We start from the raw sequence: 56188 nt of genomic DNA, 5'->3' as shown, positions 1-56188 counted from the left end.
GTGGGCGCAGCAGACCGGGCTGCCCGGTGTGGTGATCACGACCTCGGGCCCCGGCCTGCAGAACGCGATGAGCGCGATCGGCACCGCGTTCTGCGAGTCGCGACCCCTCATCGTGCTCTCGCCCGGCGTGCCGGTCGGGGCGGAGTTCGCCGACGTCGGCACGCTGCACGAGACCAAGGACGCCACGGCCATGGTCGGCGCGATCGCGGAGTGGTCGCGACGGGTGTCGACCGCGGCGGAGGCGGTGCGGGCCGTGCATGACGCCTTCCACCTCTTCCGCACCGGCCGTCCCCGGCCCGTGCACATCGAGATCCCGCTCGACGTGCTGGAGGCGCCCGCCGCCGTGCCCGCGGAGGACCGGAAGCCGCGTCCGATGCCCGACCGCGTCTCCGGGGATCCGATCGCGCTCGCCGAGGCCGCCCGGCTGCTGTCCGCCGCCCGCCGCCCGGTGATCGTGGCCGGTGGGGGTGCGGTGGACGCCGCGCACCAGATCGCCGCGGTGGCCGAGCGGCTCGGAGCCCCCGTGCTCACGACCCTCAACGGCAAGGCGGTGCTCGACGAACGGCACCCGCTCTCCCTCGGCTCGAACCTGCGCCTCGCCGCCGCACGGGCCGTGGCCGAAGACGCCGACGTGCTGCTCGTGGTCGGCTCGAAGCTGGGTGAGGCGGAGCTCTGGGCTCCGCGGCTCGAGGCACGCGGCGCCGTGATCCGCGTCGACATCTCTCCGGAGCAGCGGGACAAGAACCTCACCGCGACGGTCGCTCTCACCGGAGACGCCGCCGCCGTGACCGACGCCCTCCTGCCCCTGCTGCCGGACCCCGCCCGTCCCGCCCGCGACCTCACGGCCGAGTGGGCCGCGATCGAGGCCGAGTCGCGGGAGACCGCGCCGGACACCGTCGCGCTGGCCGAGATCATCGCCGCCGCCCTCCCTGCCGACGTGATCGTCGCCGGCGACTCCTCCCAGATCGTGTACATGGCGCTCGGCAGCGTGCTGCGGCAGGAGCAGCCGCACTCCCTCCTCTACACGCCGACGTACGCCACGCTCGGCTATGGCCTCCCCGCCGCGATCGGCGCGGCCGTCGCGCAGACCGAACGCCCGGTCGTCACCGTCATCGGCGACGGCGCTCTGATGTTCTGCGTGAACGAGCTCGTCACCGCCGTCGAGCAGCGTCTCGACGTCACCGTGGTGTGCGTCGACAACGGCGGGTACGCGGAGATCCGCCAGAACGAGCTCGACCGGGGCATGACCCCGGTCGGCGTCGACCTCGTGCAGCCGGACTGGGCCGCGCTCGCCATCGCCTTCGGGGCGACCGGGCGACGGGCGGCAACACGCGCCGACATCGCCCCCAGCATTCGCGCGGCCATCGCCGACGGCGGGGTGCAGCTCGTGCACATCCCGCAGCACGCCCTCTGAGACCCACACCTCCCGACGAACAGGAACGAGAAATGACCGACAACATCGGCCCCGTCGACGCCTCCGTGAACCCGCGGTACTCCGGCATCGCCACCTTCGCCCGACTGCCCCGTATCGAGGACGTGCCGCGCGCCGACATCGCGGTGGTCGGCATCCCGTTCGACTCCGGCGTGAGCTACCGCCCCGGCACCCGCTTCGGCCCGTCGCACGTGCGGGAGTCGTCGCGGCTGCTGCGGCCCTACAACCCCGCGCAGGACGTGTCGCCGTTCCAGCTCGCCCAGGTGGTGGATGCGGGGGACATCCCGGTGAACCCGTTCGACCTCACCGAGGCGGTGACCGAGGTCGAGCGCGCAGCCGTGGCCCTCGGTGACCAGGTGCAGCGCCTCGTCACGATCGGCGGCGACCACACCGTGGCCCTTCCGCTCCTGCGGGCGGTGGCCGCGAAGCACGGTCCCGTCGCGGTCCTCCATTTCGACGCGCACCTGGACACGTGGGACACCTACTTCGGGGCCCCCATCACGCACGGCACCCCCTTCCGCCGCGCGAGCGAGGAGGGGCTGATCGACCTCACCGCGAGTTGCCACGTCGGCACCCGCGGACCCCTGTACTCGAAGCAGGACCTCGAGGACGACGAGCGCCTCGGCTTCTCCATCGTCTCCAGCGAGTACATCGAGGAGCACGGGGTGGAGGCCGCGATCGACCGCATCCTCACCCGCATCGGCGACAAGCCGCTGTACGTCTCGATCGACATCGACGTGCTCGACCCCGCGCACGCGCCCGGCACCGGGACCCCCGAGGCGGGAGGGCTGACGAGCCGCGAGCTGCTGCGCATCCTCCGGGCGCTGCGCGACCGCGACATCGTCGGCGCCGACGTCGTGGAGGTGTCGCCCGCGTACGATCACGCCCAGATGACCGGGATCGCCGCGAGCCACGTCGTGTACGAGCTGGTGACCCTTCTCGCCGCCCGACTCGCCTCCTGACACCGGGAGTCAGAACAGCGTCCCGAGGAGGTCCGCGAACAGGGCCTCGGCGTCGCACTCCACCCGTCGCCGTGCGAACCAGTCGCACACGTTGACGCAGTCGCGGTGCAGGAGGTCGAGGCCCTGCGGATTCGCGATCACGTCGACGATCTGCGGCAGGTCGATCACCCGCACCCGCCCCTCGTGCACGAGGAGGTTGTAGGCGGAGAGGTCGCCGTGCGCGAAGCCTGCGGCGGCGAAGACCCGCATGAGCTCGACCACCTGCGTGAAGTACTCCTGCATCTCGGCGTTCGACCCGCGCACCTGGGCGAGCCGGGGTGCCGCGATGCCCCGGTCGTCGCCGAGGAACTCCATGAGCACCTCGGTACCGCTGACCTGCACGGGATAGGGGACCGGGGCGCCGCGCTCCCACATCCGGCACAGGGCCTCGAACTCCGCGAGCGACCACTGGGCTGCGGCGACCTCCCGTCCGTGGGCGGTCTTCTTGGCGAGGGCGCGCGTGTCGCGGGTGTTCCGCGTGCTGCGTCCCTCGGTGTAGACGGCGGAGCGCTGGAAGCTCCGGTTCTCGATGCCGCGGTAGCGCTTGGCGGCGAGGAGGGTGCGCTGCGTCGGGTCGTCGGGCACGGCGCGCTCCAGCAGGAACACGTCGGCCTCCTTGCCGGTCTTCAGGATGCCGAGCTCGGTGTCCAGGGCGCCGGCAGAGGTCACCACCCAGGCGGGGCGGGGGTCCGGTCCCCGCTCGGTGGGGGTGGACGAGGGCCAGGTCGTCCAGCGCTGGTTCGGGCCGGGCTCGACCTCGGCGAAGGAGAGGGCGGTCTCGAGGGAATCGAAGGAGGTGGCGTCGAAGGACGCGGCTTCCGAGGAAGCGGGGGATTCGGTCACGGTGTGGCTCCGGGAAGGGAGGCCACGCGGCGATCAGGAGCGGGTGGCCTCGAAGGGAAGGTGGTCGGCGATAGGCGCGACGACGACAGCGTTCATCTCATCGCCTCCTTCGCTCGGGCTTCCCGGGCGGGTCCCGGTGCGTCGTCGAGCCTAGGGGGTCTCCCGGGGGTTGTCCAGGGCCGGACGATCGGTCGGATGCGGCGGACGACCGGTCGGGCGCGCGCCCGCCCCCGTTGCGAGTCTGGAAGCATGACCACGACCGCCCCCGTCCCGACCCTGCCGACCACCCGCGTCGACCGCATCCGCTACGGCGGACTCATCGCCCTCATGGTGATGGGCTTCCTGCTGGTGACCGCCGAGTTCCTCCCCAACGGAGTGCTCACCGAGATGGCGGACGGCCTCGGGGTGACTCCCGGCCAGGCCGGTCAGACCGTCACCGTCACCGCGCTCGTCGGGCTCTTCGTCGCCCCGACCGTGGGGCTCGTGTTCCCCCGTCTGGACCGTCGGTCGCTGCTGGTGTGGATGGCGCTCGCCGCGGCCGTGTCGAACCTCGTGGTCGCGATCGCTCCGAACCTCGTGGTCGTGCTGCTGGCGCGGTTCCTGCTGGGAGCGGCGATCAGTGCCTACTGGACGATGTCGATCACGGTCGCCGCGCGGCTCGCGGGGCCGGAGCACCTCGGTCGCGGGGTGATGTTCACCTCCGCGGGTGTCTCGCTCGCCACGGTCGCCGGCGTCCCGCTCGGGGTCATGTTGAGCGAGGTCGTCGACTGGCGTGCCGTGTTCGCGATCGCGGGAGTGCTCATGGTGGTGCTGGCCGTGGCCCTGCGATGGGCGCTGCCGACCGTGCCGGCTGAGCGGGCGTCGAGCCTGCGTCTGCTCGTCGACACGGTGCGGCGTCCGGGCATCGGACTCGGGATGGTCGGACACGTGCTCGTCGTGCTCGGCCACTTCCTCGCCTACACCTACGTCCGCCTCGCGCTGGAGCGCATCCCGGACGTGGACGCCTCGACGATCGTCGTGCTGCTGGCGCTGTTCGGTGTCGGAGGCCTTCTCGGCAACCTCTCCATCGGCCTCGTGATCGACCGCTCCTTCGCCTTCTTCGCGGTGTTCGCGCCGCTGGTGATCTCGGCCGCCGTGCTGTCGATGGTGCTCTTCTCCGGATCGATCATCGGCATCGGTGCGGTCGTGCTCCTCTGGGGCTTCTTCTTCTCGTCGTGGCTGATCGTCGTGAACACCTGGGTGGGCCACCGGATGCCGGACCGCCTGGAGGCCGGGGGGAGCCTCGTGGTCGTCGGGTTCCAGGGCGCGATCACTCTCGCGGCGGGCGTGGGCGGACTCCTCGTCGACACCCTGAGCATCGAGCTCGTCTACGCCATCGGTGCGGTCTCGCTCCTCACCGGTGCCGTGCTGTTCGGCCTCTCGAACCGCCGCAGCTCCCGCTCCTGACGCCGTGCCCGCCCGCGCGGGGGAAGAGGTCGTGGGATCAGGCAGGAACCAGGGAGTGCGAGGCGCGCCACGAGGAGGGCGTCATCCCCGTCCGGCGGCGGAAGGCACGACTGAAGCCCTCGTCCGAGGCGTAGCCGAGCTCGCGCGAGACGCTCGAGACCGACTGCCCGGCCTGGAGCATCCGCTTTGCGGCGTCGATCCGCACCTCCGTCACATAGTCGGCGGGGGAGCGGCCCACGGCCAGGCGGAACCGCTCCGCGAAGGCCGAGCGCGACATGGCCCCGACGGCGGCCAGGCGCTCGACGGTCCAGTCCCGTCCCGGCTGCTCATGGATGGCGTCCACCACACGGTCGAGGAAGGGGTCCTTCGACAGTGAGGGCCACCCCGCGGGCGCACAGCCGTTGGCCGCCCAGGCCCGGATGACCGAGAGCAGCACGGTGGTCGCCATCATCCGGCAGATCAGCGGGTCGCCCTGGCGCACCGGGCACGCGGCCGCGTCGACCACGCCCATGTTCTCGGCGAGGGCGGCGGCGGCCGGCTCCAGCGCGTCGAATCCGGTCACCGTGAGGAAGGGCGGCAGGAGCGCGGGGAGGGGAGAGGCGGTGTCCGCGAGCTCGATGTCGACGACGAGGAGCGCGGTGTCGGCGTCGGCCTCCAGCGCGAAGGTATCTCCGCGGAGCAGCAGGAAGGCGTCGCCGGCGACGAGTCGGTCGCGGTGTCCTGGGTCCTCGACCGTGAGCTGCTGCGAGTCACGGTCCACGTCGAGGCGGCAGCCCGTGCCCAGAGGCGGATGCCCGTGCACGGCGCCGTCGGCGAGGTAGACGAGGGTGATGCGTCCGGGCGGCAGCGGCAGGAGTCCTCCGGGGCTCAGCCGCACGCGGCGGGCGATCCCCACCCGCAGATCCACCGTGCCGAGCACAGCGGACAGCGCATCCGCGTCCACCGTCACCATGCCTTCGGCAACGTCGGCTGCCGTCCCCCTATTCCCCTTCGAATCGCTCACCTTGCTCCATTTCGGCGCCGGATGGGGCCAAGTGGGCGATTCGAAGCGGGATACGCTGGAGGGGTACCCCACCCGAGGAGTTCCGTGTTCCGCACCCCTGGCCGCCTGTACCGTGTCCTCGCGATCGCGGAGGCGATCACCTGGACCCTCCTCATCGCCGCGATCATCGCCCGCGCCGTCGGAGCCCCCGGAGTCGTCGTGACGGTCGGCGGCGGCATCCACGGTTTCGTGTTCCTCGCCTACGCCGCGACCGCCGTCCTCGTCGCGCTCAATCAGCGCTGGCACCCCGGCGTCGGCGTGCTCGCCGTCCTCAGCGCGGTCGTGCCGTACGCGACCATCCCGATGGAGATCTGGCTGCACCGCACCGGTCGTCTTCGGGGCGACTGGCGCCTCGACGCCACCGATGACCCGCGTGACCGCCGCTGGTACGACCGCCTGATGCGCTGGTTCCTCCGCCGCCCCTGGGTGCTCGCGGTGCTGCTGGTCGTGGGCATCGTCGCGCTCTACGTGATCCTGCTGCTGGTCGGCCCTCCCGGGGGCAAGTGACCTCGGTCAGGGCGTGACGACGATCGCGTTCGCCTCGTTGACCTCGTCCATGATGGCAGCCGGATCGGCGCCGGTGCAGTCCACGATGACGTAGAGGCCGACCCCGGTCTTCGTGAAGGCGCGTGCCGCCATGATCCAGGAGCGGTCGCCGTCCCCGCCCGCGACCCAGCGGTTCTCGACACCGCCCGTGCCTCCGCTCAGGTAGCTGAACTCGCCGGTCTTCGCGTGCGGGGTGATGTCCGTCGTGGTCGACTGCAGCAGGACGCCGAGGATCGCGTCGGACGAGACGGAGTCGTCGCCGCTCACGGTCGGCACGTCAGCGATGAGACCCTGCCAGAACTGGGCGGTGCAGGTGCCGTCGACCGTGCCGTAGGTCCAGCCTCCGTTGCCGTCATCGGGGGCCACCGTCTTCCACCTGTCATGCGTGAGGAGCCCGTCGCCCCACTCGATGTAGGCGTCGGCGGAGAGCTCGGTGCCCTCCGCGAAGGACAAGGTCGTGCCGCCGGTCGGCTCGTCCGCCGGGGTGTCCGTCTGCGGGCCCGCGGTCGGTGACGGGGCCGTCGGAGCGGACTCCGGGATCTGCGCGTACAGGCACCCGCTCAGCGAGAGCGCTGCAGCGGCGGCGAGGACCGCGGCTGCGAGCCGTCGGACGGGGGTGCGGTTCATGCGGTCAGCCTAGCGGGGCACCATGACGCCGGCCGCTGCCAGAGCGGTGCGGAGGCCGGCGACGCCGGAGAAGTGGTGTGTGTACATGCCGACCTCTCGTGCGCCGCTGAGCTTCCCTTCCGAATCGTCGAGGAAGAAGATCTCCTCTGGCACGAGAACGAGGTCGTCCACCACGTGGCGGAACGCTCGCACGTCGGGCTTGGCGTGCCCGATCTCGGCGGAGTTGAACACCCGATCGAAGTGCGCCCCGATGCCGCTGACCTCGAGCTCGTCGGCGATCGTGTCGGTGCCGTTCGTAAGGATGGCGCAGATGATCCCGTGGGATCGCAGTTCGTCGACGAGCGCGAGCACGTCCGGGTCGGCGGCGAACGGCGTGCGCCCCCACTCCCGTGCGGCGGTGGGGGAGCCGGCAGCCTCACCGACTCGGGTGATCCACTCCTCCCGTGTGAGGGCGCCCGTGGTCACCGCCTCGATCAGCGGCGACGCGAAGGCGATGCGGAGGATCGTGCCGTCCGGGAGGCCGTGCCGCGCTTCCAGGTCGGGGTCGTGATCGAAGTGACGGACGACCCCGTCGAGGTCGAAGAGCACGGCACGGATCATGCCCCCATCCTGCCCGCAGGTCGGGCGCCGCGTCAGCGGCGCGCGACGGGCTGCTGGAGCTCGGTGACCCAGTCCGACTGGTCGTCCCCGAGGGCGCGCACGTACAGTTCCCGGCAGGGCCCGGCGTGCACGAGGCCGCGCGCGACGACCTCGGTGTGGATGGCGTGCCAGCTCTCCGCGATCCGCTCCATCGATCCGAGGTGCACGCCACAGACGGCGTCCTCCTCGGCGGGGAGTTCGATAATCTTGACCCCGTCGGCGGCGGGGCCGGAGTAGGAGTACCCGGCGACGACCTCCATCCCGTCCGGCAGCGTCCGGTACTGGGCGATCGGAGTGGTGAGGGCTCCGCATTCGTCGCCGATGACCTCGGCCACGGCGTCGAAGGAGGGGCCCACGACCTCGGCGACCGCCGGCTGCTCGGCGACGACGGTGCGGATGGCCGCGAGGCGCACGGCGGGGAGGGGCTTCTGGACGATCTCGATCTGCGACATGTGCTTCTCCTCCTCGATGAGGTGGAGGCGCCGTTCCACATCGACGAGTCGCGCGGCGGCGAGCCGGTGCTCCTGCTCCACCTCGGCACGCCGGATGCGCAGGAGTGCCGCGATCCGGTCGGCGTCGACGCCCTGGGCGAGGATCGCCGAGATGTCGTCGAGACCGAAGCCGAGCTGACGCAGGGCGACGATCCGGTGCAGACGCTCGAGCTGCGACGGATCGTACGACCGGTAGCCGGTGAACTCGTCCACGTGGGCGGGGACGAGCAGCCCGGCCGTGTCCCAGTGCCGGAGCATCCGGTGGGTCACCTGGCCGATCTGCGCGAACGCTCCGATGGAGAACATGTCTCTGTTCTCCTGTCTGACACCGTGTGAGAGTCAAGCATGGCGGCTCGCGGTCGTCGAGGCGGAGCGGGCTCGGTGTGGCCTCCTTCGCGCGCAGAGGATTCCGGAATATCGTTTACCGCTTCTGAACTGGGCTTTCAATGTCGGTGGCCCCTGCTTCACTCGGGGTATGGCAGGACTGGCGGACGCGACGATCGAGCAGGTGGAGGCGCTCCGAGCGCTCACGGAGATGCTCGTCGGTGTCGAGCGGACGATCAGTGGTCTGCAGGCTGCGCGGGATGGGATCCTGGCTCTGGGATCGCGCCTCGCCGTCGAGGTCGCGGCGCAGGCCGCGCATCCGGACGGCGCGGATCTGAGCGTGCGCACGGTCGCGGCGGAGTTCGCTGCCGCGCTGCGGACGAGCGACAGGACGGTGCAGCGGCGGATGGCCGATGCGGTCTGGATCGTGGAGCGCTTTCCTCGGCTGTGGGGCGCATGGGGCGCCGGGCGGATCACTGCCGGACACGCCCGCGTCATCGCGGAGGCGGGCGCGCACCTCGAAGACGAGGCGGATCGCGACGCCTTCTCTGCGCGGATGATCGCCTTCGCCGAGAGCGAGGCGCCGAATCGTGTGGCCGGGATGGCGCGCCGAGTCGCGGAGGAGTTCCATGCCCGACCGCTCGGTGAGCGCCATGAGGATGCCCGTGAGCAGCGCCGCGTGTGGGTGCGGGACGCCCCTGACGGGATGGCTGAACTCGGACTCCTGGGGCCGGCAGCGCTGGTGCACGGTGTCTTCGATCGACTGACCACCATGGCCGAAACCGCGCAGGCCGACGACGACCCGACGGACCTGCGAACCGTCGCGCAGTCCAGGGCCGATCTCGCGCTCGACCTCCTCCTCACCGGTGCGCTGGCCGGCCATGACGACTGCGACGGCGCCCTGGCCGCCATCGTGCCCACGGTCGCGGTCACGATCCCCATCATGACCCTCCTCGGTCGGGGCACAGCGCCGGCAGAGCTCGACGGTCGCACCCCTGTCGACCCGGTCACGGCACGGAGGCTGGCAGGCGCGGCTTCCGGATGGGACCGGATCCTCACGCATCCTGTGACAGGCGGGGTCCTGGCCGTGGACAGATATCGACCGAACGCCGAGTTGCGGCGCCATCTGAGAGCGAGGGATCAACGGTGCCGATTCCCCGGATGCGGGTACCCGCCCGCGCAATGCGACATCGATCACCACCGCGACGCTGCGCTCGGCGGGCAGACGACCGCCTCGAATCTCGGTCACCTGTGCCGTCGGCATCACGTCTTGAAACATCAGTCCGCCTGGCATGTCGAGGCGCGTGGCGGCGGGCTCTACGCCTGGACGAGTCCGGCGGGGAGGGTCTACATCGACCGCCCGCCGCCGTCGAACACCGTCACCTTCACCGAGGAAGCGGCGGATGCGCCCTTCTGATACCGGGCGGGCAAAACTTGAGCCTGTTCATATCAAGTTCATTTGACAGCCCTCAGGCCTCGGCGTACACTTGAGTCATCGCGACTCAGGTTTCCCTGATCGCCGCAGGTTTCCAGACCACTACAGACTTCCCAACAAAGGAGAGAACACATGGCACGTGCTGTCGGTATCGACCTCGGAACCACCAACTCCGTCGTCAGCGTCCTCGAGGGTGGCGAGCCCAAGGTCATCGCCAACGCCGAGGGCTTCCGCACGACCCCTTCGGTCGTCGCCTTCACCAAGGACGGGGAGGTGCTCGTCGGCGAGACCGCGAAGCGCCAGGCCGTCACCAACGTCGACCGGACGATCGCCTCGGTCAAGCGCCACATGGGCACCGACTGGAGCTTCGACGTCGACGGCAAGAAGTGGACGCCGCAGGAGATCTCCGCGCGCATCCTCCAGAAGCTCAAGCGCGACGCCGAGTCCTACCTCGGCGACACCGTGACCGACGCCGTCATCACGGTTCCGGCGTACTTCAACGACGCCGAGCGTCAGGCCACCAAGGAGGCCGGTGAGATCGCGGGCCTCAACGTGCTCCGCATCATCAACGAGCCGACCGCGGCCGCCCTGGCCTACGGCCTCGACAAGGGCAAGGAGGACGAGCTCATCCTCGTCTTCGACCTCGGTGGCGGAACGTTCGACGTCTCCCTCCTCGAGGTGGGCAAGGACGACGACTTCTCCACGATCCAGGTGCGCGCCACCGCCGGTGACAACCGTCTCGGTGGAGACGACTGGGACCAGCGTCTCGTCGACTACCTGATCAAGCAGTTCAAGGAGACCACGGGCGTCGACGTCTCGGGTGACAAGATCGCCCTGCAGCGCCTCAAGGAGGCCGCGGAGCAGGCGAAGAAGGAGCTCTCCAGCTCCACGTCCACGAGCATCAACCTCCCGTACCTGTCGCTGACCGACTCGGGCCCCGTCTCGCTCTCCGAGACCGTGACCCGCGCGAAGTTCGAGGACCTCACGAAGGACCTGCTCGACCGCACCAAGAAGCCGTTCGAGGACGTCATCCGCGAGGCCGGCATCAAGGTGTCCGACATCGACCACATCGTCCTCGTGGGTGGTTCCACCCGTATGCCCGCCGTCGCCGAACTCGTCAAGCGCGAGACCGGCAAGGAAGCCAACAAGGGTGTGAACCCGGACGAGGTCGTCGCCGTCGGCGCCGCGTTGCAGGCCGGTGTCCTCAAGGGCGAGCGCAAGGACGTCCTGCTCATCGATGTCACCCCGCTCTCCCTCGGCATCGAGACCAAGGGCGGCATGATGACCAAGCTCATCGAGCGCAACACGGCCATCCCGACCAAGCGGAGCGAGACCTTCACCACGGCCGACGACAACCAGCCGTCCGTCGCGATCCAGGTCTTCCAGGGCGAGCGTGACTTCACGCGCGACAACAAGCCGCTCGGCACCTTCGAGCTCACCGGCATCGCGCCGGCTCCTCGCGGCATCCCGCAGATCGAGGTCACGTTCGACATCGACGCCAACGGCATCGTGCACGTGTCCGCGAAGGACAAGGGCACCGGCACCGAGAAGTCGATCGTCATCTCCGGCGGTTCGTCGCTGTCGAAGGAGGACATCGAGCGCATGGTGCGCGAGGCCGAGGAGCACGCCGCCGAGGACAAGGCGCGTCGTGAGGCTGCGGAGACCCGCAACCAGGCCGAGACCCTCGCCTACTCCATCGAGAAGCTCATCTCGGAGAACGAGGACAAGCTCCCCGAGGACGTGAAGACCGAGGTCAAGGCCGACGTCGACGCACTCAAGACGGCACTGGCCGGCGACGACGACGAGGCCGTGAAGACCGCGTTCGAGAAGCTCAACCAGTCCCAGTCGAAGCTCGGCGAGGCGATCTACGCCTCCTCGCAGGCGGACGCCGCCGGCGCTTCGGCCGAGGGCGAGACCCCGACCGGTGACGCCCCCTCCTCCGACGAGGACGTCATCGACGCCGAGGTCGTCGACGACGAGGACGAGAAGAAGTAATCATGACGGACAAGAACTTCGACGAGAACGAGGTTCCGGAGGGGTCGGATGCTCAGGCATCCGGCCCCGTGCCGCAGAACCAGGACTCCCGCGAGGCGAAGGCCGCCGAGGGCTCCGACGAGACCCCGGTCGACGCCGCTGCCGAGGCCGAGGAAGGGCTGACGGTCGAGGACATCCTCGGTGCCGCGCAGACGGCGGATGCCGCCGCGGGCGACGCCGCGATCGCCGACGCCGAGAACGCCCTGCTGACCGACCTCAAGCGCCTGCAGGCCGAGTACGCGAACTACCGCCGCCGTACGGAGGAGCAGCGCCAGATCGAGATCGAGCGCGCGAAGGGCGAGGCCGCCAAGGGCCTCATCCCCGTGCTCGACGACCTGGCCCGCGCCGAGCAGCACGGCGATCTGGTCGAGGGCAGCCCCTTCGCCGTGATCGCCGAGAAGGTGCGCGCGGTCGTGGAGCGCCTCGGCGTGGTCGCCTACGGCGAGAAGGGCGAGGAGTTCGACCCCCAGCGTCACGAGGCGATCTTCCAGCAGCCGACCCCCGGCACCTCGAAGACCACGGTGCTCGAGGTCGTCGAGGTGGGCTACCGCCTCGGCGAGGTCGAGCTGCGTCCTGCGAAGGTCGTCGTCGCCGTCCCTGCGGAGTAGGTGATCGATGGCCAGCCAGGATTGGTTCGACAAGGACTTCTACAAGACCCTCGGGGTCTCGAAGGACGTCAGCGACGCTGACCTGAAGAAGACGTACCGCAAGCTCGCGCGCAAGTATCACCCCGACTCCAATCAGGGTGATGCGAAGGCCGAGGCCAAGTTCAAGGAGATCAGCGAGGCGTACTCGGTGCTCTCCGACGCCGAGCAGCGCAAGGAGTACGACGAGATCCGCGCCATGGGTTCGGGTGCTCGCTTCACGGCGAGCGGCTCGGGCGCCGGCGGGTTCGAAGACGTCTTCAGCCGGTTCGGACAGCAGGGGCGCGGCCAGACCGCCGACTTCGAGGACATCTTCGCGATGTTCAACCAGGGCCAGGGCAGCTCGTTCGGTGGTGGCCGGTTCGGGCAGCCGAGCGGCGGCTTCCGCGGCTTCGGCGGTCCGCAGCGCGGCGCCGACGTCACGGCCCGCACCACGCTGGACTTCAGCACCGCCGTGCAGGGCGAGACCATCACCCTGCAGGGCGAGGACGGCAAGCCGTTCAAGGTGAAGATCCCCGCGGGCGTCGCCGACGGGCAGAAGATCCGGCTGCGCGGCCGTGGTCGCCCCTCGCCGGACGGTGGGGAGAGCGGAGACATCGTGGTGCAGATCACGGTGCGTCCGCACCCGGTCTTCACGCGGGACGGCCTCAACCTCCGCGTGGTGGTCCCCGTGACCTTCACCGAGGCGACGCTGGGCGCGACCATCGAGGTCCCGACGCTCGGCGGCGACGTGGTGAAGCTGCGTGTGGCCCCCGGAACTCCGTCGGGCCGCGTGCTCCGCGTCAAGGGTCGGGGTGTCGCGACGGCGAAGGGGACCGGTGACCTGCTCGCCGAGCTCCAGGTCGCGGTTCCGACGCACCTCGACGACGCCGCGCGCGAGGCTCTCGAGAGGTTCCAGGAACTGGAGCCCCAGGAGAACCCGCGGGCCGAGCTCATGGCGAAAGCCCGCCGTTGACGAGCACAGGCTTTCGCGTCGGGTCAGGCGCTTCCGGAAGGGAGTTGCCTGACCCGGCGCGGCGGCCTGACGTGAAATCAGGAAGGAAGGCGTGATGGACGCGGACACCCCGGTCTTCGCGATCGCCGCAGCCGCCAAGCTCTCCGGCCTGCACCCCCAGACCCTCCGTCAGTACGACCGGATCGGCCTCGTGGTGCCGGGACGGACGCCCGGCGGCTCCCGTCGTTATTCTCACCGCAACATCGAGCAGCTGCGCGAGGTCGCCCAGCTCTCCTCCGAAGGGGTCAGTCTCCCCGCGATCGCCCGGCTCCTCGACCTGGAGGACGAGAACCGGATGCTGCGCGACCGTGTCGTCGCGCTGGAGAGCGCCCTCCGCGCCGAGCGCGAGAACCGTCCCGGCGTGCGGGTGTTCGCCGCCGGATCCGCGGGGGTCGTGCCCATGCCGACCGGCCGCCGCATCCGCCGCTCGACCGAGCTCGTGCTCTGGAGTCCGCGCTCCGGAGCGTGACCGCGCACCCGGTGTGTATCCTGTCAACTGTTAACAGGAGGTCACCATGACGCAGACCGTCACGCGCGGGGAGTCGCTCGGAGCGCAGGTCGCGCGCGTGCTGCGCCAGCGCATCGTCCGAGGGGAGCTCGCGCCGGGAGCTCGGCTCACCGAAGAGGCCCTCGCCGAGGAGTTCGCCGTCAGCCGCGGTCCCGTGCGCGACGCCCTCACCCAGCTCAGCTTCGAGAAGCTCGTCGAGGTGCAGCGCCCGCGCGGCGTCTACATCGTGGGCCTCACGAGCGACGACGTCGACCAGCTCTACAGCCTCCGGGGCGCATTGGAGCAGCTCGCCCTCTCGCGCGCGATGCGGGTCGACGACGACGACCGATGGCAGCCGATGGCCGAAGCCGTCCAGCGCATGGCCGAGGCCGCGGACGCCGGTGACCATGCCGCCTTCGTCACGGCCGACCTCGACTTCCACTCCCAGATCTACGCCCTCGCCGATCACCCGCGGCTGGAGGGCGCCTGGAACCAGTACCTCCCCACGTTCACGGCGCTGCTCGAGGTCACGATCAACCACGATGAGGACCTCCACGAGTCCGCGGACGACCACGTGACGCTGCTGGATGTCATGCGCACGGGGTCTCCCGACGCGGCCGCCGCCGTCCTCTCGGCGCACCTCGACGGTGCCCGCGAGCGGATGCTCCACGAAGTCGGCTCCCGCTGAGGCACGGGACGCGAAGACGCGGGCACATGTTCCGTGTGCATGCGGACATGGGCCGCGCTCCCCGGCGGGGCGAGCATGGAGCACATGACGGGACTGGACAGGACAGAGAATCCGATCGTCGTCCTCGGTGCCACCGGTACGACCGGTTCGCGCGTGGCGGCACTGCTCGAGGACGCCGGGCGCGCGGTGCGCCGGGCATCGCGCCGCTCGGAATGGCGCTTCGACTGGGGTGACCCCGCAAGCTGGGGGCCGGTCGTCTCCGGCGCGGCGGGCGTGTACGTCGTCCTTCCCGAGGAGCCGATGGACCTCCATCCGTTCATCGAGACTCTCGACCGTGCGGGTGTCTCGCAGGTCGTGGTCCTGACGGCGCGGAACCCCGAGGTGAGCGGGGACGGGATTGCCGCAGGCGCCGAACGGGCCTTCGCCGCGGCGGATGCCGCCTCCACGTTCCTCCGTCCCTCCTGGTTCTCGCAGGGTTTCATCGACGGTCTGTTCGCCGCCCAGCTCGGCGCCACCGGAGAGTTGCGGCTTCCCACAGGCGACGGGGGCGAGCCGTTCATCGACGCGGCCGACATCGCCCGCGTGGCGGCGCGCCTGTTGCTCGACGGCACGGGCCCGACGCACGTCGAGCTCTCCGGCCCCGAGGTGCTCACGTTCGCGGAGGCGGTCGAGATCGTCGCGCGGCGCACCGACCGGACCTTGCGATATGTCCACGTGGAGCCGGCGGAGTGGGCGGCCTCCGTGGCGGACTACCTGCCGCCGCGGATGGTCGGGGCGCTCGGGAACCTGTTCGCGGCCATCCGCGATGGCCGCGACGCCTATCTGTCTCCCGGGGTGTCGGAGGTGCTGGGGGTGCCGCCTCAGTCGCTCGGGGCGGTCGTCGACCGGTCTGCGGAGTTCCGGCGATGACTGTCGCTGAGGTCGGCGGTCCGGTGCCCCGCGGGGTCAGCCGACGGGCGGTGCTCGGTGCCGCGCTCGGTGTCTCCGCTGCCGTCGCCGCTGCAAGCGTCGGACAGGTGCCCACCGCTTCGGCGGCCCGAGCCCGTACCGATCTCGTGTTCATCCACGGTGGGTCCCACGGCGGCTGGGCGTGGCGGCGTGTGGTGGAGCGTCTCGACGTCCGGCGTGGTCGCATCCTCACGCCCACCCTTCCCGGGGTCGGTGATCGCGCGCATCGCCTCGCGCGCGGCATCACGTTCCAGGACGGAGTCGATGACATCGTGGCGAGCATCGAGGCGGAGGAGCTCGAGAACGTCGTCCTCGTCGGCCACAGCATCGGCGGAGCGTATGCCTCGGCGGTCGCAGAGCGGATCGCCCGCCGCCTGCGCGGGGCCGTGTATCTGGACGCCGTCGTCGTCGACCCCGCGGAGCGGGTCCTCGACGTCCTCACCCCGTCGAGTCGCGCCGCGCTGCCGACCGTGGTCGCTCAGGCCGGAGAGGGCTTCTTCGTCCCCAAACCGCGGGATCCCGAGATGTTCGGCGTCTTCCGTGAACCCGACGTCGCGTGGCTGCGGCGTCGCCTCACCGCGCACCCGTGGAGCAGTTGGGCGGACGTGGTGCCGCTCGAGGGCACGGGGCCTTCGGTCCCGCGGCTCTACGTCGATTGCACGGAGCCGTCGTTCGCCGATGTCGCGCCATCGAAGGAGCGCATACGCGCGCGGCCGGGAGAGTGGCAGGTGCAGCGGCTGACCGCGGGACATGACGCGCTCGTCACCGAACCGGCGGCCGTGGCCCGCCTCATCCGCGGTTTCTGCCGTGAGCTGTGATCACCCCGAGCGCGATCCGATCGACGCCGTTTCGTAGTGGCGCGGACTCACACCGAACCGCCGCTTGAACGCGGTGCTGAGGGCGAACTCGTCCGAGTAGCCGAGGCGCTCGGCGATCTCCTTGAGCGGAGTGTCGGGCGCTTCGTCGAGGATCTCCATCGCGTGCGCCATGCGCCAGCGTGCGAGGTGGGCGGAGGGAGTCGTACCGACCACGTCCCGGAAGGTCTTCGCGAAGGCGGATCGCGAGAGGTGAGCCAGGGCCGCCATCTCCGCGACGGTCCAGGACCGCGCCGGATCTCGGTGCAGGGCGGTGAGGACCGCTCCGATGCGTGGATGCGCGATCCCGCCGATCCACCCCGGCGGTGCAGGGGAGGCGGCTATCCACGCGAGGACGGCAGCGGTCGCCGCGACCTCCGTGAGTTTGGGGAAGAGCCCCGCACGGGACCCTTCACTGCCGATCTGTTCCTTCAGGAGCCCGACGACCGTGGACAACACCGGCGTCTCGTCCACGATGATGAGACGCGGCAGCTCGCGTTCGAGGAGTGCATAGACGTGGCCGCGACTCTCGAAGGAGATGATCCCCGCGGCCTCCGCGTCGAGAAACCCGATGCTCTCCTCGGCGGAGAGACAGACGACAGCGACCTGACGGGGCCTCACCGCGATCGCGCGACCGTCCCGGAGCAGGTGCAGCCCGGCGGCGCCGGCCATGACGAGCAGCTGCCGTCCAGCGGCGCCGGGGCCGCCGTCGCCCGTCAGAGTGGCTCCGATGCCGGGGAGCGTGAGGGGCTCTGCCGACACCACCCTCATGCTGGTGAGTGCCCGGTTCACCGAATCCAGCCCCATTCCTCCATTGTTCCGCGTCGCGCGGGGCGGGGATCCGCGAAGCCGAGGCGTTCAGCGGACGGAAAAGAACGGTTCCTACCGTGGGGGCCAGGGCAAGAGCCCTGGTCCGCGCCCGCGCGGGTGTCCTGCCACGAAGGAAGAACCTCCTCATGACGAACACCACAGCCTCCGCCTCCTCCGCCTCGTCGCTCGGACTCCTCGTCCTGCGCATCGTCGTCGGCGCGATCTTCGCCGCCCACGGCGCCCAGAAGATCTTCGAGTTCACGATCCCCGGGACCATCGGCAGCTTCGCCGGCATGGGGGTCCCGCTCGCCGAGATCGCCGCGCCCGTCGTCGCCTTCCTCGAGCTCATCGGCGGGATCCTGCTGATCCTCGGACTGCTGACGCGTCCGGTCGGCATCCTCCTCGCCGTCGACATGCTGGTGGCCCTCGTGCTCGTGCACCTGCCCGCGGGCCTGTGGGTGACGGCCGGCGGCTACGAGTTCGTCGCCGTGCTCGGTGCGGCGGCTCTGGCGCTCGCGCTCACGGGGGCGGGGCGCTACTCCATCGACGCCGCGGCACTCCGCGGACGCGCGCCGGCCTGGCTCGCCTGACGGGTCAGCCGCCCGCCTCGCGCGCCGGATCCACGCGGCGGACGAGGACCCAGGTGTTGCCGAGATCGGTGACCGTGTGGGTGAACTCGTCGAGCGCCGCCTGCGACAGCGCGAGTCCGCGTCCGCTCTCCGCCTCCTCGCCCGGCATCGTCACCGCGTCCCAGTCGATCGGTGCCGGCGGGGCGGTGTCGCGGATGTAGGCGCGCAGCTCCTCCGCCGTCACGCGGACGTCGATGCTCAGGACGACGTCCGCGTGCTCGTTGTGCTGCGCGATGTTGGTCGTGACCTCGCTGAGCGCGAGGGTGAACAGCACCTGGTCCTGAGCCGGAACCTCCGGAGCGTGAGTCCAGAGCCGGTCGAGCTCATCGAGGGCGCGGTCGACGAGGGCGAGCCCGGCGGGCCCGTCGATGTGGAAGGAGCGGGTGTCAGCGTCCATCGAACGCCGATTCCGGCGTCGGGTAGTCGCGGAGCACGCGATCCAGGTTGGTGAGGTGGAGGACGGTGCGCACGGCCTCGGGGACGGCGGCGATGCGCAGATCGCCTCCGGCCACCCGGGCGCTCTTGAGGCCGCCCACCAGGGCGCCGAGGCCCGAGGAGTCGACGAACTCGGTGCCGCTGAGGTCGATCGCGATGCGCGGCTGCCCGGCGGCGACGAGGTCGCTCACCGCGTTGCGCAGCAACGGCGCGCCCGAGGCGGTCAGGCGCCCCGTGATCGCGACGACGGCGTAGCCGTCCCTGGTGTCAGTGCTGACGTTCATTCGACTCCTTCTCGAGGACCTGCGCGGCGGGGCCGCGATAGCGTGCCGCCTGGATGATGACGCTGAGGACGACCAGGTCGTACAGGACCCAGGCGGTGTTCACGAGGGTGCCGGTGCCGTCGCCGGTGCCGACGATGACCCGGGCGACCCCGATGACGAGGGCGATCACGAGCACGACCATGGCGGTCAGCTGCGGCCAGATCTCGCGCCAGGGGACGCCGCGTGGGTCTCGGCCGTCCTTCCGCGTCACGGCGAAGGACAGCGGCCGGCCGAGCACGACGTTGGCGAAGGCCGTCCAACACGCGCGGATCCACACGGGGAACAGCGCAAGCGAGTACTGCTGACCTCGCCAGGTCTTCACCCCCTTCGCGACCACGAGGAACAGCGCCTGGTTGACGAGGAAGTACGGCAGGAACCGTGCGAAGAAGTCGACCGACCAGGCGGTGACGGGGAGCACCCCGAACACGAGGTAGATCACCGGGGCGGCGAGGTAGACGATGGCCGCGAAGCCGGACAGGTAGCTCCACATCGTCGCGAAGTACATGAGGCGCTGCCCCACCGAGAGTCCGCGCTTGGCCAGGGGGTTGTCGCGCAGCATCACCTGCAGCGTCCCCTGGGCCCACCGCAGCCGCTGCGTGAGCATCGTCCGGAGGTCTTCCGGGGCGAGGCCGTGCGCCAGGATCTCGTGGTGGTAGACGCTCTTCCAGCCGAGGGCGTGCAGCTGCATCGCCGTCGCCATGTCCTCCGTCACCGAGATCGTGGCGAGGGGGAGGATCGGCTGCGCCTCATCGGCCCGGTCGAGGCGGAGCGCGTCGAGCAGTCCGCGGACGGCCTCCACGGCGGTGAGCGGGGAGAGTTCCGAGGCGGCCAGCGCGTCGAGCCCCGCCTCGTCCACCACGACCTGTCCGAGTTCCGCGTCGTGCTGCACCGGCAGGGACTCGATCACCGCGAGATCGGCGCGGATGCCCTCCAGGTCGTGCGCCACGAGGATCCGGGAGGCGTTGTCGACAGCTTCCCCCACGCGTGCGGCGACCTCGGCGACCGACGTACCCGCGGCGAGCTCCTTGCGTCCGCGCGCGATCGCGATGCGCAGCGCGCCGAGCTCGGTGGCGAGCGCCGGGTCGGTCGCGGCCTCGGCCTCACGGGCGATCAGCGCCTCGGAGGTCTTGAGCGCCCGCGCGGCGGAGTCGGTGACGTTCTGCACGTAGCCCACGATGCCGAGCTGCATGAGCGCCTCGCGGCGGAGCACGGCGTTCGACCCGCAGAAGAAGGCCGCGTTCCAGCCGTCCTTCCCCTGCTGGATCGGTCCGTAGAACAGCGGCGCCTGGCTGCCGAGCGGGTCGGCCTCGTCGACGTTCACGAACCACTGCGGGGTCTGCACGAGGGCGACTTCGGGATCATCGGCGAAGTAGCCGAGTGTGCGGTGCAGGATCAGCGGGTCGGGCACCTGGTCGGCGTCGAGGATGAGGAGGAACTCGCCGTCGGTCTGGAAGAGCGCGCTGTTGAGATTGCCGGCCTTGGCGTGCCGGGGCTTGCCCGTCCAGTCCTCGGAGCGGGTGAGATAGCCGACGCCCGCGGCCCTGGCCTCGGCCTCGAGTTCGGGGCGGGAGCCGTCGTCGAGGATCCAGGTGGAGTGCGGATAGGCGATCCGCTTCGCCGCCCTGGCCGTCGTCATGACGAGCTCGATCGGCTCGTCGTAGGTCGTGATGAACACGTCGACGGTGCCTTGCGGCGGCGATACCGGTGCCGGACGCTCCTTCGCGCGCCACATCGTGAGGCAGAAGAGGAACGTGTCGATGAGGCTGTAGGTCTCGGCGATCACGAGCGGCACCGCGATCCACCAGGCCGACCAGTTCACCGACTCCAGCCACCGCCACGCGACGTAGTTCACGCCGAGCAGGACCGAGAGGAGTGCGAGGACGCGGATCGTCGCGAACCGCGCGGTCATGTGTCCCTCCGCACGACCACGACGGTGATGTCGTCGGTCGCGCGCTCGTCGTTCGCGAGCCGCAGAGCCTCGCCGACAGCGCCGCCGGGGCCCATCTCTGCGAGGACGCGCTCGACGTGGCCGAACGGGTCGTCCGGGTCGAGTACGTCGAGGAGTCCATCGCTGCAGCAGATGAAGGCATCGCCCGGTTCCAGGCGGGTGGTCACCGGGACGCGGGGGTCGGCAAGGCCCATCCCCATGCCGAGAGGCAGGTTCGTGGAGCGCAGCGGCGTCCACGACCCGTCCGCCCGGACGACGAAAGCGAGGCTGTGGCCGGCGTCGATGACCTCGAGGTCTCCCGTCTCCGGCTGCAGCTCGGCGACGACGGCCGTGACGAACATCGACGTGTCCGCGAGATCGTCCTCGAGCAGGCGGTCCACCTCGATCACGGCGTCGGACAGCGAGCGCTCCGGCGCCGTCCGCAGGGAGGCGCGCACCGTGGCCGCGACCAGCGCCGGTCCCGTGCCCTTGCCCATCGCGTCGGCCAGGGTCACGCGCAGGGCTTCCCCGTGGCGTGAGAAGTCGTAGTAGTCCCCGGCGAGCGTTCCCCGTGGGGCGGCGCCGGCGGCGATCGTGTACCCGTCGATCTCCGGATGCACCCGCGGGCGCAGGGCCCGCTGCACCACGGCGGCGTGGTCGACGTCAGCGTCCTGTGCCAGCTCCGTCTGCACCCAGAAAGCGAGGTCGCGCAGAAGGTCCTGCTGGGCGTCCGTGAACGTATGCGGCTCGGTGTCGAGCACACACAGCGTCCCGACCGGCTCGCCGCCCGGCGCGTGCAGCGGATGGGCCGCGTAGAACCGCAGGTGCGGGTCGCCGGTCACGAACGGGTTCTCGGCGAAGAGGTCGGTCGTGCTCGCGTCCTCCACCACCACCGTCCGGTCCTGCGACACGGTGTAGTCGCAGAACGAATCCTGTCGCGGTGCCTCGTTCCCCCCGAGGCCGATCTGCGATTTGCGCCACTGTCGGTCGCGGTCGATCAGCGAGACGCTGACCATCGGCACGCCGAACATCTCCTTCGCCAGTCGTGCCACTCGATCCACCCGCTCATCGGGTGGCGTGTCAAGGATCCCCAGTTCCTCGAGCGCTGCCTGTCGCCGTCGCTCGTCGAACATTCCCCCGGCCCTCCTCCGTGTTTATTCCCCTCATCCTAGGGAGGAACCGCAGCCGGAGCACCAGGGCGTCCACGCGGCATTCAGGCGAACCACAGGAAACGGTTCTGCGCAAGCCCCGCGGAGAACCGCTTCTCCGGATCTAGCATCGCGCCAGGACGGGAGCGCCGTGTCTGCACGTCCTCGGAAAGGAGGCAGGTGGATGCCGCTCAAGACCCGCCAGCGGGACCGGTACAACCGCCGGGAGGCCCTCGCCGGCTATCTCTTCATCTCGCCCTGGCTCATCGGATTCCTCATCTTCACGGCCGGCGCGATGGTCTACAGCCTGTACATCTCGTTCAGCAGCTACAACCTCGCCACGAACAGCGCCCGCCCGGTCGGCATCGACAACTACGCCAACCTCTTCGAGGACCCGCGGGTGGGCGTCTCGCTCGCGAACACGCTGTTCTACGTGGTGATGGCGGTGCCGCTGGAGATCGTGTTCGCGCTGATCCTCGCCCTGCTGCTCAACCGCGTCGGGCGCGGTGCGGGTGCCTTCCGCGTGCTCTACTACCTGCCGAAGATGACGCCGGCCGTCGCGACCGCGGCGGTGTTCTTCCTCCTCCTGAACGGCAACTCCGGAGCGATCAACCAGTTCCTCCGGCTGTTCGGCATCCAGGGGCCGCAGTGGCTCGTCGACCCCGCGTGGGTCAAGCCGAGCATCGTGATCATGACGCTGTGGACCGTCGCGGGGACCATGGTGATCTTCCTCGCAGCGCTGAAGAACGTGCCCGTCGAGCTGTACGAGGTGGCCTCGCTCGACGGGGCGGGACCGATCAGGAAGTTCTTCTCGATCACCCTCCCGATGATCTCGGGGGCCATGTTCTTCAACGTCATCGTGCTCTCGATCGCCGCGTTCCAGATCTTCGACCAGGCGTACCTGCTGTTCTGGCGGGATCAGAGCAATTCGTCACCGGAGGCATCCCTCTTCTACGCAATCTATCTGTTCCAGCAGGCGTTCCGGCAGTTCAACTTCGGCTTCGCGGCGGCGATGGCGTGGCTGCTCTTCGTCATCATCATGATCATCACGCTCATCCAGGTGAAGGTCGGCAACCGCTTCGTCTACTACGAGGGAGACCGCTGATGTCCCAGACCCTGCGCCAGGTCCCCGTCGAGACGAACGGGGACGACCTCCCCGAGACGGTTGCGGCCACGTCCCCGGCCCGGCCGCGGCGACGCCGGAGGCTGCAGCAGCCGAAGAGTCTCATCGCCCGCATCGTGCTGAACATCATCCTCGTGCTGTTCGCGTTGCTGTTCCTGTATCCCTTCGCCTGGCTCCTCGCGGCGAGCTTCAAGCCGCGAGGGGAGGTGTTCGACAACGCCCTCATCCCGAAGACCTTCGTGCCGGAGAACTACGTGGAGGTGTGGAATCAGCTCCCGCTGCTGAACTGGATGGGCAACAGCATCGCCATCGCGCTGCTCGCCGCCGGTGCCGTCGCGATCTCCAGCTCGATCGTGGCGTTCGGGTTCGCCTACTTCCGCTTCCCGGGGCGCGGCCTGCTGTTCGGCCTCGTGCTCGCGACGATGATGCTTCCCGGCGCGGTGACGATGATCCCGATCTACCTCATCTGGAAGGAGACCGGACTCCTCGGCACATGGGTGCCGCTGTGGGGCATGAACCTCTTCGGCTCGGCCTTCTACATCTTCCTGCAGCGTCAGTTCTTCCTCGGCCTGCCGCGGGAGCTGTTCGAGGCGGCGCGGCTCGACGGGGCCAGCGCCTGGGGACTGTTCTGGCGGATCGCGATGCCGCTGTCGATCCCGTCGTTCGTCATCGTGTTCCTGTTCGAGTTCCAGGCCAGCTGGAACAACCTGCAGGCCGCCCTCATCTACCTCAACGCCGGATCGGTGGACGAGTTCACCGCGCCGCTCGGCATCGCGTACGCCATGACCAAGTACAGCCCCACGGCGGGCGGTCACGGCGACTACCAGTACGTCATGGTCGCCTCCCTCCTGGTGACCCTCCCGATGCTCATCCTCTTCGCCTTCGGGCAGCGCGCCTTCATCGAGGGCGTCGCGACCCAGGGGCGCAAGGGATGACGAACCACAGATCGAAAGGAGCAGTCATGCGCACACGCATGCTGGGAATCACCGCGGTCGCCGCGGCATCCGTCCTCGTCCTCGCCGGGTGCGGCGGGGGAGGGGGAGACGACCAAGCGGCCGACGCCGACTTCGGGGCGGAGCCGAGCGGCACGCTAAAGGCGTGGGGATTCGAGAACGCCGACGACGTCGGCACCTCGCGCATGGACTACGCCGCCGAGCAGCTGAAGGACGTCGAGGTCGACCTCGACGCGACGGCCTTCGACGCGCAGAAGTTCACCACCCGCATCGCGAGCGGCGACGTGCCCGACGTGGTGCAGATGGATCGCCGGTACGTGACCACGTATGCCGCGCAGGACCTCATCATGCCGCTCGACGAGTGCTTCGCGGCCCAGGACGTCTCGCCGCGCGACCACTGGTACCCCTTCGTCGTCGACGACGTCACCTACGACGACGCGGTGTGGGCGGTGCCGCAGTTCTACCAGCCGCCGGCGATCCTGCTGAACAAGGCCGTGCTCGACGAGGCGGGGGTGACGGCGGAGGAGATCGACACCTCGAAGCCCGACGTGCTGCTCGGCGCGATCGAGAAGATGTACCAGGAGTCCGGCGGTGTGCCCACGCGGCTCGGTTTCGACCCGGTCGCGACCGGTCAGGCCGGGCTATGGATCCTCGGCATGGGTGGCCAGCTCAACGATGAGAAGGGGGCGCCCACCCTGGACGACCCCAGCAACGTGGCCGGCATCGAGGTGCTCAAGCAGATCACCGACGCGCAGGGAGGCTTCGCGGCCGTCAAGAGCTTCAGCGACTCGTTCGACGCCTTCGGCGACCAGAACCAGTTCGTCGCCCAGCAGGTCGGGGCGCAGGTGAACGCGCAGTGGTACCCGAACGTGCTGAGCCCGTACGCCGACCAGATCGACCTCGAGGCGGTGCCGTTCCGGAACGCCGACGGGGAGCCGTTCTCGGTCGCCTCGGGCACCGCGTTCGTGATCCCGGCCGGCGCGGAGAACCCCGCGGCGGCGTGCGCGTGGATGGTCAACCTCACCTCCGACGACGCGTGGAACGCGGCGGGTGAGGCGCGTGCCGAGACCCTGAAGACCGACGGCGGGATCAACACCGGGCTGTTCACCGGGTCGCCGTCCGCCGACCAGTCCATCCGCGAGACCTTCGTCACCGACAGCGGCAACGCCGGCTTCGACCAGGTCATCTCCACCTACTACGACGTGGTGGACTACGGGCAGTCGTTCGGCTCCTCCCCGGCGGGCCAGGAGATTCAGAACGAGCTCAACAACGCCATCACGGCGGCGCTGCTCGGGGACAAGTCGCCCGAGGACGCGTTGAAGGAAGCGCAGGAGGCCGCGATGCGCGCGTACGAGAACGCCACGGCCGGCTAGCCCGGCCAGACGCGGAGGGACGGCGCCAGGCGGGCATCCCCGCCTGGCGCCGTGCGTCGCGCAGGCGGGCGTGGATGATGGTGGCATGGGAATCGACCGCTCCACCATCCGTGTCAAAGCCATGCTGGTCGCTCCGAGCGCGGACGGGATGTCTCACCTCGTCAGTGTCAACGCACCGACCACGGAGAATCCTCGGGGATACCATCGGCTGATCGGGGGGAGTGTCGAACTCGGCGAGTCTTTCCGGGACGCGATAGTCCGAGAGGTGGATGAAGAGCTCGGAGCACGCATCGACGGCCTCGAACACGTCGGGATCGTCGAGAACATCTTCCGCTTCAACGGTGAGATCGGCCATGAGATCGTCGCTCTGTACTCCGGCTCACTCGATCCGGCACCGGGCGTCGAAGGTGGGACCCTCACCGAGTCGGACGGCTCGGCCGTCCCTGTCGTGTGGCGCTCGTTCGACGACGCCGGCCACGAGGTTCCCCTGTACCCGACCGGAGCGGCTGACTTGATCCGAACGTCGCGCGAGGGGAGAGAGGCCGACCATGGACCAGCGTGAGCTCGACGAGCGGATCCGCGACTACTACGAGGAGCAGTTCGACGAATCCGTGCGGTTGACGACGCGGTCGGCGCAGGGGCCGCTGGAGCACCAGCGCATCCAGGAACTGATCGCGGAGCACCTCGCCGAGGGTCGCGTGATCGATGTCGGAGGCGGGGCGGGCGTCCGTGCGCGCTCGCTCCTCGACCGCGGACATCGGGTCACCCTCGTCGACCCGGTGCGGGGTCATGTCCGGAGTGCGGCGGAGCGAGGTGTGGACGCCCGCGTGGGCGACGCGCGCTCGCTGCCGTTCGCCGCGGACAGCTTCGATGCCGCCCTTCTCCTCGGCCCGCTGTACCACCTGGCCGATCGCGCGGACCGTCTCCAGGCGCTCGGCGAGGCCGCACGGGTGGTGCGATCCGGCGGCTGGGTGTTCGCGGCAGGCCTCTCGCGGTTCGTCGGATTTGGTCAGCTCGCGCTCGGTGTGACCGACCTCCACCTCGACGACGAACACGGCGCCCTGCTGGAACGCGGGACTCCCTCCTCGCGGGGTCGCTTCCCGGCGGGGCACTTCCATACGGCGGAGTCGCTCGCCGCGGAGGCCGTCTCCGCCGGACTCGACGTTCTGGAGGTCCATGGCGTCGAAGGGCCCGGCGGGCTGTTGCTGGAGGGGATGCCCGTGGAGGAGACGGCGCTCACGCAGGCGGCCCTCCAGCTGGCGCGAGCCGGGAGCACCGTTCCCGGAATCCGGGAGCTGAGCCCGCACCTCCTGGCCGTGTGTCGCGTGCGGTGACTCGGCCACAGTGTTGACTGTTAACAGTCAACACTGATAGCCTCGCGGTGTCGACAACACGGTCGACCCACGTAGAGGAGCAAAGATGCCCCGCATGCGCATCACTCGGGCGGCCGCTGCCTTCGCCGCCCTCGCCGCCACCGCTCTGGTGCTGTCGGCCTGCACGAAGGTCGACGAGAGCGAGGGGGCCGCCTCGACCTATCCCGAGGACGACATCCGGTTGATCATCCAGGCCAACCCCGGTGGCGGCTCCGACCTGTCGTCCCGCGCGCTCGCGACCGAGCTCGAGAAGATCCTCGGCGTCAGCGTGATCCCGGAGAACATGCCCGGAGCCGCGGGAGCGCTCGCGATGGAGTACGTCGGCTCGCAGGATCCGGACGGCTACGTCATCGGGTTCGCCCCGGTCGAGATCGCGATGCTCAACACGACCCAGAGCGCCGACGTGCTGCCCGACGACTTCGACCTGCTCGGACAGATCATGCTCGCCCCCGGCGTCATCACGGTGGGTGCGAACAGCGGCATCGAGACCCTCGACGACCTCGTGACCCAGGCGAAGTCCGGCGCGGTCACGGTCGCGAACTCCGGCGCCGGCTCGATCTGGGAGGCCGCCACCCTCGGCCTCGGCAAGGCCACGGACGCCGACTTCACCCCCGTCCCCTACGACGGTGGCGCCACGGCGGTCGCGGCGGCCGCATCCGGTGAGACCGTCGCCGCCGTCTCCGGACTCGGCGAGGCCCTCGCGCAGGGCGAGGCCGTCCGCATCCTCGCGGTCATGAACGACGAGCGTCACCCGGACGCGGAGGACGTCGAGACGGTCGAGGAGGCCATCGGCGAAGAAGTCGTCTTCGGCGGCTGGGGCGGCATCTATGCTCCGGCCGGCCTGCCCGACGACGTGCACGACGCCCTCGAGGCCGCCGTCAAGGAGGCCGTGGAGTCCGAGAGCTACCAGAAGTTCCAGGCGGACGCCGGCAACCTCGTGGTCTACCGCGACTCCGCGGAGTGGACCGGGTTCGTCGACGACCAGTTCGCCCTGTTCCAGGATCTCCTGGGCTGAACACCTCCGGTGGGGTCGGCACGCGCCGGCCCCGCCGCGTCCTCCGACGAAGGAGCACCATGACCAGCCCCGACACCGCGGCCGAGTCGGCCGCGCCGGGCGGCTACGAGGGGGCGACCGCCTCGCGACCCCTCGAGATCGCGTTCGCCGCCGTCGCCCTCGCGATCACCGCCGGCTATCTCTTCCTCGCCACGCAGATCCCGCTGCGCCGCGAGGCCGCCCCCGGACAGATCGACGCCCGCTTCTGGCCGCTCGTCATCGGCGTGACCGGCGTCGTGATCGCGATCGCGCTGCTCGCCGTGGCGATCACGCGACCGGCACCCACGCGGGAGGATCTCGAGCGCATCCAGCCGGGCGGCGTCCTCCGGGTGATCGCGACGATCGCGATCGCCGGTGCCTTCATCGCGCTCTGGTCCCTCGGCTCGGTCATCCTCTTCGGCTACCGGATCGAGGTCTTCCCGATCGCCTGCGCCCTGCTCATGGCCGCACTGATGCTCCTCTACGGCCACCGCCGCTGGCTGAGCCTCGTCATCTACTCCGCCGCCGTCACGGCGTTCGTCTACGTCGTCTTCGGCATGCTCCTGAGGATCCCCCTGTGAACGCGCTCCTGGAGGGGCTGAACTCGCTCCTCGACATCTCGATCCTGCTGTACATGGCGGTCGGCCTCGTCCTCGGCTTCATGGTCGGCGCCTTCCCCGGTATCACCGCGACCATGGCCGTCGCGCTCGCGGCCGGCTTCACCATGACCCTCGAACCCGTGCAGGGCCTCGCGGTGCTGCTGACGATCTACGTCGCGGCGAACTTCGGCGACCGGGTGCCGTCCATCCTCATCAACACCCCGGGGACTCCCGCCTCCATCGCCACCACCCTCGACGGCTATCCGATGGCGAAACAGGGCAGGGCCGGTCTCGCGCTGACGATCTCCGCGATCGTGTCGGCCGTCGGCATCCTCGCCTCGCTCGTGCTCTTCTCGGTCGCCGCCGTGCCGATCGCCAGCTTCGCCCGGGACTACTTCAAGTCGCCCGAACTGTTCGCGCTCGTCGTCTTCGGCATCGCGATCATGATCGGCATCTCGTCCAAGTCGATGCTCAAGGGCATCCTCGCGGGCCTCTTCGGACTCATGCTCGGCAGCGTCGGAACGTACGCCGCCACAGCCGACCAGCGCTTCACGTTCGGTGTGCTGGAACTCGTCGAGGGCGTGAACTTCATCGCCGTCATCATCGGCCTCTTCGGCATCGCCGAGCTGTTCGATCAGCTCCTCACGCACCGGAAGTCGCACGTCCGACCGATCTCGAGCCTCGGCCGGTGGTGGCCGAACCGCGCCGAGCTGAAGCAGAGCGGACGGGCCACCGCGGTCGGCGGGGCAGTGGGCCTCGGCGTCGGCCTCATCCCGGCGGCCGGCGGCGACATCGCCGGGCTCATCGGCTGGGAGCGGGCGCGCAAGGCGTCGAAGCACCCGGAGATGTTCGGCAAGGGATCGATCGAGGGCGTCGCCGCGTCCGACACCGCCTCCAGCGCGACGCTCGGCGGCTCGTTGACCACGACGATGGCACTCGGCATCCCCGGGGACTCCGTCATGGCGGTGATGATCGGCTCGATGATCATCTGGGGCATCACCCCCGGGCCCACGCTGTTCACCAACCGCCCCGACCTCGTCGTCTCGATCGTCGGGATCATGCTCGTCGCGACCCTCCTGTCGCTCGCGCTGAGCCTCGTGCGGATGAAGGGCATGGTCAAGCTGCTCGACGTACCGCAGCCGTATCTGTGGAGCGGCATCCTCATCTTCTGCATCATCGGCACGTACGCCACCTCGAACAGCCTGTCGACGGTCGTCACGATGCTCGTCTTCGGCGTGGTCGGCGTGCTGCTCAAGCGCATGCAGGTCCCGGCAGGACCCGTGGTGCTCGGTCTCCTGCTCGGTCCGCTCGCCGAGGAGAACCTCGCCCGCACGCTGGCGATCCTGCCGACGCGGCCGTTCTTCGAGGTCGTCAGCCCGATCGCCCTCGTCCTGCTCGCGCTCGCGGTGCTGTCGATCGTGATGCCCGCGATCCGCGCCGCCCGCACGCCCCGGGCAGAGCGGGCCTCGTTGGAGGACTCGATCCTCCACACCGACAGCATCGTGCAGATCGAGAAGGCGCACGACGAGCTCGCGGCGCAGCCCGACCTGCTCACCTCCACCGTCCGCAACGTCGACGCCGGTGCGCGCCGGGGACGCGCCGGCCGCAAGAACCGCAAGAGCACGACCCCCGAGGAGACCGAGAAGTGACCCGCTACGACATCCTGACCGCCGTCCCGACCGCGTTCCACCGCGACGGGACCCTCGACCTCGACGGGTCGCGTGCGATCTTCCGGTTCGTGGCCGATTCGGGGAACGAGGGCGCCTTCGTCCTCGGCACCACGGGCGAGTTCCCCGCCGTGGACGCGGGCGAGTTCCGGGCGCTCGTGGGTGCCGCGCTGGAGGAGCTGGCGGACCGGATGCGCGTCATCGTGCACGTCGGACAGCCGAGCACCTTCGAGGCCGTGCGCCTGGTCGGCATCGCGAAGGAGCTGGGGGCCACGGAGTTCGCGGCCCTCACCCCCTACTACCTGCGTGCCACGGACGACGCGATCCTCGACTACTACCGCGCCGTCTCGGCCGCCGTGGGGGAGGGGCGCCTCTACGTCTACATCTATCCCGCGCGCAGCGGGAACCCCGTCTCGCCGGAGCTGCTCGTGCGCATCGCCGCCCTGCCGAACGTGGTCGGGGCCAAGGTGAGCGAGCTCTCGCTCGGCGACATCGCGGCGTACCGCGCGGTGGTGCCGGCCGACTTCGAGTTGTACACCGGCGCCGACCGTGACCTCATCGCAGCCGTCGAAGCGGGCGCGCAGGGCGTCGTCTCTGGTGTCTCCTCCGTGACGCCGAAGCCGTTCCGCGCCCTCGCCGACGCCGGACGCTCCGGCGATGCGGACGCCATCGCCGCGGCACAGGCCGCCGTGGACGACGTCGTCGCGCTCATCGGCGGCGACATGGCGCGCATGAAGGAGGCGTACCGCGTGCTCGACGTCGTGGACACGCACTGCCGTATGGCCATCGCCGAGCCCTCCGCCGACCAGCGGGCAGCCGTCGCACAGGTGGTGGCCGCGCACCGCTGACGCGGATCCTCGCGGAGGGCTGAGGCTGAAACCGGTTACAGTGGGTGCCCATGGCCACGATCTACGACGTCGCGCGGCGGGCCGGCGTCTCCCCGGCCACGGTCTCGCGCGTCTTCAACGGCACGAGCGTGTCGGAGGAGAAGGCGGCGGCGGTGCGGGCGGCGGCCGAGGAACTGCGCTTCACCCCGAACCGGACGGCGCGTACGCTGCGGACCCAGACCTCCGAAGTCATCGCCCTGGTGATCCCGGACATCGAGAACCCGTACTTCACCGAGATGGCGCGCGGCGTGGAGGATGCGGCGTCCGAAGCGGGGTATTCCGTCGTGCTGTGCAACTCCGACGCCCAGGCTGAGAAGGAGGCGACGTACCTCCGGATCGCGATCGCCGAGAACATGTCGGGCGTCATCATCGCGACGGCGGACGAGCACTCGGATCTGGGGCCGGTGCGGGCGACGGGACGGCCGGTCGTCGCGGTGGACCGTCGCACGGCCGCCGACATCGACGGTGTGGTCATGGCCAACCGGGAGGCGGGCGCCGCGGCGACGCAGAGCCTGCTCGACGCCGGGTATCGGCGCATCGCGTACATCGGTGGCCCCGCGCACATCGACACTGCGGCGGAGCGTGCGGAAGGCTGGCGGGAAGCGCTCTCGGTGATGGATTCCGATCATGACCTCTCCTCGCTCCAGCGCTTCGCCACGTTCCGCGTCGACGGCGGGCGCGCGGCCATGGAGGAGCTCCTCGCGCTGCCGGAGCCGCCGGACGCGGTGGTCGCCGGGAACAACCTCATCGGCGTCGGCGCGATCCAGGTCCTCACCGAGCGCGGACTCACCCCGCCGCAGCTCGGCGTCGCGGTGATCGGGTCGCTGCCCTTCACGACGCTGTCGCCGTCCGCCGTCACCGTGGTGAGGCTCCCCGCGCGCCTCATGGGTGTGACGGCGGCGCGGATGCTGCTGGATCGGATCAAGGGCGACGAGCAACCGGCCCGGACGATCGTCCTCTCCGGCGAGGTGCAGCGCGCGGCCGCGCGCGCCTGAACGGGGCGTCGCTACTGCGAGCGCCAGAATCGCGCCGCGAGGTTCGTCATCTCCTTGTCCAGATCGTCGACCTTCACCTCCAATCGATCGAGGCGGTGATCGAGGCCGTCGAGCCGCGCGGTCATCTCGCCACGGAGGCCGATCATCTCGCCACGCAATCCGATCATCGCTCCGTGCAGCGCACCCATCGCCGCGCGCAGCCCTCCGACCTCGCGCATCATCACTGCGTGCAGCGCCGCCAACGCCCCGTGGAGTCCGCTGACCTCGTTCGTCATATCGGTGCGGAGGCCCGCGGTCTCGGTGGTCATCTCGGTGCGGAGTCCGGAGATCTCGGTGGTCATCTCGGTGCGGAGGGCGCCGATCTCGGTGGTCATGTCGGTGCGGAGTCCGGAGATCTCGGTGGTCATGTCGGTGCGGAGGGTGCCGATCTCGGTGGTCATGTCGGTGCGGAGGGTGCCGATCTCGGTGGTCATCTCGGTGCGGAGGGTGCCGATCTCGGTGGTCATCTCGGTGCGGAGGGTGCCGATCTCGCCGGTCATCTCCCCACGCAGCCCGCCGATCTCCGCACGGAGCACGCGGCCGAACTGCGTCGTCATGAGGGTCATGCCGCCGAGCATCGTCGTGACGAAGATGCCGATCAGCGTCCATACCTGCGGGTCGTTCAAGGGCATGCCTCCAGTCTCGATCGGAGGGGTCAGGATGTCACGGTATTCCGGTGCTGAACCGGCGTTTTTCCGGCCGGAGGTGAAGATTGTGGAGACTCTCGATATGGGTCCTCGTGGTGCAGGAGCAGTCAGCTCCTTGCGTCTTGAAATCGATTTCGCGTAGCCTGGGTCCAGGCCTGCACGGCCCGTCGGGATCGAAGGAGAGACCATGCGCTGCACCCTCGGGGTGGACATCGGCACATCCAGCAGCAAGGGCGTCCTCGTGGACTCCGCCGGCACGATCCTCGCGACGGCGACCCGCGCGCACGACGTCTCCCGTCCGCAGTCCGGATGGGTCGAGATGGACGGCCGGATCTGGTGGGACGAGTTCGTCGAGCTGGCCACCGACCTTCTCGCCGCGGTCCCCGACGCAGAGGTCGTGGGCGTCGGCGTGAGCGGCATGGGCCCGTGCGTCCTGCTCGCCGACGAGGACGACGAGCCCGTGCGCCCCGCGATCCTCTACGGTGTGGACACCCGTTCCACCGCACAGATCGAGCGCATGACGGCGGAGCTGGGCGTCGCGGAGATCACCCGCGTGGGCGGCTCGACTCTCACCTCGCAGGCCGGTGGGCCCAAGATCGCGTGGGTCGCCGAGGAAGAGCCGGAGTCCTGGCAGCGCGCGCGGCGGCTCTACATGCCGGCCTCCTGGCTGGCCCGCAAGCTCACCGGCGCCTACGTCCTCGACCACCAGTCGGCCAGCCAGGTCTCGCCGCTGTACGACATCGAGGGCGAGCAGTGGCACCACCCCTGGTGGCAGCGGTTCGCCGGGACGATCGAACAGCCCCCGCTGCGCTGGGCCGGGGAGATCGCGGGCACCGTGACCGCCGCTGCGGCGGACCTGACCGGCCTGCCCGAGGGGACCCCGGTCATCACCGGCACGATCGACGCCTGGACCGAGGCGGTGAGCGTCGGCGCCCACGAGGTCGGCGACCTCATGCTGATGTACGGCACGACGATGTTCCTCGTCGCGACCGGGGAGCAGACCCTCCGCACGCCCTCGATGTGGACGACGGCCGGCGCCTTCGCGGGCACGCGCAACCTCGCCGGCGGGCTGTCCACATCCGGAGCGCTCACCGCGTGGCTGAAGGACCTCTCCGGCGCCGACTACCCGGCGCTGCTCGCCGAGGCGGAGGAGTCGGGTCCCGGCGCGAACGGCCTGCTGATGCTGCCGTACTTCGCCGGTGAGCGCACCCCGATCCAGGATCCCGATGCCCGCGGGGTCATCGCCGGGCTCACTCTCCGGCACACCCGAGGAGACCTCTATCGCGCGGCCCTCGAGGCCACCGCGCTGGGCGTGCGCCACAACGTCGAGACCATGCGAGCCGCCGGCGCCGACATCCGCCGCATCGTGGCGGTCGGCGGCGGCACGCAGGGACGGCTGTGGCTGCAGATCGTCTCGGACATCACCGGGCTCGTGCAGGAGGTGCCGCAGACGACGATCGGCGCGAGCTACGGCGCCGCCTTCCTCGCGGCGACCGCCACGGCCGCCGACGGTGCCGCGCCCGCGATCACCGACTGGAACCCCATCGCCGACACCGTCCGCCCGGACGAGGCGCTGCGTCCCTTCGCCGACGCCCTCTTCGATCGCTACGTGCGCCTGTACGACGGCTCGAAGGACGTCGTCCATGAACTCGCCGCCGCCCAGCGCGACGGATCCCCCGCCCCCTCGACCCCGGAGAACTCATGACCGCCTACACCCTGCCCACCCCGGCATCCCGTCCCACCGCTGCGCCGAAGACCGCGTACCTGATCGCCTCCGGTGACCTGCGCGAGTCGGCCAACACGGCCGGCTGGCCCACCCAGCTCGAGCTCGAGGCCGGGGTCACCGGCGTGCTGAACGACCTCGGCTGGACGGTCGTCCGCGCCAATGGGGTCGACCCGGAGACCGGTCACGGCTTCATCTCCAGCCAGCGCATGGGTCTCGAGGTGTTCAAGAACATTCCCGTCGACGCGCCGCTCATCGTCGCCGAGGCCGTCTGGCAGTACTCGCACCACGTGCTCGCGGGCCTCCGCACGCACGAGGGCCCGATCCTCACGGTGGCGAACTTCGCGGGCGACTGGCCCGGCCTCGTCGGCCTCCTCGGCCTCAACGCGGGCCTGACGAAGATGGACAAGCCATACGCGACGATCTGGTCGGTCGACTTCACCGACGACTGGTTCCGCGACGGCATCCGGGAGTGGACGGAGACCGGCGCCATCACGCACGATGCCTCCCACGTGCGTCCGCTCCCCGCACTGCCGGACAGCCCGGAGAAGCAGCTCGGCGAGGCGCTCGCCGCGGAGCTGCGCGCCGAGAAGGCCATCATCGGCGTCTTCGACGAGGGCTGCATGGGCATGTACAACGCCATCTTCGACGACGAGCTCCTCAACCAGACCGGCATCTACAAGGAGCGCCTGTCGCAGTCGGCTCTCTACGCGGAGATGCTGAACGTCACCGAGGAGGAGGCCGACGCCGCCTACGACTGGCTGATCGAGCGCGGCATGACCTTCCGCTACGGCGAGGACGCCGCGACCGAGCTCACCCGCGAGCAGGTGCAGTGGCAGCTGAAGATGTACATCGCCGCCCTCCGCATCGCCGACGACTTCGGCCTCGACGCCGTCGGCATCCAGTACCAGCAGGGCTTGAAGGATCTCGTTCCGGCGTCGGACCTGGCGGAGGGCATCCTGAACTCCACCGAGCGCCCGCCGGTGACCTCGCGCGACGGCTCCCGCGTGCTGCACGAGGGTCGCGCGTTCCCGCACTTCAACGAGGCCGACGAGGGCGTCGCCGTCGATGCGCTCGTGACCGACCGCGTCTGGCGGGCGATGGGGCTCGTCCCCGACAACACTCTCCACGACGTCCGTTGGGGCGAGGACTACGAGGGGCAGTTCGTGTGGGTGTACGAGATCTCCGGCTCGGTGCCGGCCTCCCACCTCGGCGGCTGGCAGAACGCGGAGGGGTGGCGCCAGGGTCACGTGTTCTTCCCCGCCGGCGGTGCCACGATCAACGGCGTCTCGAAGCCCGGCGAGGTCGTGCTCTCCCGGGTGTTCATCGCCGAGGGCGTCCTGCAGGCGGACATCTTCCGGGCGTCGGTCGTCGAGCTGCCGGCGGAGGAGACGCAGCGCCGGAAGGACGCCACGAACCCGGAGTGGCCGATCGCCCATGTGGTGCTGCACGGCATCTCGCGCGACCAGTTCATGGCGCGACACAAGGCGAACCACGCGCAGCTCGTCTACGCGCCCGACGCCGAGACCGCGGACAAGGCGCTGATCGCGAAGGCCGCGATGTTCGACGGCATGGGCATCAAGGTCAACCTCGTCGGCGACGTCTCGATCTGAGGCCGCGGCTCGTCACTGCGAGCGCCAGAATCGCGTCGCGAGGTTCGTGAGCTCCCTGTCAAGATCGTCGACCTTCGTCTCGATGCGTCCGAGCCGGGCGTCGAGGCCGTCGATCCGTGCGGAGAGGGTGCCGTCGATGCGGTCGATCCGTGCGGAGAGGGTTCCGTCGATGCGGTCCGCCTCCGCACGGATCACGCGGCTGAGCTGCGACGTCATGAGCGTCATGCCGCCGAGCATCACGGCGGCGAAGACGCCGATCAGAGTCCATACCTGCGGGTCGTCCACGGTCATGCCTCCAGTCTGAGTCCGGGGTCTCAGGCTGTCACGGTATTCCGCAGCGGCAGGACCGCGAACACGGCACCTGTGGGCGGGAGAAGCGGAACCGCGTGCGGTGCAGGAACACCGTTCACGCGGAGGGGCGGAGGTCGCTCGGCGGGGCGCTCAGCGCGCGCAGGGCGTAGAGGATCGTCGCGAGGTCGACGAGCTCCTGCACCAGCGCGCCGACGACCGCGGGGATGACGCCGGTCATCGCGACGACCATCAGCCCCACGCTCAGCCCGATCCCGATCCAGATCGCGGTGAGGGCGACGCGGAGGGTGTGCCGTCCGATCGCGACGGCGTCGACGACCTTGGCGAGCGAATCCACGAGGATGACGACGTCGGCGGCGTCCCCGGCGGCCGTCGCTCCCTTCGCGCCCATCGCGATGCCGATGTCGGCCGCTGCCAGCACCGGGGCGTCGTTCACGCCGTCGCCGACCATCAGCACGGGCCGTGGTTGCATCTCGGCGGCCAGACGCACCTTCTCGGGCGGCAGGAGTTCGGCGTGGATATCGTCGATCCCGACCTGCCGTCCGATCGACGCCGCGGTGGTCTCCACATCCCCGGTCAGCATCGCGAGCCGGTCGACCTCGTGCGTCCGCAGCCACGAGATCACGGCCGGCGCCTCCGGGCGGGCGGCATCGGCGAGGACCAGGACCCCCGCGAACCGTCCGTCCACGGCGACATAGGCGGCGGCCTGTCCCGGCGCGAGCTCCGCCCGTACGGTGTCCGGGGCGAGGGACGCCACATACGCCGGCTTGCCGACGACAACCGCGCGGCCGCCGATCGTCGCGGACACCCCGTTCGTCGCGGTCTCGCTCGCCTCCGTCGCCCCGTGCAGCGCCAGGCCTCGGGCGGCGGCGGCGCGGCGGATGCCGTCGGCGAGCACGTGCGAGGAGTACTGCTCGGCCGAGGCGGCGAGTCGCAGGATCTCATCCGCATCGAAGCCCTGTGCCGGACGCACGTCGACGAGCTCCGGCCTCCCCTGGGTGAGCGTCCCGGTCTTGTCGAACGCCGCGGAGCGCACGCGCGCGATCTGCTCGATCACCGCACCGCTCTTCATGATGACGCCCGACTTCGCCGCCCGGGAGAGTCCGCCGAGGAAGGCGACGGGGGCGGCGATCAGCAGGGGACAGGGCGTCGCCAGCACGAGCACTTCGGCGAACCGCGTGGCGTCGCCGGAGAGCGCCCAGGCCGTCCCCGCGAGCACGAGCGCGACGGCGGTGAACGGGATCGCGAACCGGTCGGCGAGGCGCACGATGGGCGCGTGGGAGGACTCGGCCTGGGCGACCAGGGCGACGATCTGCTGGTACTGGCTGTCGGCGCCGGTGCGGAGGGCGCGGAGGCGGATGGCCCGGCTGCCGTTGATCGCGCCAGACAGCACCTCGTCGCCCGCGCCGCGCGTCACGGGCAGGCTCTCGCCCGTGAGCGAGGATTCGTCGAACGACGCGCTGTCCGTGAGCAGTTCACCGTCCACGGGGATGATCTCCGCCGGGCGGACGAGAAGCACGTCGCCCACGGCCACGTCGTCGACCGGCGCCTCCCTCGCCGCGTCCGAGTCCGCGTCCTCGGGGTGTGTCAGCACATGGGCGCTGCGCGGCGAGCGATCCAGCAGGGCGGAGAGGTCGCGCTTGGCCCGGCGGCCCGCGAAGTCCTCCAGCGCCTCGCCCCCGGAGAGCATGAGGACGATGATGAGCGCTGCGATGTACTCGCCCACCGCGAGTGTCGCCACCATGGCGACGACGGCGAGGATGTCGAGTCCGACGTGGCCGCGGAGCACGTCGCGGACCATGCCGATGAGCGTCCACACGACCACCGCAGCCACGAAGATCGTCGCGACCCATCGGCCGATGGCCTCTTCGCCTGCGGCGTGGAGCGCCCCGACCACGGCGAAGACCAGGACCGTGAGCGTGATGACCGGATACCGCCAGAGGAGTCGGAGGGCGCGCATGCGTCCAGCATCGTCGGAATCGGTGCGCACCGCCAGCATGCCCTTCCGACACCTGTACTTAAGCGATATAGTCGGCCGCGAGTCGCGACGTCGCGACCCGATCTCGACAACGACGCCGAAGGAGAAGATCCCGTCATGAGTTCCTCACCCGCACGATCGTCCCGCCTGAGAAGAGGTATCGCGGCAGCAGCGGCGTTCGCCGCCGCCGGAGCCGCCGCCCTCGCCGCCTCGACCGCGGCGGTCGCCGATGCCGCCGCTGCCGACCCGAAGCTCGCCGTCTACGTCGAGGTGAACTCGAACGATTTAGCGAACGTCGCGGACTACACGCTCGCCGAGTCGGGCCGTCCCGCGGTCGATCTGGCCATGATCTTCGCCGCGAACATCAACTACGACGGGGAGCAGGCGGTCCTCCACCTCAACGACCGGGTCACCGAGACGCTGCAGGATGCGCAGAACCAGATCCGCCCGCTGCAGGCCCAGGGCACCAAGGTGCTGCTGTCGGTGCTCGGCAACCACCAGGGGGCCGGCTTCGCGAACTTCACGTCGTACGCGGATGCGGACGCCTTCGCCGCGCAGCTCGCCGACACCGTGACCGCCTACGGCCTCGACGGCATCGACTTCGACGACGAGTGGAGCAACTACGGGGCGAACGGCACCCCGCAGCCGAACCCGCAGTCCTTCGGCTGGCTGGCCTCCGCGTTGCGCGACCGGCTCGGGCCGGACAAGTTCATCACGCTGTATGCGATCGGCCCGTCCTACACGACCACGGACTTCGGCCTCTTCGACGCCGGCAGCGTGCTCGATCACGCCTGGAACCCGTACTACCCGACCTACGACGCTCCCACCGTGCCGGGCCTGGACGACCGGGGCCGGCTCGGCGCCGCGGCCATCGACCTCGCGAACACGAGTGCCTCGACGGCCGCCGACTTCGCTCGGCGCACGGTGGCTGACGGGTACGGCGTCTATGTCGCGTACAACCTCACCGCGACGAACCAGTCGGCCTACCTCTCCGGCATCACCGAGGCGCTGAAGGGCGAGGCGACCGTCTACCGCGCAGCGGCGCGGTGATTCAGTCCAGATCGAAGAGCTCGATCTGACGGAGCGTGACCTCGGCCTCCGCGCGGATGCGGACGGCCGAGGTCATGACCCGCGTCTCCACAGCGAACGGCGTCGTGCGATCGGGCGCCAGGTCTTCGAGGTGCGTCGTGGTGAGCGGGTGCCAGCGACCGTCGGCCCCCTCCACCTCCCCGCGCAGCACACCGGCCGCGACGGGCTCGCGGCTCGTGAGGGTGATGTCGGTGAGGCCGCGGGGTGAGGGGAATCGCCAGCCCACCCACGAGCCTTCCGGCAGCCGGACGCCCTCGTCACCCCGCGGGTCGCCGTCGTCGAACAGGCGCCGCGCCTCGCGGACATCCGCGGAGGCGACGGCCTCTCCCTCTCCGCCCGTGAGGTCGCGGTGCCACGGCTCCGCGTCGAGCGCGTCCTCCCCGCTCTCCAGCGCGCGCGCCGGGTCCGTGCCGAACACGAGCTCGAGCACCGCATCTCCCTGGAGTGCGTCGATCGGGAGGTCGGCGGTGGGCAGCGGGCGTCCGTCCAGGCGTGCCTCCTCCACCACGTGGGCTTCGGGGGAGCTCCGTCGCGAGCGGATGCGCAGCGACGAGCCGTCTCCGCGCGCGACCCGGATGTCGTCCGAGAGGGGCGATCCGATGCGCAGAGACCCCGCCGCGAGCTCCAGGGGATACAGGCCGAGCGCGGCCCAGAGCCACCAGGCGCTCATCTCTCCGTTGTCCTCGTCACCAGGGAATCCCTGGCCGATGTGCGCACCGGCGAAGAGACGGCGCGCGAGGCCGTGCACGAGGCGCGCGCTGTGCCACGGCCGGTCGCTGAAGGCGTACATGAAGGGGATGTGGTGGGCCGGCTGATTCGACAGGGCGCACATGCCCGACCGCTGAGCGCGGGCTTCGCGCTGCTCGTGGATGACCGTGCCGTACGCGCCGCCGAAGCGCTCGTCGGCGGTCTCCGGCTCCGCGAAGAGGGCGTCGAGGTGCCGGCCGAGTCCGGTCCGCCCGCCGTGCAGCGCCGCGAGTCCCGGCCCGTCGTGCACCGTGCCGACCGACGTGCCCCAGGCGTTGGTCTCGACGTTGTCGCCACCCCAGACCCGGGGATCGAAGTCCGGAGCGAACGAGCCGTCCGCCGCGCGACCGCGGAAGAATCCGGACGCCGGGTCGAAGAGCACGCGCGCCGCGCGGGAGCGATTCGCGAAGTACCGCGCGAAGGCCCGATAGCGCGCGGCCTGGTCCGCCGCCGTCGCCGATGCCGCGAGTCGGGCGGCGAACCGGCCGAGGGCGGCGTCGCTCACGGCGTTCTCGATGCTCCAGCTCATCCCCTCCGGCACGTCGGACGGGATGAAGCCGAGGAAGCGCCCGCGGCGGATGCCCTTGCGACCCCGTCGCGGATCGGGTCCCGGCTCGCACGCGTGGCGCCACCCGCTCGCGAACGCCGTCTCCCGGTCGAAGGGCACGTCCCAACGCGCGGCGTCGGCGTAGATCTGGTCGCTGGAGGTGCCGACCATGCTGTCGACGTACCCGGGGGCGCTCCAGCGGGCCATCCAGCCGCCGCGGCGATACTGGGCGAGCTGCCCGTCCAGCAGGCGTCCGGCCAGCGCGGGGTCGAGGAGCGCGAGCGCGGGCCACTCGGTGCGGTACGTGTCCCAGTAGCCGTTGTTGACGACGAGCTCGCCCTCCGCGACCGGCGCTCCCGTGGCGGTCTCTCCGAAGACGGTCCGGGGCGCGAACACGTCGGCGAACCGCCATTCCGGCGCGTCCGCGGTGCCTGCGTTCTCCGCCGCCGTGTTCGGATACAGGTGCATCCGGTGGAGTGCGGCGGCGATCCGGGCGCGCTGCTCCTCGTCGGCCAGGCCGCGGAACGGACGCTCGGCATCGAGGAGCGGGGGGATCGTCACGCGCCCGAGCAGGCGGTTCCACGCATCGGCGGCACGAGCGCGGAGCTCGTCGAAGGGGACGGCGGGAGGGGCCTCGAGGGTCAGGCTGTGCCGAGCCTGCGCGACGGAGAGGAACGAGACCCCGACCCGCACCTCGACAGCGCCCCCGGCGCGGACGAAGCCCGCGACCCTGGCACGCCCGTCGTCGTCCAGGGCGCCGCAAGCGACGTCCGAGGCGCTGGGCACGGTGCCGGCGAAGTAGCAGCGCGGCGCGTTCCCCCAGTCCTCGGACCCCTCGGGGATCCAGCCCTCGAAGCCGGCGTCGGTGAAGGTGAGTCGGCCGTCGTCCGTGAGCTGGTCGATCACGAACCCCACGGCGGCGTGCGGGTCGTCGCACCGCACGCGGAACGCGGCGGCATGCGAGGTCGCGGTCATCTCGACCTGCAGCCCGTCGCCGAGGTTCGCGGCGTACTCGTGCGGGCGGGCCCGCTCGCTCTCGGGGACGATCCAGCGACGCCGGGCCGCCCTGTCCGACGTCGGCGTCCCCCGGAACGGCATGAGCTGGAGCACCGAGCGATCGCCGATCCACGGGCTGGGCTGGTGCGAGAACTGCAGGGCTTCGAGACGCCGCCCCGGGGGATCGTCATGCACGAACGGGCGATAGGGCCAGCGCGGATCCGTCGCGTCGGTCGCGGGCGTGACGAAGGTGAAGCCGTGCGGCACGGCGACCGCCGGGATCGTGTTCCCGCGGGAGAAGCGGGGGCCGGAGTGGGAGCCGCGCCGGGTGTCGACCCGCTCGACGGGCGGGAGATCGCCGGGGCCAGGGCGCTCCTCGACGCGGACCTGGACGAAGCCGCTGACCTCGGTGGACCCATCCGGCGCGGTCGCGAGATCGGCGGTACCGAAGACGAGCTCGACCGTGCCCGTGCCGGTGCCCCCCGCGACGGCGAGGGGCGCGAGGGCGACGCTGTCGGCGTTCCACTGCTCGGGCATGCTCCACCGGGCGGCGAACTGCCCCTCGGCCGTGAGCGGGAAGTCGTAGCGGTCGCGGACGGCGGCGATGTCGCTCAGCCGGCTGCCGTCGGGGGTCCGGACGTCGACGGCGACCGCGAGCGCGGCCCAGGGGGCGAGGGTCGCGGCGGGGCCGTCGGCGTAGAACGCCCAGTGCAGCACGGTGTCCGGGGTGAGGGCGATGCCGTCGAGGCCGGGGACATCGATCCGCTGCGCGCCGTGGGAGGGGTCGAACGTGTACGCGAAGACGACTCCGGGGAGCACTCCGGCGTGCGGGCGCGACGACGGAGGATCCGCGGGACCGGAGGCCGGGCGGAGCAGCGGCGCGTTCACCCCTTCAGCGCACCCTCCTGCACGCCCTTGAAGAAGAAGCGCTGCGTGAACGAGAACATGATGACGATGGGCACGAGCGCGATCATGGTGCCGGCGGCGATGAGTCGGGGGTCGACCGAGAAGCTGCTGTTGAGGTAGGCCATGCCGACGGTCAGGGTGTATTTCGCCGGGTCGGAGAGCACGATGAGCGGCCAGAGGTAGTCGTCCCACGCGCCGATGAACGCGAAGATCGCCACCACCGAGACCATGCCGCGGATGTTTGGCCACACGATGTGGCGGATGCGCTGCCACGTGGTCGCACCGTCGACGGTGGCCGCGTCCAGCACGTCCTTCGGGATCATCCGGCACGCGGTGGCGACGAGCAGCACGTTCATGGCGCTGATCGCTCCGGGGAGGAAGACGCCCCACAGGGTGTCGGCGAGACCGAGCGCGCGGATGGTGAGGAAGTTGCTGGTGACCGTGACCTCGCCGGGGAACAGCAGTGTGGACAGCAGGATGCCCATGACGATCCACTTCCCGCGGAAGCGCATGCAGCCCAGGGCGTAGCCGGCGAACGTGGCCAGGATCACGTTGCTGAGCACGGTGCCGAGCGAGACGAGCAGCGAGTGCCAGGCGTAGAGGTAGACGGGGACGATGTCGGCGACCCTCGTGTAGTTCTGCAGCGTCGGATCGCGGGGGATGAGCTCGGGCGGGAAGGAGTAGATGTTCTCCTGCGGTCCCTTGAACGAGGTGGAGAGCTGCCAGACGAAGGGGCCGATGACGAGGAACAGGACGAACAGCAGCAGCGCGTACCGGCCGATGAGTCCGCCGAGCGTGGGCTTGCTGAAGTCGCCGGAGCCGCGGCGGCGGAAGATGCGCTCGCGGCCGGGCCGCGGTGCCTCCTCCGCGGGCGGAGTGCTCTCCACCGGGGGTGTCGTCAGAGTCGTCATGCGGAGACCTTCGCCTTCTTCTCGCGGTTCATGAACGCGATCGCCGCGAGCGGCACGAGCGTGAGGAGGAACAGCGCCACGCTGATCGCGGACGCGTAGCCGATGTTGCCGTTCAGGCCCGAGCCCACCTGGCGGATGAGCATCACGAGCGACATGTCGTAGCCGCCGGGGCCGCCCGTGCTCTTGGAGAGCACGTCGAGCTCGGCGAACACGCGCATGGCGGACACCGCGATCAGCACCGCGATGAGGAGCATCGCCCCGCGCACGGACGGGATCGTGACGGAGAGGAAGCGGCGGAAGGAGCTCGCACCGTCGAGCATGGCGGCCTCGTGCAGCTCCTTGCCCACGTTCCCCAGGGCGGCGAGGTACACCACCATGTAGTACCCGAGTCCCTTCCACACCGTGAGCAGGATCGCGCAGCCGAGCAGTAACCAACGGTCGACGAGGAAGGCCATCGGCTGATCGATGAGGCCGAGGAACTCCAGGGTCTGGTTGATGATGCCCCGGCTGTCGAACAGCCAGGTCCAGATGAGGGCGACCACGACGACCGAGGCGATGACGGGGAAGTAGAACGTGGTGCGGAAGAACGAGATGCCGGGGAGCTTCTTCTGCACGAGGAGAGCGAGGAGCAGCGGGAGGATCGTGAGCAGCGGCACGCACACGACCACGTAGATGAGGCAGGTGGTCAGCGCGTTCCAGAACATCTCGTCGCCGAACATGCGCTCGTAGTTCGCGCCGCCGACGAACTCCGGGGTCCGCAGGGGCCGCGCGTCCGTGAAGCTGAGGACGACGGTGTTCAGGAACGGCCAGAGCGCGAACACCAGCACCCAGATCACGGCGGGGGCGAGGAGCAGCCACGGGGTGAACCACTTGTGGGATCTCATCGTCGACCTCCGCTGCCGGGTGCCGGTGTCCGCGCGCACGCTCACTGGTCCACGCGGTTCGCGTTGGCGTACTCGACGATCTTGTCGAGCTGCGTCTTGGCGTCGGCCTCGCCGTTCACGGCCAGGGCGATCTGCTGGGTCATGTAGGTGGCCATGTCCGAGGTCCACTGGAACGGCAGCGCCTTGGCGTCCTTCATCGCGCCGAACACGGTGTCGATCGCGGCGAGCTGCTTCTCGTCCGTGACGGAGGAGGCGATGTTCTCGACCACCTGGTCGCCGCCGTCGGCCGTGCCCGGGGCGGTGCCGACCGCGAGGGAGGAGAACGCGACCTGGTTCTCCTCGTTCGTCGCGAACTCGGCGAACGCGAGTGCGGCTTCCTTGTTGTCGGAGTCGGCGGAGACGTTGAGGCCCTGCACGTAGAGCGGGGCGACACCGAGGCGCGGGGTGGCGACGGTGTTCTCCAGCAGTGCCGGGGCGTCCTTCTGCAGATCGGTTGTGAAGCCGGTGCCGCCGGTCGTGAAGGCGACCTTCTCCTGGATGTACGCCTCCGCGTTCCCGCCGTAGTCGCCGGTCAGTGCCTCGGCGGGCATCGCTCCCGCCGCGTAGGCGTCGGCGTACTGCTCGATGATCGCGGCGGCCTCGTCGGTGTTGAAGTCGAACTCGCCCTCGTCGTTGATGACCTCCATGCCGGCGGCGGTGAAGGTGTCGAGCGCCGGGATCGAGGAGAGGAGCTGGACCTTGCCGCCGGACTCCGTGGCGACGTCCTTCGCGAGCGTGAGCAGCTCGTCGACCGTCGTCGGGAGGTTCTCCTCGGTGACGCCGTACGGGGCGAGCTGGGCGAGGTTCCACCAGGACGCGTCGCTGGAGAGGTACCACGGCAGACCGTAGGTGCCCTCGACGCCGGGGTACTGGCTGTACGCGTCCCAGGCGCCGGCGTTGTACGCCGCCTTCAGGTCCGGATCCGCGGTGTCCAGGTCGACGAGCTTCCCCGCCGCGACGAGGGGGTAGGCGATGTCCGGCGGCAGGTTGAGCACGTCGGGCAGCGTGTCGGCGTTCGCCTGGCTCAGGATCTTCTCCTGGTAGCCGTCGCCGGGCTGGTCGAGCCACTCGACGGTCACGTCCGGGTGCTCTTCCTCGAAGGCGGCGATGAGGTCTTCGAAGTACGGGGTGAACTTCTCGTTCTTCAGCGACCAGGTCTGGAACTGGATGGTTCCGCTGAGCTCACCGGAGGTGTCGATGGGGCCGGCGCCGTCCGAGGCGGCGCCGCCTCCGGTGCAGCTCACGAGCGCCAGGGCGCCGATCGTGAAGGTTGCCAGAGCGACAATGCGTGCGGGAACTTTCATCGTGCTTCTTCCTCGAGGCGGGCGAATCGGCGCGGTCCGACGGAGGGACTACAGCGCTTTAGCAGATGAAACCATCGGATCCGGTCGGTGTCAAGACATCCCTATCGAGGCTGATGCTCAAGCGTTATAGTGGTGCGACATGTCCTCGCGGGAGGGCACGGTCCGAAAGGTGCACACATGACGCAGCGCGGCGCTCTCGACGCCCCACTTCGCTTCGGGGCGAACTACACGCCGTCGACGGACTGGATGCACTCCTGGCTCGACTTCACCCCGGACGACGTGCGCCGCGACTTCGCGGCCCTCGCCGCGCTCGGCCTCGACCACGTGCGCGTGTTCCCGCTCTGGACCGTCCTGCAGCCGAACCGCACCCTGATCCGGGCGAAGGCGATCGACGACGTGCGCGCCATGGTGGACATCGCCGCCGAGTTCGGGCTGGACACGAGCGTCGATGTCATCCAGGGGCATCTGTCGAGCTTCGACTTCGTCCCGTCCTGGCTGTACACCTGGCACGACCGGAACATGTTCACCGATCCGAGCGCCCTGGACGGCCAGGCGCAGCTCGTGGAGCGGCTGGCCGGCGCGCTGCGGGACGCCCCGAACTTCCTCGGGCTCACGCTCGGCAACGAGACGAACCAGTTCTCCGCGCACACCCATCCCTCGCCGTGGCCGGTCACGACGGATGAGGCCGGCGGGTGGATCGAGGCCCTGCTCGCCGCAGCGGACCGGGGTGCTCCCGGGCTGCCGCACGTGCACAGCGAGTACGACGCGGTCTGGTACATGGACGATCACGGGTTCACGCCGGCGCATGCCTCCCGGCTCGGCGCGATGACGACCATCCACTCCTGGATCTTCAACGGCACCGCCCAGCGCTATGGCGGGCGCTCCGTCGCGGCGGACCGTCATGCCGAGTACCTCATCGAGCTCTCCCGCGCCTTCGCGACGGATCCCGCCCGGCCCATCTGGCTGCAGGAGGTGGGTGCCCCCTCGAACTGTCTCGACGAGAGCGAGATGCCCGGGTTCCTCGAGGCCACCGTGCGCTCGGCTCTCCGCACCGAGAACCTCTGGGGTGTGACCTGGTGGTGCTCGCACGACGTGAGCCGGGAGCTCGCCGACTTCCCGGAGCTGGAGTACTCCCTCGGGCTGATCGACCAGGAGGGTGCGGCGAAGCCCCTCGGCCGCCGGTTCGCGGAGCTCATCCCCGAGCTGCGCACCCGCGCCGCGGCTCCGGCTCGTCCGACGGCGATCGTCGTGGACGTCGATGAGCAGGAGGTGCCGGTGAGCCGAGCGGCGCTGAGCCCCGGCGGCGCGGTCTTCCAGGCCTGGGTCGACGCGTGCGCCGCCGGCGACGACCCCGCGCTGGTGACCTCCCGCACCGCACAGGACCCCGCGGCGTTGGAGGCACGCGGCATCCACCGTCTCATCCACCCCGCCCCGTCCGCCTCCGACGTGACGCGCTACGCCTCCGTCAACACCGTCGTCTGAGTCTCTCCCCCGTCTGAGTCGCCGAGACCCCGGGTTGTCGTCGAGACCCCGGGGTGCGTGCATCGTAAGCCCGGGGTGTCGGCGGGGAGGCGGGGTCTCAGCGGGGCGGAGGCGCGGTGCTCTCGCGAGCGGTGAGCACCGGGGTCGGCCCCTGGACGCTCGGCAGCGTGGTGCCGGCCTCGATCTGCTGCAGCAGGAGCGTGGCCGCCTGCTCGCCGAGCTCGAACGTGTCGCGGGTCATCGCGGTGATCGACGGATTGATGAGACCCGCGATGACGGAGTCGTCGAACGACGCGAGGGAGACGTCGCGGGGAACGGCTCTGCCCATCTCCTGCGCCACGCGGAGGCCGGCGACGGCCATCACGTCGTTGTCGTAGACGATCGCGGTCGGGCGCTGCCGGCCGGAGAGCAGCGCGCGCGTGACGGCGGAGGCGCGGGCGGGGGAGAAGTCCGTCGTGATGACCTCGCCGGCGATGCCGTCCGCCGCCATCCGCTCCAGCACCTCGGCGCGCAGGCGGGTGTGCTCCAGTTCGGCCGGACCGGCGACGTAGGCGATGCGCGTGTGACCGAGGGCGGCGAGGTAGGAGAACAGGGTCTCCGCGACGGTGTCGTCGCCGATCCACACGCTGGGCACCGCGCCGTCCGGGGAGGGCTTCGAGCCGATCATGACGGCGCGCGCGTCCAGGGCCGTGATGCGCGCGCCGCGCGGGTCGTCGTCGCGCGGGTCGATGAGGATGATGCCGTCGACCTGATTCGACGACCGCCACTGCCGATGCACCTCCATCTCCTCGTCGATGTCGGCGACGAGGCGGAGCTGCAGACCGACCTTGCTCTCGGAGAGCCGGGACTCGATGCCGGCGATGAGGTCGGTGAAGAAGGCCTCGGAGCCGAGGGAGCGCGCCGGGCGGGCGAGGGCGAATCCGACCGCGTTGGCCCGGGCGCCGACGAGGGCGCGCGCGGCGGAGCTCGGCTGCCAGTGATGCTCCTCGATGATCGAGAGGATGCGCTGCCGCGTCTCCTCGCTCACACCGGGACGACCATTGAGGGCGAACGAGACGGCGCCGGGGGAGACGCCGGCCATGCGCGCGATATCCGCGATGGTCACGCGTTTCCCCGGGGTCATAGGCATCACCCTACTTGATCGGTTTAGCCTCTCGAAAGCAGGTGAGAACGTGCCGTAGACTCCCGTGCTAGATCGTTTTAGTAACACGCGCATCGAACCCCATCCCTCACCGTCGAGCCCGGAGAACCCCACCATGCATGACGACACCTCGCTCACCGTCGGCCGCGTCAAGCGGGTCCTCGACGAGCGCATCCGCCCCGCGATCCACTCGGCCGCGGTTCCCCTCACGGTCGAGGCGCACCAGCTCCCCGGAGAGCCCATCGCCCCGGCGGAGGGCCTGGCGCTCTCGTTCGCCCCGGCCGCGGTCGGCGAGCTGTGGGGCCCGGCCTGGGGGACGACGTGGTTCAAGCTCGCCGGTCGGGTGCCCGCGGAATGGGCGGGCCGCCGGGTCGAGGCGCTCATCGACCTGGGCTTCGACGTGAACATGACGGGGTTCCAGTGCGAGGCCCTCGCGTACCGCCCCGACGGCACGCCGATCAAGAGCATCAACCCGCGCAACCAGTGGGTCCCGATCGCCGAGAGCGCCGCGGGTGACGAGGCCGTCGAGCTCTACCTGGAGGGCGCGTCCAACCCTGTCCTCCTCGACTACCACCCCTTCCTGCCGACCCAGGAGGGCGACATCCTCACCTCCTCGAAGGAGCCGTTGTATCGGCTGCGGCGCCTCGACCTCGCGGTGTTCGAGCCCGAGGTGTTCGATCTGTCCCTCGACCTCGAGGTGCTGTTCGAGCTGCAGGCGGAGCTGCCTGCCACGTCACCGCGCCGCATGCGCATCCTGCAGGCCCTGGACGACGCGCTCGACGTGCTCGACCTGCAGCACATCGTGGAGACCGCCGCCGACGCGCGAGCCAGGCTCGCGGACGTGCTCGCGGCTCCGGCCGAGGCGAGTGCGCACCGGATCTCGGCCGTCGGCCACGCGCACATCGACTCGGCCTGGCTGTGGCCGGTGCGCGAGACGATCCGCAAGGTCGCGCGCACCACCTCGTCCATGACCGCGCTCATCGAGGAGCAGCCCGACTTCCAGTACGGCATGTCGAGCGCGCAGCAGTACGCCTGGATCAAGGAGCACCGCCCCGAGGTGTGGGAGCGGGTCAAGGCCGCCGTCGCCGCGGGGCGCTTCCTGCCGCTGGGCGGCATGTGGGTGGAGTCCGACACCGTGATGCCGACGGGTGAGTCGCTCGTGCGGCAGTTCTCGCACGGCCAGCGGTTCTTCGAGCGGGAGTTCGGCATCCGGTCGAAGGGCGTGTGGCTGCCGGACAGCTTCGGCTACTCGCCGGCCCTGCCGCAGCTGATGCGCCGTGCCGGGTTCGAGTGGTTCTTCACGCAGAAGATCTCCTGGAACCAGCAGAACGTGTTCCCGCACCACTCCTTCCTCTGGGAGGGCATCGACGGCTCGCAGGTGTTCACGCACTTCCCGTCGATGGACACCTACAACTCGCAGCTCAGTGGGATGGAGGTCGCGAAGGCCTCGCGGCAGTTCAAGGAGAACCGTCTCAGCTCGCGGTCGATCGCCCCGGTCGGCTGGGGTGACGGCGGCGGCGGCACGACGCGCGAGATGACCGGCAAGGCCGAGCGGCTGCGCGACCTCGAGGGCAGTGCGCAGGTGGTGTGGGAGCACCCGGACGTGTTCTTCGACGCCGCCAAGGCCGAGCTGCCGAACCCCGCCGTGTGGGTCGGCGAGCTCTACCTCGAGCTGCACCGCGGCACGCTCACCAGCCAGCACGCCACGAAGGCTCTGCACCGCTGGGCCGAGCACGCGCTCGTGGAGGCCGAGCTGTGGGCGGCGACCGACGCCGTGCGCACCGGCGCCGCGTATCCGCAGGCCGAGCTCGACCGACTCTGGCAGGCCGTGCTGCTGCACGAGTTCCACGACATCCTGCCCGGCACCTCGATCGCGTGGGTGCACCGCGAGGCGGTCGCCGTGCTGTCCGACGTGCTGTCGGATGCGCGCGACATCGCCGACGCTGCACGTCGGTCGCTCGCCGGCGAGGGCGACCGCGAGCTGCGGTTCGAGCCGACCTCGGTGGGTCGGGGGCGCGCACTGGGCGCCTCGTGGGTCCCTGAACCCGTCGAAGGGCCGGTCTCACTCGTCGAGGACGCTTCGGCAGGCTCAGCGACCCACCCGGGGTGGCGCCTGGAGAATGAACTCGTGTCCGTGCTCGTCTCGGGCGAGGGCCTGATTGTCTCCGCCGTCGACAAGGCCACGGGACGGGAGACGGTCGCGCCCGGCAGGGCCGCGAACCTGTTCCAGCTGCACCAGGACTTCCCGAACATGTGGGACGCCTGGGACATCGACCGGTACTACCGCAACAGCGTCGACGACCTCACGGCGGTCTCCTCCATCGAGGCATCCCTCGTGGACGGTGTCGCGCAGATCGTCGTCGTGCGTGCGTTCTCGGAGTCGACGATCACGCAGACCATCCTCCTCGCGCCCGACTCGCGCACGGTGCTGCTGCGCAACGAGGTCGACTGGCACGAGACCGAGAAGCTGCTCAAGCTCGCGTTCCCGCTCGACATCCAGGCGTCGCACACCGAAGCCGAGACGCAGTTCGGCTACCAGGCACGCGTCACCCACACGAACACCAGCTGGGAGGCGGCGAAGTTCGAGACCTCGATGCACCGCTTCGTGCTGGTGCGGGAGCAGGACTTCGGCGCCGCCCTCGTGAACGACTCGATCTACGGGTACGACACGACGCGCGAGGTCGGCGAGGACGGGGTCACCACGACCGTGCGGCTCTCCCTGCTGCGGGCGCCGCGCTTCCCCGACCCGGACACCGACCACGGGCTCCATGAGATCGAGGTCGGCTTCGTGATCGGTGCCGACGCCGCGATCGCGACGGCCGCGGGCATCCGCCTCAACAGCCTGCCCACGGTGATCCGCGGGACGCGCGAGGTCGAGCCGCTGGTGGAGGTGTCGGGCGAAGGGATCGTCGTCTCGGCCGTGAAGCTCGCCGACGACGGCTCCGGCGATGTCATCGTGCGTGTGTACGAGGCGCTCGGGCGCCGGGCGGTCGGCGAGCTCTCCGTCGGCTTCGAGCACCGCGAGGTGCGCGAGGTGAGCCTGATCGAGGACGAGATCGAGGCGCCCCGTCTCGGCGGCGCCCTCCACCTCCGCCCCTTCGAGGTGCGCACGCTCCGCATCGCACGCTGAGCCCCCGGCCTCCTCGCGCCGGGTTCTCTGTGCCGGATCAGAAACGCGCCTCCCCGCCTTTCGGGAGGCGCGTTTCTCATCCCGCCGGGCGGGATCGGTGTCAGGCGGGCGGGAGGCGGAGGACGTCGGGCGACTCGCCGCCGGTGAGGTCGTCGGCGACGCGGAGGCTGCGGGCCAGTTCGTCGAGCGCGCCGATGAGCGTGCCGAAGCGTTCGCGGTCGCTGCAGACGGCGGTCAGGGTCACCAGGTGCGTACCGGTGTCCCAGGTGTAGGTCGCGAAAGGCGGCGCCGAAGGTGAGGGCGGGGTCGGGACCACGAGCTTCTCGCCGACGCCGAGCCGGGTCGGGAAGGAGGTCGTGTCGTCGTACTCCATCGGCATCGACGCGCGGGCGATCCGGATGTCGGGGGTCAGCGCCTGCACGGTCGCCATCGCCACGACGAGGTCGGGCTCCGCCTTCCACGTCCACGCGAGGACCCGGCCGTCGGCCTTCTTCATGAGCATCGGCGCGGCCTGGCTCATCGCCCAGGCTCCGAACCGCGAGCCGGGGCGTTCCGTCGCGCCGACCGCGGCGTTCACCTGGCCGAGCAGCATCCGGATCGCGGCCTTGCGATGCCGGCGTCCCCTCCACCCGAGCGAGTCCGTCACGGGGATCCACAGCTGGGGGTCGGCGTCGGCGTGCAGTCGCATGGCTTCACGGTATCGGCCGAGGCTGAAGGATGGCGGTATGGCTCGGCGTCGGGGACAGGGCCCTCGGGTAGAGTTGCCACCGCCCGACCAGGGCTTCTCCTTGGCCGCCACCCCGTTAGGCATCTCTGTGACCTCCTCCGACGATCCGATCGATGCGTCGCGCGACGCCACCGCCGTGCAGCCCCGTCCGTTGAAGATCCTCCTCGGGTGCGACACGTTCGCCCCCGACATCAACGGCGCCGCCCGGTTCGCCGAGCGTCTCGCCGCCGGACTCGTGCAGCGCGGCCACGAGGTGCATGTCGTGGCCCCCAACCAGGCCTACCGTCGCACCGCACCCCGCACCGAGGTCATCGAGGGGGAGCCGATGACGCTCCACCGCCTGCCCTCCGTGCGGTGGGCCCCGCATGACTGGCTGCGCTTCGTGTGGCCGTGGCGCTCCAAGCACTACGCCCGGAAGGTGCTCGACGCCGTGCAGCCCGACGTCGTGCACATCCAGTCCCACATCGTGATCGGGCGTGGACTCGCCCGCATCGCGAAGCAGCGCGGCATCCCGGTCATCGCGACGAACCACGTCATGGCCGAGAACATCCTCGACCACACGACCATGCCGAAGTTCGTCGACGACCTGGTGCTCAAGTTCGCCTGGGCCGACGCGAAGCGCACCTTCGACCTGACCCGGGCGATCACCACGCCCACGCGTCGGGCCGCCGACTTCCTGGAGAAGACGGTCGAGGTGCACGGCGTCATCCCGGTGAGCTGCGGCATCGACCGCTCCCAGTACACCCCGGTCATCGCCCCGCGCGAGGAGAACCGGCTCGTGTTCGTGGGCCGGCTGACGGCGGAGAAGCAGGTCGAGGTCATCCTCAAGGCCATGACCAAGCTCGACCCGGCACTGAACACGACGTTCGACATCGTCGGCGGCGGAGACCAGCGCAAGCAGCTCGAGCACCTGACGGCGCAGCTCGGCCTGTCCGATCGCGTGACCTTCCACGGGCGGACCACCGACGAGGAGCTGCGGGCGCTGCTGTCCCGTGCGAGCCTCTTCGTCATCGCGTCGATCGCCGAGCTGCAGTCCATCGCGACGATGGAGGCCATGGCATCGGCACTGCCGATCGTCGCCGCAGACGCCGTCGCCCTTCCGCATCTCGTGCACGACGGTGAGAACGGGCACCTCTTCACGCCGGGAGACGTCGACGACCTCGCCGCGAAGCTCACCGCCGTGCTGACCGCCTCCCCCGGCGAGTACGAGCGGATGCAGAAGGCGTCCCTCGACGGCGTGGCCATCCACGACATCAACCGCACGCTCGACACCTTCGAGGCGCTGTACCGCGACGAGCCGCTGCCCGAGTGACGCGGATGCACGTCGTCTTCTTCGCCGATCAGCACCTCGACTCCCTCGGCGGGGCGCAGGTGTCGATGCGGCTGCAGCGGACGTTCCTGGAGCGTGCCGGGCACACCGTGACGGTCGTCGCGCCCCGTATGCACGCACAGCGTGACGACGCTGCACTGTCGGAGGGGAACGTCGACCTCCCGTCGCTGCCGATCACGCTCGACCGGGAGTACGCGATGACCTGGCCGGGGCGGGCGACCGACCGCGTCCTCGACCGGGCGATGGCGCACCGTCCGCCCGTCGATCTCGTCCACGTGCAGGCCGACTTCTGGGGCGCCTTCATCGGGCACCGCTTCGCCGCCCGCCACGGGATCCCGGTCGTGCACACGATGCACAACCGCGTCGATGTCGGGCTCGCCGCGGTCACCCCGCTGCACCGGCCCGTGCTCGCCGTGCTCAACCTGTGGCGCCGCGCCGCCCTCCGCGGCATCGGTGTGCCGGTCGGTGGCAGCGACGGGTGGTCGTACCTCCGGGGTCTCGCGGCGGGCGCCGCCGCCGTCACGGCCCCGTCCGGGCACTTCGCGCGACGCCTGGAGCAGAACGGCGTCGCCCGCGTCGTCGACGTCGTGTGGAACGGCATCGACGATGACGTCCGTGCGCAGACCCTCGCAGCGGCACCCGCGGAACGGACGCCGGGGCGCCCGCGCTTCGTCTGGCTCGGGCGGATGAGTCCGGAGAAGCGCCTGCTCCCGTTCCTCCAGGCCTGGGTTGACGCGGGCATCGACGCCGAGCTCGAGGTGATCGGCGGCGGCGGACAGCGCGCCGCGGCCGAACGCATCGTCGCGGGGCGTGCGGACGTGCGGTTCGCCGGTCGCCTCTCCTATGTGCAGACCCTGGAGCGGATCGCCGCCGCCGATGCGCTCGTGCAGACGTCCATCGGGTTCGAGACCCAGGGCATGACGCCGTTCGAGGCGGCCACCCTCGGCACGCCCTCCGTCGTGTGCGACCCCGACATCGCCGCGGAACTCCAGGGCGGGCTCTGGGCGGTGCCGACGACGGACCAGACCGCCCGCGGGCGAACCGTCGAGGCGCGACGGATCGACGCGCTCGCCGCGACGCTGCGGCAGGCGGCCGCGGACATCGCGGACGGGACCGCGCCGCAGCCGGTGCCCGCCGTGGCGGACGCCTTCCGGCAGTCGTCGCGGACGGCCGCCATGATCGAGGTCTACGAGCGGGTGCTCCCGCGATCCTGAGCGGTCAGAGGAACCCGTAGAAGTTCGACGAGAGCCAGCTCAACACGATCGTCAGCAGGCCGGCGCCGGAGATGCCGACGGCGATTCCGGCGAGCAGCCGCGGCCCCGGTCGACGTGCCGCGATGAGGCCGAGCACGAGCGCCGCCCCGTAGCCGAGGAAGGTGAGGATGCCCGATGCCCCCTCGATCAGGCCGATCATGCTGTAGGTCCGGTTCGGCATGTAGACGAAGGGCCGCGCCAGGATCAGGAATAGATCGATCGCCAGCGTCACGAGCGCGACGGTGAACGCGGCGCGGCTGAGGCCGTCGCCGGGTGCGCGCGGGGTCGGGGTGCCGTAGGGCGGGATGCCGGTGGATCCGGGGGCGAAACCGGGTGCGGTCGGTGACGGCTGCGGGCTCGCCGTGGGGAAGGCCTGCGGGGGCGCGGTCGGGAACACGTGGCCGCCGCCGGGAGCGGGTGCGTACGGTGCCCCCGGGGCGGGGGCCTGGGCGCCGGGGTACTGCGGCTCCGCCGGGAGCGACGGAGGGGGCGGGGCGGCCGGGTCGCCGGCGCCGTCGCGCGAGGGGTGTCCGGGCTGCTGCGGGTCGCTCATGCCCCCGAGCGTAGCCCTCCTCGCGGACGGTCGGGAGGTCAGCGATAGACGTGTCCGGGGTCGGCCTGCGACAGGGCGTCCAGTCCGGCGACGCGGCTCCAGTCGGTGGGAGTGCGACGGTAGCCGTCCCGACGCAGTTCGACGAACGTGGCGACGAGCGCCCAGATGGCGAGGGCGAGGAGGAGGATGAGGAGTAGCATGGCAGAAAAGCTACGCTCGGTGTGATGCTGCCACGAGTGGCGGATCGGGCACTGTGCGGAGGAAAACTGCCATTCCGGGAGATGTGATGAAGACCGTCGCGTGTGTGGTGCAGGACGGCTTCGCGCCGTTCGAGTTCGGGGTCGCCTGCGAGGCGTTCGGCCTCGACCGGTCGGCCGACGGGGTGCCGAACTTCGATTTCCGCATCGTCGCCCCGCGGCCCGGGGTCGTGCGCTCCAAGATCGGCTTCTCCATCAACGTGGAGCACGATCTGTCCTTCGCCGCGGAGGCCGACCTCGTCGTGTTCTGCCCGGTGCCGCGCGAGGTCTGGGGTGACATCGACCCGCTCCTCGTCGACCTGGCCCGCGAGGCCGTGGCGCGCGGAGCGTGGGTCATGAGCGTCTGCAGCGGCTCGTTCATCCTCGCCGCGGCCGGGGTCCTGGACGGACGGCGGGCCACGACGCACTGGATGTACGCCCATACGATGGCCGACATGTACCCCGCCGTCGACATCGATCCGGACGTGCTCTTCGTCCAGGACGGCCGCATCATCACGAGTGCGGGCACCGCTGCCGGCATCGACGCCTGCCTGCACCTGCTGCGACAGGAGCTCGGGGCGGAGATCACCAACCGGATCGCGCGTCGGATGGTGGTGCCGCCGCAACGGGACGGTGGTCAGGCGCAGTTCATCGATCGCCCCATCCCGGTCGCGCCCACGGATTCGCTCGCCGTGGTGGCCGACTGGGCGATGGAGAACCTCCGCGAAGACCTGACGGTGGACCAGCTCGCGGCCCGGGCGCTGATGTCGCCGCGGACCTTCGCGCGCCGCTTCAAGGCCGAGTACGGGGCGACCCCTGCCGCGTGGCTCGGCCGGCAGCGGATCATCCAGGCC

52 protein-coding genes (1 of these 52 running past the window's edge) are annotated in these 56188 nt (G+C 70.4%); 31 read left to right on the top strand and 21 right to left on the bottom strand.

Annotated features, from left to right (window positions below):
* A protein-coding gene (locus tag CJ226_RS13640) for a thiamine pyrophosphate-binding protein (protein ID WP_102209501.1) crosses the window boundary here: on the top strand, positions 1-1414 show its 3' portion. Its footprint begins 203 nt before the window's first position; the window shows 1414 of its 1617 coding nt (coding positions 204-1617); the start codon falls outside the window, past its left edge; it ends in the stop codon at positions 1412-1414.
* A 32-nt stretch (positions 1415-1446) separates the two neighbouring features.
* Complete coding sequence (speB, locus tag CJ226_RS13635) at positions 1447-2394, top strand: agmatinase (protein WP_062637285.1); 948 nt, start codon at positions 1447-1449, stop codon at positions 2392-2394.
* Positions 2395-2403: 9 nt separating this feature from the next.
* On the opposite strand, the gene CJ226_RS13630 is transcribed toward speB, so the two are convergent.
* Complete coding sequence (locus tag CJ226_RS13630; RefSeq protein ID WP_102209500.1) at positions 2404-3276, bottom strand: serine protein kinase RIO; 873 nt, start codon at positions 3274-3276, stop codon at positions 2404-2406.
* Between the two features lie 249 nt (positions 3277-3525).
* On the opposite strand from CJ226_RS13630, the gene CJ226_RS13625 reads away from it, so the two are divergent.
* Positions 3526-4722: an MFS transporter gene (locus CJ226_RS13625; protein ID WP_102209499.1), complete on the top strand. Its 1197-nt coding sequence runs from the start codon at positions 3526-3528 to the stop codon at positions 4720-4722.
* 37 nt (positions 4723-4759) lie between these two features.
* Here the strand turns inward: CJ226_RS13625 and CJ226_RS13620 are convergent, their stop codons facing one another.
* Positions 4760-5725: a helix-turn-helix domain-containing protein gene (locus tag CJ226_RS13620; RefSeq protein ID WP_257996663.1), complete on the bottom strand. Its 966-nt coding sequence runs from the start codon at positions 5723-5725 to the stop codon at positions 4760-4762.
* Positions 5726-5809: 84 nt separating this feature from the next.
* Here CJ226_RS13620 and CJ226_RS13615 point away from each other — a divergent pair, with 84 nt between their 5' ends.
* Positions 5810-6271 (top strand): DUF3817 domain-containing protein, encoded by a 462-nt coding sequence (locus tag CJ226_RS13615; protein WP_085605135.1) that lies wholly within the window; start codon positions 5810-5812, stop codon positions 6269-6271.
* Positions 6272-6277: 6 nt separating this feature from the next.
* Here the strand turns inward: CJ226_RS13615 and CJ226_RS13610 are convergent, their stop codons facing one another.
* Genes CJ226_RS13610 through CJ226_RS13600 form a run of 3 tightly spaced genes read right to left on the bottom strand, consistent with a single transcriptional unit; the run spans position 6278 to position 8373 of the window.
* Complete coding sequence (locus CJ226_RS13610) at positions 6278-6937, bottom strand: hypothetical protein (protein WP_102209498.1); 660 nt, start codon at positions 6935-6937, stop codon at positions 6278-6280.
* A 9-nt stretch (positions 6938-6946) separates the two neighbouring features.
* Entirely contained in the window at positions 6947-7537 is a 591-nt protein-coding gene (locus CJ226_RS13605; RefSeq protein WP_102209497.1) for an HAD family phosphatase, read from the bottom strand.
* Positions 7538-7569: 32 nt separating this feature from the next.
* On the bottom strand, positions 7570-8373 hold the full coding sequence (locus CJ226_RS13600; RefSeq protein ID WP_102209496.1) for a MerR family transcriptional regulator: 804 nt from the start codon (positions 8371-8373) through the stop codon (positions 7570-7572).
* Positions 8374-8542: 169 nt separating this feature from the next.
* Between CJ226_RS13600 and CJ226_RS13595 the strand changes: the two genes are divergently transcribed.
* The 8 genes from CJ226_RS13595 (at position 8543) to CJ226_RS13560 (ending at position 16439) form a co-directional block, all read left to right on the top strand.
* Entirely contained in the window at positions 8543-9808 is a 1266-nt protein-coding gene (locus CJ226_RS13595) for an HNH endonuclease signature motif containing protein (protein ID WP_102209495.1), read from the top strand.
* Positions 9809-9958: 150 nt separating this feature from the next.
* Positions 9959-11821 carry a molecular chaperone DnaK gene (dnaK, locus tag CJ226_RS13590; protein WP_025102671.1) on the top strand — a complete coding sequence of 621 codons (1863 nt, stop codon included), beginning with the start codon at positions 9959-9961 and terminating at the stop codon, positions 11819-11821.
* 2 nt (positions 11822-11823) lie between these two features.
* Complete coding sequence (gene grpE / locus CJ226_RS13585; RefSeq protein ID WP_060921591.1) at positions 11824-12468, top strand: nucleotide exchange factor GrpE; 645 nt, start codon at positions 11824-11826, stop codon at positions 12466-12468.
* Positions 12469-12475: 7 nt separating this feature from the next.
* Positions 12476-13459 carry a DnaJ C-terminal domain-containing protein gene (locus CJ226_RS13580; RefSeq protein ID WP_025102669.1) on the top strand — a complete coding sequence of 328 codons (984 nt, stop codon included), beginning with the start codon at positions 12476-12478 and terminating at the stop codon, positions 13457-13459.
* A 94-nt stretch (positions 13460-13553) separates the two neighbouring features.
* Positions 13554-13967 (top strand): heat shock protein transcriptional repressor HspR, encoded by a 414-nt coding sequence (locus CJ226_RS13575; RefSeq protein WP_062637270.1) that lies wholly within the window; start codon positions 13554-13556, stop codon positions 13965-13967.
* A gap of 46 nt (positions 13968-14013) precedes the next feature.
* Positions 14014-14673: a GntR family transcriptional regulator gene (locus CJ226_RS13570; protein ID WP_102209494.1), complete on the top strand. Its 660-nt coding sequence runs from the start codon at positions 14014-14016 to the stop codon at positions 14671-14673.
* Positions 14674-14757: 84 nt separating this feature from the next.
* A complete protein-coding gene (locus CJ226_RS13565; RefSeq protein WP_219719929.1) occupies positions 14758-15582 on the top strand; it encodes an SDR family NAD(P)-dependent oxidoreductase in 825 nt (274 codons plus the stop codon).
* The gene (locus CJ226_RS13560) at positions 15579-16439 is read left to right on the top strand and encodes an alpha/beta fold hydrolase (protein ID WP_102209493.1); all 861 of its coding nucleotides are present in this window, start codon (positions 15579-15581) and stop codon (positions 16437-16439) included. The genes CJ226_RS13565 and CJ226_RS13560 overlap by 4 nt, the downstream gene beginning before the upstream one ends.
* Here CJ226_RS13560 and CJ226_RS13555 read toward each other — a convergent pair whose 3' ends face one another.
* Positions 16440-17282, bottom strand: a complete 843-nt coding sequence (locus CJ226_RS13555) for a helix-turn-helix domain-containing protein (RefSeq protein ID WP_102209492.1) — start codon at positions 17280-17282, stop codon at positions 16440-16442.
* Positions 17283-17431: 149 nt separating this feature from the next.
* Here CJ226_RS13555 and CJ226_RS13550 point away from each other — a divergent pair, with 149 nt between their 5' ends.
* Positions 17432-17875: a DoxX family protein gene (locus tag CJ226_RS13550; protein ID WP_060921594.1), complete on the top strand. Its 444-nt coding sequence runs from the start codon at positions 17432-17434 to the stop codon at positions 17873-17875.
* Between the two features lie 4 nt (positions 17876-17879).
* Here CJ226_RS13550 and CJ226_RS13545 read toward each other — a convergent pair whose 3' ends face one another.
* Genes CJ226_RS13545 through CJ226_RS13530 form a run of 4 tightly spaced genes read right to left on the bottom strand, consistent with a single transcriptional unit; the run spans position 17880 to position 21732 of the window.
* A complete protein-coding gene (locus CJ226_RS13545) occupies positions 17880-18311 on the bottom strand; it encodes an ATP-binding protein (RefSeq protein ID WP_102209491.1) in 432 nt (143 codons plus the stop codon).
* Positions 18301-18633, bottom strand: a complete 333-nt coding sequence (locus CJ226_RS13540) for an STAS domain-containing protein (RefSeq protein ID WP_025102664.1) — start codon at positions 18631-18633, stop codon at positions 18301-18303. The genes CJ226_RS13545 and CJ226_RS13540 overlap by 11 nt, the downstream gene beginning before the upstream one ends.
* A complete protein-coding gene (locus tag CJ226_RS13535) occupies positions 18617-20581 on the bottom strand; it encodes a glycosyltransferase family 2 protein (protein ID WP_102209490.1) in 1965 nt (654 codons plus the stop codon). Before CJ226_RS13535 ends, CJ226_RS13540 begins: the two co-directional genes overlap by 17 nt.
* Positions 20578-21732 (bottom strand): PP2C family protein-serine/threonine phosphatase, encoded by a 1155-nt coding sequence (locus CJ226_RS13530; protein ID WP_102209489.1) that lies wholly within the window; start codon positions 21730-21732, stop codon positions 20578-20580. Before CJ226_RS13530 ends, CJ226_RS13535 begins: the two co-directional genes overlap by 4 nt.
* Positions 21733-21931: 199 nt before the next feature.
* Between CJ226_RS13530 and CJ226_RS13525 the strand changes: the two genes are divergently transcribed.
* From CJ226_RS13525 to CJ226_RS13480, 10 genes are all read left to right on the top strand, one after another.
* Positions 21932-22852 carry a carbohydrate ABC transporter permease gene (locus tag CJ226_RS13525; RefSeq protein WP_102209488.1) on the top strand — a complete coding sequence of 307 codons (921 nt, stop codon included), beginning with the start codon at positions 21932-21934 and terminating at the stop codon, positions 22850-22852.
* The gene (locus CJ226_RS13520) at positions 22852-23805 is read left to right on the top strand and encodes a carbohydrate ABC transporter permease (protein ID WP_102209487.1); all 954 of its coding nucleotides are present in this window, start codon (positions 22852-22854) and stop codon (positions 23803-23805) included. The genes CJ226_RS13525 and CJ226_RS13520 overlap by 1 nt, the downstream gene beginning before the upstream one ends.
* A gap of 26 nt (positions 23806-23831) precedes the next feature.
* A complete protein-coding gene (locus CJ226_RS13515; RefSeq protein WP_102209486.1) occupies positions 23832-25196 on the top strand; it encodes an extracellular solute-binding protein in 1365 nt (454 codons plus the stop codon).
* A gap of 85 nt (positions 25197-25281) precedes the next feature.
* Positions 25282-25758: an NUDIX domain-containing protein gene (locus CJ226_RS13510; RefSeq protein WP_062637255.1), complete on the top strand. Its 477-nt coding sequence runs from the start codon at positions 25282-25284 to the stop codon at positions 25756-25758.
* Entirely contained in the window at positions 25745-26530 is a 786-nt protein-coding gene (locus CJ226_RS13505) for a bifunctional 2-polyprenyl-6-hydroxyphenol methylase/3-demethylubiquinol 3-O-methyltransferase UbiG (RefSeq protein WP_102209485.1), read from the top strand. Before CJ226_RS13510 ends, CJ226_RS13505 begins: the two co-directional genes overlap by 14 nt.
* Positions 26531-26624: 94 nt before the next feature.
* The gene (locus CJ226_RS13500; protein ID WP_231729519.1) at positions 26625-27584 is read left to right on the top strand and encodes a tripartite tricarboxylate transporter substrate binding protein; all 960 of its coding nucleotides are present in this window, start codon (positions 26625-26627) and stop codon (positions 27582-27584) included.
* Positions 27585-27643: 59 nt separating this feature from the next.
* On the top strand, positions 27644-28183 hold the full coding sequence (locus CJ226_RS13495; protein ID WP_102209484.1) for a tripartite tricarboxylate transporter TctB family protein: 540 nt from the start codon (positions 27644-27646) through the stop codon (positions 28181-28183).
* Positions 28180-29850, top strand: a complete 1671-nt coding sequence (locus CJ226_RS13490) for a tripartite tricarboxylate transporter permease (protein WP_102209483.1) — start codon at positions 28180-28182, stop codon at positions 29848-29850. Before CJ226_RS13495 ends, CJ226_RS13490 begins: the two co-directional genes overlap by 4 nt.
* Entirely contained in the window at positions 29847-30716 is an 870-nt protein-coding gene (locus CJ226_RS13485) for a dihydrodipicolinate synthase family protein (RefSeq protein WP_102209482.1), read from the top strand. Before CJ226_RS13490 ends, CJ226_RS13485 begins: the two co-directional genes overlap by 4 nt.
* Positions 30717-30766: 50 nt before the next feature.
* Positions 30767-31750: a LacI family DNA-binding transcriptional regulator gene (locus CJ226_RS13480; RefSeq protein ID WP_102209481.1), complete on the top strand. Its 984-nt coding sequence runs from the start codon at positions 30767-30769 to the stop codon at positions 31748-31750.
* Between the two features lie 11 nt (positions 31751-31761).
* Here CJ226_RS13480 and CJ226_RS13475 read toward each other — a convergent pair whose 3' ends face one another.
* The gene (locus CJ226_RS13475) at positions 31762-32421 is read right to left on the bottom strand and encodes a hypothetical protein (RefSeq protein ID WP_102209480.1); all 660 of its coding nucleotides are present in this window, start codon (positions 32419-32421) and stop codon (positions 31762-31764) included.
* Positions 32422-32623: 202 nt separating this feature from the next.
* Between CJ226_RS13475 and CJ226_RS13470 the strand changes: the two genes are divergently transcribed.
* Together CJ226_RS13470 and CJ226_RS13465 are read left to right on the top strand one after the other, a co-directional pair.
* Complete coding sequence (locus tag CJ226_RS13470; protein WP_102209479.1) at positions 32624-34141, top strand: FGGY-family carbohydrate kinase; 1518 nt, start codon at positions 32624-32626, stop codon at positions 34139-34141.
* Entirely contained in the window at positions 34138-35772 is a 1635-nt protein-coding gene (locus CJ226_RS13465; protein WP_062636130.1) for a fucose isomerase, read from the top strand. The genes CJ226_RS13470 and CJ226_RS13465 overlap by 4 nt, the downstream gene beginning before the upstream one ends.
* Positions 35773-35784: 12 nt before the next feature.
* Here CJ226_RS13465 and CJ226_RS13460 read toward each other — a convergent pair whose 3' ends face one another.
* Both CJ226_RS13460 and CJ226_RS13455 read right to left on the bottom strand, forming a co-directional pair.
* Positions 35785-36063 (bottom strand): hypothetical protein, encoded by a 279-nt coding sequence (locus CJ226_RS13460; protein ID WP_062636129.1) that lies wholly within the window; start codon positions 36061-36063, stop codon positions 35785-35787.
* Positions 36064-36178: 115 nt separating this feature from the next.
* Positions 36179-38041, bottom strand: coding sequence for a heavy metal translocating P-type ATPase (locus tag CJ226_RS13455; protein ID WP_102209528.1), 1863 nt, complete (start codon positions 38039-38041; stop codon positions 36179-36181).
* A 135-nt stretch (positions 38042-38176) separates the two neighbouring features.
* Here CJ226_RS13455 and CJ226_RS13450 point away from each other — a divergent pair, with 135 nt between their 5' ends.
* The gene (locus CJ226_RS13450) at positions 38177-39109 is read left to right on the top strand and encodes an endo-beta-N-acetylglucosaminidase H (protein WP_102209478.1); all 933 of its coding nucleotides are present in this window, start codon (positions 38177-38179) and stop codon (positions 39107-39109) included.
* A 1-nt stretch (position 39110) separates the two neighbouring features.
* On the opposite strand, the gene CJ226_RS13445 is transcribed toward CJ226_RS13450, so the two are convergent.
* Genes CJ226_RS13445 through CJ226_RS13430 form a run of 4 tightly spaced genes read right to left on the bottom strand, consistent with a single transcriptional unit; the run spans position 39111 to position 45482 of the window.
* Entirely contained in the window at positions 39111-42326 is a 3216-nt protein-coding gene (locus CJ226_RS13445; RefSeq protein ID WP_102209477.1) for a GH92 family glycosyl hydrolase, read from the bottom strand.
* Entirely contained in the window at positions 42323-43255 is a 933-nt protein-coding gene (locus CJ226_RS13440) for a carbohydrate ABC transporter permease (RefSeq protein WP_085605062.1), read from the bottom strand. Before CJ226_RS13440 ends, CJ226_RS13445 begins: the two co-directional genes overlap by 4 nt.
* The gene (locus tag CJ226_RS13435) at positions 43252-44139 is read right to left on the bottom strand and encodes a carbohydrate ABC transporter permease (protein WP_025102636.1); all 888 of its coding nucleotides are present in this window, start codon (positions 44137-44139) and stop codon (positions 43252-43254) included. Before CJ226_RS13435 ends, CJ226_RS13440 begins: the two co-directional genes overlap by 4 nt.
* A gap of 41 nt (positions 44140-44180) precedes the next feature.
* Complete coding sequence (locus CJ226_RS13430) at positions 44181-45482, bottom strand: ABC transporter substrate-binding protein (protein ID WP_102209476.1); 1302 nt, start codon at positions 45480-45482, stop codon at positions 44181-44183.
* 177 nt (positions 45483-45659) lie between these two features.
* On the opposite strand from CJ226_RS13430, the gene CJ226_RS13425 reads away from it, so the two are divergent.
* On the top strand, positions 45660-46964 hold the full coding sequence (locus CJ226_RS13425) for a glycosyl hydrolase (protein WP_102209475.1): 1305 nt from the start codon (positions 45660-45662) through the stop codon (positions 46962-46964).
* 97 nt (positions 46965-47061) lie between these two features.
* Here CJ226_RS13425 and CJ226_RS13420 read toward each other — a convergent pair whose 3' ends face one another.
* Complete coding sequence (locus tag CJ226_RS13420) at positions 47062-48087, bottom strand: LacI family DNA-binding transcriptional regulator (protein ID WP_025102633.1); 1026 nt, start codon at positions 48085-48087, stop codon at positions 47062-47064.
* Between the two features lie 133 nt (positions 48088-48220).
* Here CJ226_RS13420 and CJ226_RS13415 point away from each other — a divergent pair, with 133 nt between their 5' ends.
* A complete protein-coding gene (locus CJ226_RS13415) occupies positions 48221-51235 on the top strand; it encodes a glycoside hydrolase family 38 C-terminal domain-containing protein (RefSeq protein WP_102209474.1) in 3015 nt (1004 codons plus the stop codon).
* A 100-nt stretch (positions 51236-51335) separates the two neighbouring features.
* Here CJ226_RS13415 and CJ226_RS13410 read toward each other — a convergent pair whose 3' ends face one another.
* Complete coding sequence (locus CJ226_RS13410) at positions 51336-51923, bottom strand: hypothetical protein (protein ID WP_062636114.1); 588 nt, start codon at positions 51921-51923, stop codon at positions 51336-51338.
* Between the two features lie 121 nt (positions 51924-52044).
* Here CJ226_RS13410 and CJ226_RS13405 point away from each other — a divergent pair, with 121 nt between their 5' ends.
* Complete coding sequence (locus CJ226_RS13405; protein WP_102209527.1) at positions 52045-53274, top strand: glycosyltransferase; 1230 nt, start codon at positions 52045-52047, stop codon at positions 53272-53274.
* Between the two features lie 5 nt (positions 53275-53279).
* Complete coding sequence (locus CJ226_RS13400) at positions 53280-54506, top strand: glycosyltransferase (protein ID WP_102209526.1); 1227 nt, start codon at positions 53280-53282, stop codon at positions 54504-54506.
* Positions 54507-54510: 4 nt separating this feature from the next.
* Here the strand turns inward: CJ226_RS13400 and CJ226_RS13395 are convergent, their stop codons facing one another.
* Both CJ226_RS13395 and CJ226_RS18155 read right to left on the bottom strand, forming a co-directional pair.
* A complete protein-coding gene (locus CJ226_RS13395) occupies positions 54511-55098 on the bottom strand; it encodes a hypothetical protein (RefSeq protein ID WP_180964603.1) in 588 nt (195 codons plus the stop codon).
* 38 nt (positions 55099-55136) lie between these two features.
* Positions 55137-55298, bottom strand: a complete 162-nt coding sequence (locus tag CJ226_RS18155; protein ID WP_180964602.1) for a hypothetical protein — start codon at positions 55296-55298, stop codon at positions 55137-55139.
* Positions 55299-55384: 86 nt separating this feature from the next.
* On the opposite strand from CJ226_RS18155, the gene CJ226_RS13385 reads away from it, so the two are divergent.
* The coding region (locus CJ226_RS13385) for a GlxA family transcriptional regulator (protein ID WP_102209472.1) at positions 55385-56188 on the top strand (804 nt) is incomplete at its 3' end.

Source organism: Microbacterium sp. UMB0228, from assembly GCF_002871415.1.
GTDB lineage: Bacteria > Actinomycetota > Actinomycetes > Actinomycetales > Microbacteriaceae > Microbacterium.
Note: the sequence above shows the minus strand (reverse complement) of the source record. Positions and strands in the feature narration are given on the sequence as shown.

Bases quoted from the DNA above. Each gene is read 5' to 3' on its own strand.
- speB (WP_062637285.1), top strand. From the start codon at position 1,447: ATGACCGACAACATCGGCCCCGTCGACGCCTCCGTGAACCCGCGGTAC.
- CJ226_RS13625 (WP_102209499.1), top strand. From the start codon at position 3,526: ATGACCACGACCGCCCCCGTCCCGACCCTGCCGACCACCCGCGTCGAC.
- CJ226_RS13610 (WP_102209498.1), bottom strand. From the start codon at position 6,937: ATGAACCGCACCCCCGTCCGACGGCTCGCAGCCGCGGTCCTCGCCGCC.
- CJ226_RS13605 (WP_102209497.1), bottom strand. From the start codon at position 7,537: ATGATCCGTGCCGTGCTCTTCGACCTCGACGGGGTCGTCCGTCACTTC.
- CJ226_RS13600 (WP_102209496.1), bottom strand. From the start codon at position 8,373: ATGTTCTCCATCGGAGCGTTCGCGCAGATCGGCCAGGTGACCCACCGG.
- CJ226_RS13595 (WP_102209495.1), top strand. From the start codon at position 8,543: ATGGCAGGACTGGCGGACGCGACGATCGAGCAGGTGGAGGCGCTCCGA.
- dnaK (WP_025102671.1), top strand. From the start codon at position 9,959: ATGGCACGTGCTGTCGGTATCGACCTCGGAACCACCAACTCCGTCGTC.
- grpE (WP_060921591.1), top strand. From the start codon at position 11,824: ATGACGGACAAGAACTTCGACGAGAACGAGGTTCCGGAGGGGTCGGAT.
- CJ226_RS13580 (WP_025102669.1), top strand. From the start codon at position 12,476: ATGGCCAGCCAGGATTGGTTCGACAAGGACTTCTACAAGACCCTCGGG.
- CJ226_RS13575 (WP_062637270.1), top strand. From the start codon at position 13,554: ATGGACGCGGACACCCCGGTCTTCGCGATCGCCGCAGCCGCCAAGCTC.
- CJ226_RS13570 (WP_102209494.1), top strand. From the start codon at position 14,014: ATGACGCAGACCGTCACGCGCGGGGAGTCGCTCGGAGCGCAGGTCGCG.
- CJ226_RS13565 (WP_219719929.1), top strand. From the start codon at position 14,758: ATGACGGGACTGGACAGGACAGAGAATCCGATCGTCGTCCTCGGTGCC.
- CJ226_RS13560 (WP_102209493.1), top strand. From the start codon at position 15,579: ATGACTGTCGCTGAGGTCGGCGGTCCGGTGCCCCGCGGGGTCAGCCGA.
- CJ226_RS13555 (WP_102209492.1), bottom strand. From the start codon at position 17,282: ATGGGGCTGGATTCGGTGAACCGGGCACTCACCAGCATGAGGGTGGTG.
- CJ226_RS13550 (WP_060921594.1), top strand. From the start codon at position 17,432: ATGACGAACACCACAGCCTCCGCCTCCTCCGCCTCGTCGCTCGGACTC.
- CJ226_RS13545 (WP_102209491.1), bottom strand. From the start codon at position 18,311: ATGGACGCTGACACCCGCTCCTTCCACATCGACGGGCCCGCCGGGCTC.
- CJ226_RS13540 (WP_025102664.1), bottom strand. From the start codon at position 18,633: ATGAACGTCAGCACTGACACCAGGGACGGCTACGCCGTCGTCGCGATC.
- CJ226_RS13535 (WP_102209490.1), bottom strand. From the start codon at position 20,581: ATGACCGCGCGGTTCGCGACGATCCGCGTCCTCGCACTCCTCTCGGTC.
- CJ226_RS13530 (WP_102209489.1), bottom strand. From the start codon at position 21,732: ATGTTCGACGAGCGACGGCGACAGGCAGCGCTCGAGGAACTGGGGATC.
- CJ226_RS13525 (WP_102209488.1), top strand. From the start codon at position 21,932: ATGCCGCTCAAGACCCGCCAGCGGGACCGGTACAACCGCCGGGAGGCC.
- CJ226_RS13520 (WP_102209487.1), top strand. From the start codon at position 22,852: ATGTCCCAGACCCTGCGCCAGGTCCCCGTCGAGACGAACGGGGACGAC.
- CJ226_RS13515 (WP_102209486.1), top strand. From the start codon at position 23,832: ATGCGCACACGCATGCTGGGAATCACCGCGGTCGCCGCGGCATCCGTC.
- CJ226_RS13510 (WP_062637255.1), top strand. From the start codon at position 25,282: ATGGGAATCGACCGCTCCACCATCCGTGTCAAAGCCATGCTGGTCGCT.
- CJ226_RS13505 (WP_102209485.1), top strand. From the start codon at position 25,745: ATGGACCAGCGTGAGCTCGACGAGCGGATCCGCGACTACTACGAGGAG.
- CJ226_RS13500 (WP_231729519.1), top strand. From the start codon at position 26,625: ATGCGCATCACTCGGGCGGCCGCTGCCTTCGCCGCCCTCGCCGCCACC.
- CJ226_RS13495 (WP_102209484.1), top strand. From the start codon at position 27,644: ATGACCAGCCCCGACACCGCGGCCGAGTCGGCCGCGCCGGGCGGCTAC.
- CJ226_RS13480 (WP_102209481.1), top strand. From the start codon at position 30,767: ATGGCCACGATCTACGACGTCGCGCGGCGGGCCGGCGTCTCCCCGGCC.
- CJ226_RS13475 (WP_102209480.1), bottom strand. From the start codon at position 32,421: ATGCCCTTGAACGACCCGCAGGTATGGACGCTGATCGGCATCTTCGTC.
- CJ226_RS13470 (WP_102209479.1), top strand. From the start codon at position 32,624: ATGCGCTGCACCCTCGGGGTGGACATCGGCACATCCAGCAGCAAGGGC.
- CJ226_RS13465 (WP_062636130.1), top strand. From the start codon at position 34,138: ATGACCGCCTACACCCTGCCCACCCCGGCATCCCGTCCCACCGCTGCG.
- CJ226_RS13460 (WP_062636129.1), bottom strand. From the start codon at position 36,063: ATGACCGTGGACGACCCGCAGGTATGGACTCTGATCGGCGTCTTCGCC.
- CJ226_RS13455 (WP_102209528.1), bottom strand. From the start codon at position 38,041: ATGCGCGCCCTCCGACTCCTCTGGCGGTATCCGGTCATCACGCTCACG.
- CJ226_RS13450 (WP_102209478.1), top strand. From the start codon at position 38,177: ATGAGTTCCTCACCCGCACGATCGTCCCGCCTGAGAAGAGGTATCGCG.
- CJ226_RS13440 (WP_085605062.1), bottom strand. From the start codon at position 43,255: ATGACGACTCTGACGACACCCCCGGTGGAGAGCACTCCGCCCGCGGAG.
- CJ226_RS13435 (WP_025102636.1), bottom strand. From the start codon at position 44,139: ATGAGATCCCACAAGTGGTTCACCCCGTGGCTGCTCCTCGCCCCCGCC.
- CJ226_RS13430 (WP_102209476.1), bottom strand. From the start codon at position 45,482: ATGAAAGTTCCCGCACGCATTGTCGCTCTGGCAACCTTCACGATCGGC.
- CJ226_RS13425 (WP_102209475.1), top strand. From the start codon at position 45,660: ATGACGCAGCGCGGCGCTCTCGACGCCCCACTTCGCTTCGGGGCGAAC.
- CJ226_RS13420 (WP_025102633.1), bottom strand. From the start codon at position 48,087: ATGACCCCGGGGAAACGCGTGACCATCGCGGATATCGCGCGCATGGCC.
- CJ226_RS13415 (WP_102209474.1), top strand. From the start codon at position 48,221: ATGCATGACGACACCTCGCTCACCGTCGGCCGCGTCAAGCGGGTCCTC.
- CJ226_RS13410 (WP_062636114.1), bottom strand. From the start codon at position 51,923: ATGCGACTGCACGCCGACGCCGACCCCCAGCTGTGGATCCCCGTGACG.
- CJ226_RS13400 (WP_102209526.1), top strand. From the start codon at position 53,280: ATGCACGTCGTCTTCTTCGCCGATCAGCACCTCGACTCCCTCGGCGGG.
- CJ226_RS13395 (WP_180964603.1), bottom strand. From the start codon at position 55,098: ATGAGCGACCCGCAGCAGCCCGGACACCCCTCGCGCGACGGCGCCGGC.
- CJ226_RS18155 (WP_180964602.1), bottom strand. From the start codon at position 55,298: ATGCTACTCCTCATCCTCCTCCTCGCCCTCGCCATCTGGGCGCTCGTC.